Annotated in this window: 44 protein-coding genes and 1 tRNA gene (2 of these 45 running past the window's edge); 23 read left to right on the top strand and 22 right to left on the bottom strand. The window is 66.5% G+C overall.

Annotated elements, in window-relative coordinates; all coding sequences use genetic code 11:
- Positions 1 to 145: the 3' portion of an acyl-CoA thioesterase gene (locus tag IPG50_18660; protein ID MBK6694205.1), read on the top strand. It extends 326 nt beyond the left edge of the window; only the last 145 of its 471 coding nucleotides appear in the window; the start codon falls outside the window, past its left edge; it ends in the stop codon at positions 143 to 145.
- Between the two features lie 14 nt (positions 146 to 159).
- Positions 160 to 678, top strand: a complete 519-nt coding sequence (locus tag IPG50_18655; GenBank protein MBK6694204.1) for a tetratricopeptide repeat protein — start codon at positions 160 to 162, stop codon at positions 676 to 678.
- A gap of 148 nt (positions 679 to 826) precedes the next feature.
- On the opposite strand, the gene IPG50_18650 is transcribed toward IPG50_18655, so the two are convergent.
- The 3 genes from IPG50_18650 to IPG50_18640 all read right to left on the bottom strand — a co-directional run bounded on the left by IPG50_18650 (position 827) and on the right by IPG50_18640 (position 3,522).
- Positions 827 to 1,375: a hypothetical protein gene (locus IPG50_18650; GenBank protein ID MBK6694203.1), complete on the bottom strand. Its 549-nt coding sequence runs from the start codon at positions 1,373 to 1,375 to the stop codon at positions 827 to 829.
- Positions 1,376 to 1,485: 110 nt separating this feature from the next.
- A complete protein-coding gene (locus tag IPG50_18645) occupies positions 1,486 to 2,658 on the bottom strand; it encodes a cystathionine gamma-synthase (protein ID MBK6694202.1) in 1,173 nt (390 codons plus the stop codon).
- Positions 2,659 to 2,727: 69 nt separating this feature from the next.
- Positions 2,728 to 3,522, bottom strand: coding sequence for a hypothetical protein (locus tag IPG50_18640; GenBank protein MBK6694201.1), 795 nt, complete (start codon positions 3,520 to 3,522; stop codon positions 2,728 to 2,730).
- 53 nt (positions 3,523 to 3,575) lie between these two features.
- Between IPG50_18640 and IPG50_18635 the strand changes: the two genes are divergently transcribed.
- Complete coding sequence (locus IPG50_18635; protein MBK6694200.1) at positions 3,576 to 4,130, top strand: YceI family protein; 555 nt, start codon at positions 3,576 to 3,578, stop codon at positions 4,128 to 4,130.
- Here IPG50_18635 and IPG50_18630 read toward each other — a convergent pair.
- Positions 4,119 to 4,577, bottom strand: a complete 459-nt coding sequence (locus IPG50_18630; GenBank protein MBK6694199.1) for a hemerythrin domain-containing protein — start codon at positions 4,575 to 4,577, stop codon at positions 4,119 to 4,121. The two genes, IPG50_18635 and IPG50_18630, sit on opposite strands and share 12 nt — an antisense overlap.
- A 156-nt stretch (positions 4,578 to 4,733) precedes the next feature.
- Positions 4,734 to 6,047 carry a hypothetical protein gene (locus IPG50_18625; protein ID MBK6694198.1) on the bottom strand — a complete coding sequence of 438 codons (1,314 nt, stop codon included), beginning with the start codon at positions 6,045 to 6,047 and terminating at the stop codon, positions 4,734 to 4,736.
- A 211-nt stretch (positions 6,048 to 6,258) separates the two neighbouring features.
- Between IPG50_18625 and IPG50_18620 the strand changes: the two genes are divergently transcribed.
- The gene (locus IPG50_18620; protein MBK6694197.1) at positions 6,259 to 7,281 is read left to right on the top strand and encodes a hypothetical protein; all 1,023 of its coding nucleotides are present in this window, start codon (positions 6,259 to 6,261) and stop codon (positions 7,279 to 7,281) included.
- Here the strand turns inward: IPG50_18620 and IPG50_18615 are convergent.
- The gene (locus IPG50_18615) at positions 7,253 to 7,927 is read right to left on the bottom strand and encodes a DUF1345 domain-containing protein (GenBank protein MBK6694196.1); all 675 of its coding nucleotides are present in this window, start codon (positions 7,925 to 7,927) and stop codon (positions 7,253 to 7,255) included. The genes IPG50_18620 and IPG50_18615 overlap by 29 nt on opposite strands.
- Positions 7,924 to 8,934, bottom strand: a complete 1,011-nt coding sequence (locus IPG50_18610) for an alpha/beta hydrolase family protein (protein ID MBK6694195.1) — start codon at positions 8,932 to 8,934, stop codon at positions 7,924 to 7,926. The genes IPG50_18615 and IPG50_18610 overlap by 4 nt, the downstream gene beginning before the upstream one ends.
- A gap of 62 nt (positions 8,935 to 8,996) precedes the next feature.
- Here IPG50_18610 and IPG50_18605 point away from each other — a divergent pair, with 62 nt between their 5' ends.
- From IPG50_18605 to IPG50_18595, 3 genes are all read left to right on the top strand, one after another.
- Positions 8,997 to 9,206, top strand: coding sequence for a hypothetical protein (locus IPG50_18605; protein MBK6694194.1), 210 nt, complete (start codon positions 8,997 to 8,999; stop codon positions 9,204 to 9,206).
- A gap of 40 nt (positions 9,207 to 9,246) precedes the next feature.
- The gene (locus IPG50_18600) at positions 9,247 to 9,678 is read left to right on the top strand and encodes a heme-binding domain-containing protein (GenBank protein MBK6694193.1); all 432 of its coding nucleotides are present in this window, start codon (positions 9,247 to 9,249) and stop codon (positions 9,676 to 9,678) included.
- A 79-nt stretch (positions 9,679 to 9,757) separates the two neighbouring features.
- Positions 9,758 to 11,023, top strand: coding sequence for a hypothetical protein (locus IPG50_18595; GenBank protein ID MBK6694192.1), 1,266 nt, complete (start codon positions 9,758 to 9,760; stop codon positions 11,021 to 11,023).
- An 18-nt stretch (positions 11,024 to 11,041) separates the two neighbouring features.
- On the opposite strand, the gene IPG50_18590 is transcribed toward IPG50_18595, so the two are convergent.
- The 4 genes from IPG50_18590 to IPG50_18575 all read right to left on the bottom strand — a co-directional run bounded on the left by IPG50_18590 (position 11,042) and on the right by IPG50_18575 (position 13,719).
- Positions 11,042 to 12,007: a serine/threonine protein kinase gene (locus tag IPG50_18590; GenBank protein ID MBK6694191.1), complete on the bottom strand. Its 966-nt coding sequence runs from the start codon at positions 12,005 to 12,007 to the stop codon at positions 11,042 to 11,044.
- Between the two features lie 217 nt (positions 12,008 to 12,224).
- Entirely contained in the window at positions 12,225 to 12,425 is a 201-nt protein-coding gene (locus IPG50_18585) for a CPXCG motif-containing cysteine-rich protein (protein ID MBK6694190.1), read from the bottom strand.
- A gap of 104 nt (positions 12,426 to 12,529) precedes the next feature.
- Positions 12,530 to 12,605, bottom strand: a tRNA-His gene (locus IPG50_18580).
- An 85-nt stretch (positions 12,606 to 12,690) separates the two neighbouring features.
- On the bottom strand, positions 12,691 to 13,719 hold the full coding sequence (locus tag IPG50_18575) for an SMP-30/gluconolactonase/LRE family protein (protein ID MBK6694189.1): 1,029 nt from the start codon (positions 13,717 to 13,719) through the stop codon (positions 12,691 to 12,693).
- A 185-nt stretch (positions 13,720 to 13,904) separates the two neighbouring features.
- On the opposite strand from IPG50_18575, the gene IPG50_18570 reads away from it, so the two are divergent.
- Positions 13,905 to 15,029: a hypothetical protein gene (locus IPG50_18570; GenBank protein ID MBK6694188.1), complete on the top strand. Its 1,125-nt coding sequence runs from the start codon at positions 13,905 to 13,907 to the stop codon at positions 15,027 to 15,029.
- A gap of 42 nt (positions 15,030 to 15,071) precedes the next feature.
- Here the strand turns inward: IPG50_18570 and IPG50_18565 are convergent, their stop codons facing one another.
- Together IPG50_18565 and IPG50_18560 are read right to left on the bottom strand one after the other, a co-directional pair.
- Positions 15,072 to 16,151 carry a hypothetical protein gene (locus IPG50_18565; protein ID MBK6694187.1) on the bottom strand — a complete coding sequence of 360 codons (1,080 nt, stop codon included), beginning with the start codon at positions 16,149 to 16,151 and terminating at the stop codon, positions 15,072 to 15,074.
- The gene (locus IPG50_18560) at positions 16,148 to 17,173 is read right to left on the bottom strand and encodes a histone deacetylase (GenBank protein ID MBK6694186.1); all 1,026 of its coding nucleotides are present in this window, start codon (positions 17,171 to 17,173) and stop codon (positions 16,148 to 16,150) included. Before IPG50_18560 ends, IPG50_18565 begins: the two co-directional genes overlap by 4 nt.
- Before the next feature lie 283 nt (positions 17,174 to 17,456).
- Between IPG50_18560 and IPG50_18555 the strand changes: the two genes are divergently transcribed.
- Positions 17,457 to 18,914, top strand: a complete 1,458-nt coding sequence (locus IPG50_18555; GenBank protein ID MBK6694185.1) for a hypothetical protein — start codon at positions 17,457 to 17,459, stop codon at positions 18,912 to 18,914.
- Positions 18,915 to 18,999: 85 nt separating this feature from the next.
- On the opposite strand, the gene IPG50_18550 is transcribed toward IPG50_18555, so the two are convergent.
- The 5 genes from IPG50_18550 to IPG50_18530 form a co-directional block, all read right to left on the bottom strand.
- Entirely contained in the window at positions 19,000 to 19,737 is a 738-nt protein-coding gene (locus IPG50_18550) for a HEAT repeat domain-containing protein (protein ID MBK6694184.1), read from the bottom strand.
- A 156-nt stretch (positions 19,738 to 19,893) separates the two neighbouring features.
- On the bottom strand, positions 19,894 to 20,766 hold the full coding sequence (locus tag IPG50_18545) for a hypothetical protein (protein MBK6694183.1): 873 nt from the start codon (positions 20,764 to 20,766) through the stop codon (positions 19,894 to 19,896).
- A gap of 56 nt (positions 20,767 to 20,822) precedes the next feature.
- A complete protein-coding gene (locus IPG50_18540; protein ID MBK6694182.1) occupies positions 20,823 to 21,878 on the bottom strand; it encodes an outer membrane beta-barrel domain-containing protein in 1,056 nt (351 codons plus the stop codon).
- A 185-nt stretch (positions 21,879 to 22,063) separates the two neighbouring features.
- Positions 22,064 to 23,263, bottom strand: a complete 1,200-nt coding sequence (ftsY, locus tag IPG50_18535; GenBank protein MBK6694181.1) for a signal recognition particle-docking protein FtsY — start codon at positions 23,261 to 23,263, stop codon at positions 22,064 to 22,066.
- Between the two features lie 157 nt (positions 23,264 to 23,420).
- Positions 23,421 to 25,232: an Ig-like domain repeat protein gene (locus IPG50_18530; GenBank protein MBK6694180.1), complete on the bottom strand. Its 1,812-nt coding sequence runs from the start codon at positions 25,230 to 25,232 to the stop codon at positions 23,421 to 23,423.
- Positions 25,233 to 25,544: 312 nt separating this feature from the next.
- On the opposite strand from IPG50_18530, the gene IPG50_18525 reads away from it, so the two are divergent.
- The 3 genes from IPG50_18525 to IPG50_18515 all read left to right on the top strand — a co-directional run bounded on the left by IPG50_18525 (position 25,545) and on the right by IPG50_18515 (position 27,676).
- Positions 25,545 to 26,435 carry a HEAT repeat domain-containing protein gene (locus tag IPG50_18525; GenBank protein ID MBK6694179.1) on the top strand — a complete coding sequence of 297 codons (891 nt, stop codon included), beginning with the start codon at positions 25,545 to 25,547 and terminating at the stop codon, positions 26,433 to 26,435.
- A gap of 111 nt (positions 26,436 to 26,546) precedes the next feature.
- Complete coding sequence (locus IPG50_18520; protein ID MBK6694178.1) at positions 26,547 to 27,269, top strand: HAMP domain-containing protein; 723 nt, start codon at positions 26,547 to 26,549, stop codon at positions 27,267 to 27,269.
- A gap of 35 nt (positions 27,270 to 27,304) precedes the next feature.
- The gene (locus tag IPG50_18515; protein ID MBK6694177.1) at positions 27,305 to 27,676 is read left to right on the top strand and encodes a YraN family protein; all 372 of its coding nucleotides are present in this window, start codon (positions 27,305 to 27,307) and stop codon (positions 27,674 to 27,676) included.
- 47 nt (positions 27,677 to 27,723) lie between these two features.
- Here the strand turns inward: IPG50_18515 and IPG50_18510 are convergent, their stop codons facing one another.
- The gene (locus IPG50_18510) at positions 27,724 to 28,338 is read right to left on the bottom strand and encodes a hypothetical protein (GenBank protein MBK6694176.1); all 615 of its coding nucleotides are present in this window, start codon (positions 28,336 to 28,338) and stop codon (positions 27,724 to 27,726) included.
- A 493-nt stretch (positions 28,339 to 28,831) separates the two neighbouring features.
- Here IPG50_18510 and IPG50_18505 point away from each other — a divergent pair, with 493 nt between their 5' ends.
- The 10 genes from IPG50_18505 to IPG50_18460 all read left to right on the top strand — a co-directional run bounded on the left by IPG50_18505 (position 28,832) and on the right by IPG50_18460 (position 54,506).
- Positions 28,832 to 30,556, top strand: coding sequence for a hypothetical protein (locus tag IPG50_18505; GenBank protein MBK6694175.1), 1,725 nt, complete (start codon positions 28,832 to 28,834; stop codon positions 30,554 to 30,556).
- A 2-nt stretch (positions 30,557 to 30,558) separates the two neighbouring features.
- Positions 30,559 to 34,377, top strand: a complete 3,819-nt coding sequence (locus tag IPG50_18500; protein ID MBK6694174.1) for a tetratricopeptide repeat protein — start codon at positions 30,559 to 30,561, stop codon at positions 34,375 to 34,377.
- A 17-nt stretch (positions 34,378 to 34,394) separates the two neighbouring features.
- On the top strand, positions 34,395 to 35,771 hold the full coding sequence (locus IPG50_18495) for a hypothetical protein (protein MBK6694173.1): 1,377 nt from the start codon (positions 34,395 to 34,397) through the stop codon (positions 35,769 to 35,771).
- A gap of 223 nt (positions 35,772 to 35,994) precedes the next feature.
- On the top strand, positions 35,995 to 36,264 hold the full coding sequence (locus tag IPG50_18490) for a hypothetical protein (GenBank protein MBK6694172.1): 270 nt from the start codon (positions 35,995 to 35,997) through the stop codon (positions 36,262 to 36,264).
- Between the two features lie 79 nt (positions 36,265 to 36,343).
- Positions 36,344 to 38,524 (top strand): AgmX/PglI C-terminal domain-containing protein, encoded by a 2,181-nt coding sequence (locus IPG50_18485; GenBank protein MBK6694171.1) that lies wholly within the window; start codon positions 36,344 to 36,346, stop codon positions 38,522 to 38,524.
- A 123-nt stretch (positions 38,525 to 38,647) separates the two neighbouring features.
- Positions 38,648 to 39,553: a tetratricopeptide repeat protein gene (locus tag IPG50_18480; GenBank protein MBK6694170.1), complete on the top strand. Its 906-nt coding sequence runs from the start codon at positions 38,648 to 38,650 to the stop codon at positions 39,551 to 39,553.
- A gap of 356 nt (positions 39,554 to 39,909) precedes the next feature.
- A complete protein-coding gene (locus IPG50_18475; GenBank protein MBK6694169.1) occupies positions 39,910 to 49,959 on the top strand; it encodes a tetratricopeptide repeat protein in 10,050 nt (3,349 codons plus the stop codon).
- Positions 49,844 to 51,607, top strand: coding sequence for a hypothetical protein (locus IPG50_18470; protein ID MBK6694168.1), 1,764 nt, complete (start codon positions 49,844 to 49,846; stop codon positions 51,605 to 51,607). The genes IPG50_18475 and IPG50_18470 overlap by 116 nt, the downstream gene beginning before the upstream one ends.
- A 356-nt stretch (positions 51,608 to 51,963) precedes the next feature.
- A complete protein-coding gene (locus IPG50_18465; GenBank protein ID MBK6694167.1) occupies positions 51,964 to 53,223 on the top strand; it encodes a sigma 54-dependent Fis family transcriptional regulator in 1,260 nt (419 codons plus the stop codon).
- A 59-nt stretch (positions 53,224 to 53,282) separates the two neighbouring features.
- Positions 53,283 to 54,506: a hypothetical protein gene (locus tag IPG50_18460; protein ID MBK6694166.1), complete on the top strand. Its 1,224-nt coding sequence runs from the start codon at positions 53,283 to 53,285 to the stop codon at positions 54,504 to 54,506.
- 43 nt (positions 54,507 to 54,549) lie between these two features.
- Here the strand turns inward: IPG50_18460 and IPG50_18455 are convergent, their stop codons facing one another.
- The 3 genes from IPG50_18455 to IPG50_18445 all read right to left on the bottom strand — a co-directional run bounded on the left by IPG50_18455 (position 54,550) and on the right by IPG50_18445 (position 57,152).
- Positions 54,550 to 55,692 (bottom strand): PEGA domain-containing protein, encoded by a 1,143-nt coding sequence (locus tag IPG50_18455; GenBank protein ID MBK6694165.1) that lies wholly within the window; start codon positions 55,690 to 55,692, stop codon positions 54,550 to 54,552.
- 106 nt (positions 55,693 to 55,798) lie between these two features.
- On the bottom strand, positions 55,799 to 56,623 hold the full coding sequence (locus IPG50_18450) for a hypothetical protein (protein ID MBK6694164.1): 825 nt from the start codon (positions 56,621 to 56,623) through the stop codon (positions 55,799 to 55,801).
- Between the two features lie 76 nt (positions 56,624 to 56,699).
- Entirely contained in the window at positions 56,700 to 57,152 is a 453-nt protein-coding gene (locus tag IPG50_18445) for a YbjN domain-containing protein (GenBank protein ID MBK6694163.1), read from the bottom strand.
- Here IPG50_18445 and IPG50_18440 point away from each other — a divergent pair.
- Positions 57,151 to 57,671: the start of an N-acetylmuramoyl-L-alanine amidase gene (locus IPG50_18440; GenBank protein MBK6694162.1), read on the top strand. 1,186 nt of this gene lie beyond the right edge of the window; only the first 521 of its 1,707 coding nucleotides appear in the window; the start codon lies at positions 57,151 to 57,153; its stop codon lies beyond the right edge, outside the window. The two genes, IPG50_18445 and IPG50_18440, sit on opposite strands and share 2 nt — an antisense overlap.

The raw sequence follows: 57,671 nt of genomic DNA, 5'->3' as shown, positions 1-57,671 counted from the left end.
GACTTGGGTCTTCTTCGACTACGGCATCGGCCGTCCGGTCCGCGTGCCGACCTGGGTTCGTGAGGCCTTCGGCGTTGCGCCCGTGGTTCGGTCACGGAGCCTCAGCCCCGTCGGCGCGTCCGGCGTCGCCGCACACGCGTCCTGATTGCGGGGCGGCCGATGCGCAAGTCCGAGGAAGAGCTCCGCGACGCGGCCGCGTGGGAGGCCATCGAAGAGGCGACGGAGCTTCTCCAGGAGGAGCGCACGCGCGAGTCCCTCGTCGCTCTGCGCGACGTCCTCAAGGCCGATCCTCGCAACCACTACGCCTTCTACTACCTCGGCGTGGCGCTCTTCGAGTCGGGCGAGGCCGAAGCGGCCCGCGACGCGTACCTCGCCTGCCTGAAGCTCGCACCACATCACCTCAACGCGCGCGTGGCACTCACCCATGTGCTTCGAGGCCTTGGCGCCCTCAAGGACGCGCTCATGCAGGGCATGTCGGCGCTGCAGGAGGCCCCCAGCGACGCCAAGGTGCTTCACGCCCTGGGCCTCGTGTACCTCGCGCGCGGCGACTCGCTCGCGGCCAAGAAGTACCTCGAGGCGTTTCTCGCCGCGGGGCCCGAGTTTGAAGTGGCCGTCGAGGTGCGCGAGCTGCTCGCCGGTCTCGGGCTCGGTGTGCTCCCGAAGATCGAAGACGACTAGACCGCTAGACCGCTTTCGATTTCAGGCGATCTCAGCGTTGGCGCCTGCGGTCCGGTGCTCAAAGCCAGAAAGGCTGTTCCGCTCCGGTCCTCGGCGCCGCCTTGACCTCGCCTGAACTTGAAACCGGTCTAGCTTCGCTGCGCGCCGCCTACTGGTCGCAGGTCTCGAACTTGAATTCCGCGGTGCCGAGGCACGTGCGGTCTTGGCCGCCCTGGAAGGACGCCTTCGGGCACGAGATCTTGCCCCAGACGCGGCCCGCGGCGACGCCCTGCTGACCTTCGTAGGTCACGGTGCAGTCGTCCTGGCGGAAGGTTCCGGTGTCGCCGCGGGTGAACGAGCCGCGAATCTTCGGCTGTTCGCCAGAAGCCTTGAAGAAGCCCGACACGGTGAAGCTCCCGCGGCGTTCGAGCGACGCGCTGGCGGCCACGCGGAAGCCGTCGGCTTCAGGCACAACGGAGCAGGAGGTCGTGACTTGCGACTCGCTCTGCATGGTGCCGCTCTCGACCCCTGCCTCCGGCTTGCCGAGGCTGAGCCACTCTTCCGTGGTCAGCTTGCAGCGCGTCGAGTCGTTGACGTCCTTGTCGACGCCGGGGCCGATCTGCGCGTAGACGAACGCTTTCGGCGGCGACGGAGTGTCGTCAGAGCAGCCGAGGGCCGAGACGGAAGCGAGCACGAGCGCGAAGAGCGGAAAGCGCATGATGGCGCACTATACAGCCAGTTGTGCCGCCAGGCCCGCCGTTTTTGCCGCTTCGGAGCGCGTCGCTGGGCGGCCGGCGGAGGTGGGAGCCGCCTCGTGCCGCTGCTCGATCAGGTGGCCTTCGCCGCTCGGAAGCCGCCTTCGAGGTCGGCGCGGAGGTCATCGACGTTCTCGATGCCGACGGACAAGCGGATGAAGCCGTCGCCGATGCCGAGCGCCTTGCGCGCCTCCGCCGTGAGGCTCGCGTGCGTCATGATCGACGGTAGCTCGGCGAGCGACTCGACGCCCCCGAGGCTCTCCGCGAGCGTGAAGATCTCGAGGGTCTTCAAGAATGCCCGCGACGCCGGAAGGCCGCCCTTGAGGTCGAAGCTGATCATGCCGCCGGGACCCTTCATCTGGCGCTCGGCGACGGCGCGTCCCGGGTGGCTATCAAGGCCGGGGTAGTGGACGCGTTCAACCTGCGGATGAGCGACGAGCCACGAGGCGAGCGTCTTGGCGCTCTCCACGTGCTGCCGCATGCGAACACCGAGCGTCTTGATGCCGCGCAGGGTCATGTAGCAGTCGAAGGGGCTCGGCACGCCGCCAACGGACTTTTGGATGAAGTGAAGCCGCTCCGCCAACGCGTCGTCGTTCACGACGATGGCGCCGCCGATCACGTCCGAGTGACCGTTTAGGTACTTGGTCGTCGAGTGCACCGCGAAGGTGGCGCCGAGGTCGAGCGGGCGCTGCAGCATCGGCGTCGCAAAGGTGTTGTCGACGGCGAGCCAGAGGTTGGCCTTCTTCGCGACGTCGGCGATGGCGGCGATGTCGAAGATCTTGAGCATCGGGTTGGAGGGCGTTTCCATCCAAACGAGGCGCGTGTTCGGCCGGATGGCTTCGCGGACCTTGGCCGCGTCGGTCATGTCGAGGAAGGTCGACTCGATGCCGAACTGTTTGACGACCTTGTCGAAGATGCGAAACGTGCCGCCGTAGACGTCGTCGCCCACGAGCACGTGGTCTCCGCTCTTCAAGAGCAAGAGGAGGTTCGTGGTGGCGGCGCAGCCGCTGCCGGTCGCGATGCCGTGCTTTCCGCCCTCGAGAGCCGCTAGGCATTCTTCGAGCGACGTGCGCGTGGGGTTGCCTGCGCGCGAGTAGTCGTACGGACCGTAGAGCTCACCGGGGCCCTTCTGCGCGAAGGTGCTCGAAAGCACGATGGGGGGCATGACCGCACCGCTGATGGGGTCGGGCGCCTGCCCCGCGTGAATCGCCAACGTATCGAGCCCGAAGGAACGCGTGCTGCTCATGGTCGACCTCTCCGTCACGTTGCGTGATTCGCCCCGCGCAGCGCTATGTAGCAAAGCGCCGGTGGCCCGTCACGGGACGCCTAAGAGATCGAGCACGTGCCGCGCGCTTTCGGGCCGGTCGCTGGCTTCGTGGTTGAGGCAGCCGCGGAGGGCAGCCTCCGTCGCGGGCGCTACGGGAAGGGGCGGCAGGTGGATGGGCACGTCGCCTGCCAAGACCAAGGCGAGCGCATCGGACGCGACGTCGCGCCGAAGCGGCGTGCCCAGCAGCACGGTGACGAGCGAAGCCGCCATCGCGAAGAGATCCGACCGAACGCTCGCCGCTTCCTCACGGGCGATCTCCGGCGCCGCCGTCGCCAACGTGCCGCGAAAGGCGCCGTCGCGCGGCGGACCGCCATCCCGGTAGGACGCCAAGCCGAAATCGACGAGCCACGCGCCTACGTCGACGTCGTCGACGGAGACGAGGACGTTCGAGGGGGAGAGGTCGTTGTGGAGCACCTCGAGGGGGCCGTGCTCGTCGTCGGCCTCGTGGACCCGCGCGAGCGCCAGAAAGGCGCTCTTCGCGACGAGTGCGAAGCGAACCGCACTCTGGGCTGGGAGAGCCTCGAGCGGCGAGCCGACGAGCGTCTCCATGCGCAGGTAGGCCCCGTGTTCATCGTGGCCCCGTTCCAGGAAGCGCGGGGCGCCGCGTCCCCCAAGGGCCGCGAGGATGATGCCTTCGCGCTCGAAGGCGGCGGCGGCTTCTTCCGACGATTGGGCGCGCGTCAGCAGGCGCTTCTCGACGAAGGTGAGGGCGCCATCGCGCACGAGGAGCGTCTCCGCGGTACCGCTCCGCCCGAGCACGTTTGCCTCTCGGCCCTGGACCATCACAGGGGAGGTTTGCCGACGCGCGCGCCGGGCGCAAGGTCTAGCATCGACTCATGCTCCTCGACGCCACGACTCCCGGCGCGGAACTCGTCGTCTGTACCTTCAAAGAAGGGGTCCTCGCGGCGGCGGGCCACGACCTCCGACTTCGCTTCGAGCGATTCGTTGTCGAATTCGTCGCACCCGCCTCTCTCACCGTCACAGCCTTCGCCGACTCGCTCTCTGTTGTCACGGCGCTGGTGCGCGGCGAGGTCGCTGACGGGGCGCTCTCCAAGAGCGACAAGCTGAAGATTGCGCGCGTGGCCCGGGAGGAGGTGCTCGAGGCGGGACGCTTCCCCACCATCACGTTTCAGGCGACCTCGATCTCGGCGGACGGCGACGCGGTCCACATCGCCGGAGACGTCACCCTCAAGGGGCACCGCCGCGCGCTGCGGCTCGAAGCGCAACAGGTGGGGGACCGCCTCGTCGTGACCTGTCGCGTTCACCAGCCCGACTTCGGCCTCAAGCCCTATTCGGCGATGTTTGGGGCGCTGCGGATCAAGGCTGACGTCGAGGTGACGGCGACGATGCCCGCAGCCCCATTCTTGGCGTCGAGCCCGTCAGCCCCCTGACTGGTCGATGGCCACGATGTCGTCGCGCAAGACGTCTTCACCGAGCAGGTCCCGCTCCTCCGCCGACATGTCCCGGAGGATCGTGTCCACCAGCGCGTTGGCATCAGCGGCCAAGGCTTGCGCGGGCTCCTTCTGCGCGCGGTACGAAAGCTCGCGGAGCGCGGCGCGTTGGGCCGAGTGCTCCTCGGACATGTGCGCCAGTCGCTCGGGGCCCCATGAGTCGGCCCCTTCGACGACGTCGGGCAGGAGGCTCTCCTCGCTCTCAAGGTGGCGGAAGAAGACTTCGATGAACTCCATCAGCGAGTGACGCAGCGTGTCGCTCACGGCGGAGTCCTTCTCAGCCGAATGCGTGAGCATCCGAATGTCCTGGAGGAGGGCCCGGAGGCGCACGTGATCGCGCAGAATGTGCTCGCGAATCTCTCCCGGTGACTTGGGTTCGTGGGGCATGTGGCTCCTCCCCTGACGCGTCAGGCGCAGCTTCTTCGTCTCGTGAAAAGCGTGCATCGTCGCGCCGACCGACGGGGCGAGGGTGTCGCGCTTTTCTCGGTTCGACGAGGCCGCATAGCGGCCCGGCAGCAAGTCTGATGCCGCCTCGCTGCGGCGTCAGCGATTGCCGAGCGGCATTCCCGGGCGGTACACGTTGTCTTCTTCGCCGGTCACCAAGACCACCTCGGCTCGGTCGATGCCCTTGAAGATTTGCTCGTAGGTCATCGGCTGCTCGTAGGACAGAAAGCCCTTCACAATGGCGCGCGAGGCCTCCGGCATCGAGGTGAAGAAGGACGGCATCGCGTTGGTGACGAACTCCATGTACTTCGTTCCCGTCGGATCGTCGGGGTTGAGCGCGGCGCGGGTGCCCGCCAAGGTCCCGTCGACGTACGCGAAGGTGTCGCAGCCGTTCATGAAGAACACCTGGTATTGGCCCGTCTTCCAGCGACCCTTCTGCGCGAGGGCCCGCACGTTCTGCCCTAGGCCAGCGTGGCCGTTGTATGCGATGAGATCGGCTGTCGGAGAGAGAACCTCGTAGCGCCGGTCGAAGCTCTCGGGCGCCGCGCCGATGTTGTCGACGAGGAGCGCGGTCACCTTGATGACCTTGCCGTCGCCGAGCGCCGCTTCGTAGGTGATGTCCGGCGCGCCGATACCAGGTGCGCGCGGGATGCTCGCAGGGGTCGTCGTTACGGTGCCCTTGGCGCGCGCGAACTCCGTCCGCAACATGTCCGCGAACTCGTTGTAGGCGGAGATGCCCGCGTCGTTCGAGGTGGCGCCGTCCTTGTATTTGCCAAAGATCGCGATGACCTCGAGGCGACCGTCTTCCCAGATCTTTTGATACTCGGGATACTTGTCCTTCGTCTGCTCCGACGAGCGGCGCACCGTCGCGACGGACTTGACGACCTCGGCGTCTGCGAGGGCGCACCCGTCGTTCAGCGGCCGGTAGTAGTACCACATGCTGCCTTCGTCGACGTCGTGAGCGCCCCAGTCGACGCACTCGTGCTTGTGCTGTTCCGTAAACGAGCGCTGCGCCGCATAGCCGACGCTTCGCGGGAGGACGAACGTGTAGCTTGCAGGGATCGTCCTCGGGTTGCCCCAGGCGACTTGCAGCACGGCGTGATAGCGGATCCGCGTCTCGCCGTTCTGCGTCGCGCTTTGCTCCACGTTGGTGAGCTTGACGGTGTCGAGGCGCCCGACGCTGCGCTCGCCGTTGAGCTGACCCACCGTGTAGAGGAGCTGGTCGTCGATCGGCTTCCAAGGCGAGTCGCTGACGACCTCGCCGTCGAACTCGAACTCCAGGAGAACGGCCTCGTTGCTGCTGAAGGCGCCCTCGTCGACGTCGGTGTCCGCGGCGCTGGAGGCGCAACCAACCGCACAGGTCGCGGCGAGCAAGAAGTTTCGGCCTTGGATGAGCAGGGCATTGGACCGCATGCGGGTCGCTCCGCAAGGGTCGTTCCATCGCCGAAAGCTCCGGAAAGCCTACGATTGGGCCCCTTTGTAGAGCCTCCGCGCGGCTTCCCCCCGTCGCCCGGCGACAACCCGAGATCGTTGGCGATCCGGGATGCCCCGCCAACGCGGTCCTCCCTTCGCACGCTTAAGAAGCGCCCTCCATCGGTCGTTCTTCGTGGTGGAGGTTCCCCCCTTGCTCCACGCGCGCGGCCTGCTGGTCGCTCTCCTCGCTGCGGTCGCCGTCGCCTGCGGAGACGCGGCGAGCAAACCATCCGAGTCGTTTGGCGAAAGGCGCCAGCTCATCGTCGGTGGCCTTGTCGATCCGACGCACGGCTCGGTCGTCGCGTTGCTCCGGGCGGCCGCCGACCCTCTTCCGATCTGCACCGGCACGTTGGTGGCAACGGAGCCCGCGAAGCGCATCGGCTGGGTGATCACGACGGGACCGTGCGCAACGGCCGCCGTGGCTCGCATGGCCGACGACACTCGCAAGGAGCCGTGCCGCGACTTCGACGTCGCGCAGCGGGAGTTCGTGACCGTCGTCGGCGAGCCGACGGGAGAGGTCGCGGTCCTAACCGTTCGTGGCGTGTTGGCCGACACGCCGTTCACGCCCTTGCTTCCGCGTGCCGATGACCGACTCAAGGCGGGCGCGGCGTTCGTGCAGGTCGGCTACGGGACGACGCGCTCGCCGCTGCTGGGGCCCGACGATGGCAACAGCACCAGGCGCTCGCTCGTTCGGACCATCAAGAGCTTGTCCGAGTCAGCCATCGTCACCAACTACGCTGCCGGCGGCGCCTGCCTGCGCGACGAAGGCGCGCCGGCGCTCTGGTTGCACGAAGGCAGAGAGACCGTTGCTGGTCTCCACTGGTCCCAAAACGGTGATTGCACGAGAACGGCTACGGCGGTGCGGCTGTCGGGGGTCGAAGCGAAACTTCGCTCCATCATCGAAGGTCAGCGCGGCGCGTTGATGGCTACGCCGTCGCCTCCTTCGGAGAGCGCTCCCGACGCTGCCACTCCCGCGGCGGCGCCTTCGCCGCCCGCGTCGGTCGATGACAACAACGATGACACCCAAGAGAAGACAACGAGCGTGTCAGCGCGCCTCGATGCCGGCTGCTCCGTCGCGGCTCCTACGCCGTGGCCCCGGCTCCCGTGGCCCGGGCTCCCGTGGTCGGCCCTGCTCGCGCTTCTGCTCAGGTCAAGAAGCCGAAGACGAGGTTGAGCACCAACGCGAGGATCGTCGTGTTGTAGATGAACGACAGCAGCGCATGCATAAGGGCGGCTCTTCGCAAGAGCGGTTGGGTCACGGCGACGTCAGAGACCTGGAAGCACATCCCGATGGTGAACGCGAAGTAGGCAAAATCCAACTCCGAGGGGCGCTCGGTGCCGGGAAAGGCGAGGCCGCCTTCTCGACCCTTGGCGTAGAACAGGTGCGCGTAGCGGAGCGTGAACGCCGTGTGCGTGAGGGTCCACGACAAGATGACCGCCGCCACCGCGAGGGTGCTCCAAAGGATCGACTCGGCGCCCTCGTAGGCGCGCGCTCGACGAAGCACCACGACGCCTGCAAAGAGGCTGAAGAGGCTCGCCATCACAGCCAACAAGAAGACCATCGTGCGTCCCGGATCTTCGGCGCCCGCGAAGGTGCGCGTCGTGTCGGCGTCGGCGCGAGCGATGCGCGGCCACACGATCGAGAGCAACACGAAGGCTGCCACGTCCCAGCCCACCACGCCGCGAAGGTGCCAGTCGACCTGCCGCGGACACAGAGCCGCCGCCAAGAGGCCACACACGAGGGCGAGCATGAGTCGGCCTGACGCGCGGCGCGTGCTGAAAAACGTGTAGCGCGGGCCGATGCTGTCCGGCGGTGTCATGGGCTCGCCATCCTGACGTGCCGCGCTTGGTCGACGGGTGTGGGCAAACGCTCGATGGCGTCGAGCACGGCTCGGCGCATCGCGCGTCGCCCCGAGAAGAGAGCCGAGACGTGGCCGCCGCGCACCCAGCGCAGCTCCGCTCCCCAGTGCTCCGCGAGGGCGACGGTGCCTTCGCGCGCCACGAAGCCGTCAACGGTGCACCCGACGACGACGGTCGCCGCGCGGCACACGGGCGCCGCTAGCCGCGAGAGGTCAGCGACGTCGAGGACCTCCGCGAGGCGTCCCCGTGCATCCACGACGCGACCGTCGACGTCGAGTGCTTCGAAGGCAACGCTTCTCGAGAGGAGTCCCTCGGTGTAGATGGTCGCGGGGCGAATCGTCGCGGCCATGGGCACGACGGCGAAGGAGCGTCGGAGGAGCGCGCCGGCGAGCGCCGCCATCGCACCGCCCATGCTGAAGCCGGTCACGGCCGTTCGCGAAAAGCGCTCCCTCGCGAAGTGGCGCAGGAGCGCGTCAACCTCCGCGAGCGTGGCGAGGTTCATGCGCAACTGATCGACGACCGTTGGGAGCGACGCTGACCGTTGCCCTCGCGCTCTGCGTGAACCGTAATACGCGTTCTCAAGGAGGAACACGTCGACGCCTTCATCGGTGGCCAGCTTCGACCAAATCGCCTCGCGAAGTCCGTAACCCTCCTCGCGCGACGCGGCGAGGACCACGACGGCCGCTCTCTCTTCGCGCGGACGAAGCGGCTCAAGGTGCCGAACGGTCGCCGTGCTCACCTCTGGCGGAAGCGAGGTGGCTGGTGACGGAAATGCGAGATCAAGGGCCCGGGCGCCCGCGAACCGTGACTGGGCGGGGGTTCTCTTCACCGCGGGCGCGGCCGCGTCGTCCGCGACGAAGAGGCCGCCGGTTACGATGGCCTCGAGGGCCTGGCGATCGCCCCACCCGCACGTGAACATCGGATCGCGCGCACCGAGGCGCGCCACGAGCTCGTCGATGAGACGCACGGCGGCAGCGTAGACCCTGCCTCGCGTGGCCGCGACGTTTTCGACGTGCGAGACTCGGCGCCATGAACAAGCGCTCGGGGCTCCTCGCACTGGCCTTCGTTCTCGTCACCGCTGTGGCGATCCCGGTCGCCTACTTCGCGGCGCTCCTCGTGGTGCCGAACCGAACGGCGGAGGGCCACGGCCTCATGCCCATCGGGCAGGTGGCCTTCGCGATGGCCGTCGGGCCGGTCCTCGGCGCAGCGGCCGCGTACCTACTGGCGCGCCGCCTCTGAATGGCCGCGCCTCTCCCCGTGCGCCGTGCCATAAGGAGACATGCGAAGGGGCAAGCTCGTGAAGGTCTTCGGCGCCCTCTTTGGGGCTCTCCTCGTCCTGCAGCTGGTGCCCGCATCGCGGACCAATCCGCCCGTGACTCAGGACCTCGAAGCTCCGCCGGCGGTGAAGGCGTTGCTAAAGCGCGCCTGCTACGACTGCCACTCCAACGAGAGCGTTTGGCCTTGGTATGCGCGCGTCGCGCCGGCGTCGTTCCTCGTGTCGCACGACGTCAAGGAGGGCCGAGAGCACTTGAACTTCTCGGAATGGGACCGCGTCGCTGCGGAGAAACAGCCGCGCAAGCTCAAGAAGGCGGCGGCCTCCCTCAAAGACGGGAAGATGCCGCTGCCGATCTACTTGCCGCTCCACCCTGAGGCGCGCCTGACGCCAGAGGAGCGCGACACCCTCACCGCCTGGCTCAGCAGGCCCCGCTAGCGCAATTGCGCCGGGCGACCGCTCCCGCCCTTCAATGGCGTCGCGGGGTCACCGTGAATGTGCTCCGCTTCATCGCGGCATGACGCCCAGTGACAAGACGCGGCTCGCTTGGTCCGCGGGGCTCGCGCTCTTGGGCGCGGTCGCCGCCGCCTCGATGTTTGGCTTCACCGTTGACGATGCGTGGATCTCGGTGCGTTACGCGCGCCACCTCGCGTCGGGCGCCGGCTACCGCTTCAACGTGGGGGGCGACATCACCGACGGCGTACTGGCGGCGCTTCTTGTGGTCATCGCCGTGCCGCTGGCCGCGCACGCGGCGAGCGGCATGGAGACGCCGCTGGCCACAGGCCTCGCCACGTGTGCTGCATGCATGATGCATCGACCCCGGCTGGCCGCGGTGCTTGCCGGGATGGCCGCGCTCTTTCGACCGGAGCTCGTCGTGTGGGCGGCTTCGTTCGCGCTCGGCGCGGAGTTCGCTGCGCGGCGACGTATCGCGCCGGTGGCCCGCGCGGTCCCTTCGGCCGTCGTCAACGCGCTCTTGGCGAGCGCGCCATTTCTTCTCGTCGTGGCGGCGCGCATGGTCGTCTTCGGGAGGCCTGGGCCGCTCGCTCTGGTGGCCAAGCCCGCCGATTTGGCGCAGGGGCTCCTTTACCTCGTGGCCTCTGCCGCGGCCCTCACGCCCATCGTCGCTTTTGCGCCGCGCGCCGCGGCTCGCGCGGGAGGGCGAGCCGCCGTCCTCGGCGCGGCGGCCGTTGCCCACTGCGTTGCCGTCGCTTTCGTCGGCGGTGACTGGATGCCGTACGCGCGCCTCTTTGTGCCGATCGCGCCGGGGTTGGCTCTTGTGGCTTGCGACAGTGGCCCCTTCGCTGCGGCGTGGGCCCGGGCGCTGCGCGGCGGTCTCGCGCTCGCGTACGGCGTCTTCTTGCTGCTCGGCGCGGCGCCCGTGGGGCGGCGCGTCGGCGAGCATCGGCACGCGCTCGCCGAAAGGGCTCGTCCCTGGCTCGAAGGGTTGGGCAGCGTCGCCGCGGTCGACATAGGGTGGCCGTCGAGCGTCTTCGAGGGAACGTTCGTCGACCTCGCGGGGCTGACCGATCCGGCCATCGCGGCGCTCCCCGGGAGTCACACGTCGAAGCGCGTCGACGCAGCGTTGTTGCTCGATCGACGACCCGATGCGCTGCTCTTCTACGCAGAGCGCCGCCCCGGCGACCCTTGGAACGAGGTGCGGTACGTGCACCTCGTGGAGCAACGGCTCGCCACCTCGGAGCTTGTGGAGAAGCACTACGTTCCGCGCACGTACCTACCGCTGGTGGGCGACAAGGGCTACGTGCTCTGGATGCGTCGTGAGTAGCGCCGACGTGCGCGCCGGCTACTCGTCTCGGCGCGGATCAAGGATGCTCGGGAGAGCCGGCTGAGCAAACGTCGGGGTCGATGGCGGACTTCGGTCTGTCGCGTCGACGATGGGCGCCACCGGCAGCGCGCGGGCTGACGAACGAAAGGCGACGATGGCTGACTTGGCCATCTCGCTCGCGCTCTGAAAGCGCTCCGACGGCACGCGATGGATCGCTCGGGCAAAGAACTCATCAACGGCAGGCGGCACGTCGCTGACGAGCGTCGAAGGGGCCGGGGCCGGTCCTCGCGAGAACGAGACGACGAGCTGGCCCAAGGCCTCCGCGATGAAGGGCACGCGGCCCGTCAGGCATCGGTAGCCGACCACGCCCACGGCGTAGAGATCGCCGCGAATGTCCGTCGGAGCTCCGTCCAGCACGTGCTCCGGGCTCATGTGCTCAAGCGTGCCCGTGAGCGAACCCGGAGGCAGGCTCTCTCGTTCGTTGCTCTGCGCCTTGGTGCGCACCTTCGCGATCCCGAAGTCGAGCACCTTGACGAGGAGGCGGTTGTCCTCGGTGCACATGAAGATGTTGGCGGGCTTGATGTCGCGGTGGACGACGCCAACGGCGTGAGCCCGCTCGAGCGCACGGCAAACTTGAATCACCACCTCGCCGGCCGTCGCTGGCGCCAAGCGCCCAAGGCGGTTGAGCTGCGTCGCCAGATCTTCACCGTCGAGTAGCTCGTAGACAATAAAGGGAGAGCCTTCTTCGCTGATGCTCCGATCGAGGACTCGCACCGTGTTGCGACTGAAGAGGCGTGCGCCCAGCTCAGCCTCTCGGGCGAAGCGGGCGAGGATCTGGTCGCGTCCCCCAAGGTGGTCGTGCAGGAACTTGAGGGCCACGTCGATGCCGCGTGACTCGTCCCGAGCACGCCAGACGGTCCCCATGCCGCCAGCGCCGAGCTTCTGCGCCAATCGATAGCGCCCGGCTACCAACGTGCTGTTCATTTGCACGACAATCATCGTTCCCCCGCTGGGCAGTATCGCGTCTTCTCCGTCAAAGGATCACGAGAAAGCTCGTGCGACGCAGACCGCTCGGAACGAACCTACCTGCGCAGACATCGGTAACTTGCGCGGGAGACCGTCTACTCACAAGCCCGACCCTTGATGTTTTGGCCGTTCGCCTCGCGTCGACGCTTGTCTCTTAGCGGCGGGGCACGTCGCCCTATTCGCCGCGCTCGAGCCACACGAGGGGCTCACCGGGCGCTTCGCCTGGCTCCACGTGAACGACGCGAGGGCGGCAGCACACGGCGCAGTCCTCCGTGTAGCTCTGGTGCTCGCCGCCGCCAGGGTCGACGAAGAGCTCGTCCTCTTCGCCACAGAAAGGACACGCCACGACCGTCGACCTTCGGGCTTTCCGCTTCATGGGGGTCAGGCAGGCCCGTTCTCGGCGAGCCGGCACGGGCCCGCTCCTCGCGACTGGCCCTGGTCTTGAGCGCGTTCACACTGTGAACCGCGCTCTAGGTTTCTTGGGGTGACCGACGGGGCTTGAACCCGCGACATCCGGATCCACAATCCAGCGCTCTACCGACTGAGCTACGGCCACCGTACTTCCGGGAGAGGCATATTATCCGGCAACCGCATGATTGCAAGCGGTACCGTGGCAGGCGTCAACACCACCTCGGCGCGGCTCAAGGCGGGCCGGCGACCTCGAGGTCAACGGCATAAAGCGTGTCGAGTGCGGTGATGAACAGCGTCTTTCCAGTGCTGCCGCCGAAGGCCACGTTGGCGGGTTGCTGAGGCACGGGCAGCGTTCCCCAAGAGCTGCCATCGGGCGCAAAGATCGCGATGCCCGTCTCGACGGCGACGTAGACGTTGCCAGTGTCGTCGACGGCCATGCCGTCGGGGTGCGACGCCTCGGCGAACTTTCGTGGGTTGGACGTCGCCCCGTCGCTTGCGACGTCGTAGGCGCGGATGAATCCCGATGCCTCGTCGGTCACGTAGAGCGTCGCGCCCGATGGCGAGAGCGCGATGCCGTTGGGCTTCGCGAGGTCGTCGGCCACGAGCGCCATGACCTTGTTGGGGCCAACGCGATAGACGCCGTTGAACTCGAGCTCGCGAGCTCCTTGGACCGAGTAGTCGGGGTCGGTGAAGTACACCGTGCCGTCGCTTCGCACGATGACGTCATTCGGCGCATTGAGCTTCGCGCCCTGCCACTCGGCGGCGATGATCTCGGGAGCTCCGCCGTTCGAGGGCGTGCGCGTCACGCGCCGGTTCTTTCCTTCGCACACGACGAGTTGCCCCTGCGCGTCGACCGCGAGACCGTTCGAGCCGCCGCTCGGAAAGCGATAGGTCGAGAAGGTCGCTGGCGGAGCAAAGCGCTCGATCGAGTTGCCGTCGAGGTCTGAGAAGAAGAGGCTGCTCGACGCGGACCGCCACACGGGGCCCTCGAGCGAGCCGTACCCCACGGCGACCTTGGTCACCGCGCCGGCGCCGGCCATCGGATTCTTCGGCTGCGCTGGCGGCGTCGGCGAGGTCGCGTCCTTCTTGCCTCCGTCGGGCGTCTGCGCGGCGGCATCGTCGTCGGTCATGTCCGGCGACGGCGTGTCGGTCGGGCTCGCGCTCGGGCTCGCGGAAGGCGCCGCGCCGCCGGCGCCTCGCTCGAAGAGCTCCGTGCTGCTGGCGCCGCTGCACGCGCCGAGGAGGAGGGCGAGGAACACCAGACGGGACAGGGAGGGGGGCAGGGAAGAGGGCGTTTGCATCCGAATTTGCGGTGAGCATAGCGGTCCTTTTTCGACGCGCTCGTCCCACCGCCCAAAGAAATGCGATGGAGCGCTTCCGTGTCGCCTTGAGGAGACAGTGCGCCGGACGTGCGACGCTTTTCGCATCGCGCTACACAGCGAACGTGGTCAGCGGAGGAACCAAGCGAAGGGCGAGCGCAGCGAACTCGGCAAGCCCACCGTGGCTCGTCTTGGCCGTTTGCGCGCACGCCCTCGCGTGTGCAGCCGAGTCGGGGCCTGCCGAGGCCACCGCCGATGGCGCGACGTCTCGAACCGGCCTGGCGGTCGATGGCGGCGCGCTGCTCGACGCGGCCGCTGCCAGCGACGCAGGTCCGGGCGACGGAGGCGGAGCCGACGCCGCGCCCGTGCCGCACCCGGTGGGCTGCGCCTCGACGACGACGCCCGCCCACCACGTCTTCACGTGCAGTGGCCTTTCCGTCGAGGTCGAAGTTCCGCCCGCGTGCAGCGTCGGCGGCTGTGGTCTCGTGCTCGACGTCCACGGCCTCACGATGGACGGCAACCAAGAGGATCGAAGCACGGGCCTCCGCGCGCTCGCCGAAGCTCGCAAGGTCATCGTGGTCCAGCCAACGGCGCCGACGGGCCTCCTCGGGCCCTCGTGGAATCCAAGCACCGACGACGACAAGGTCTGGGCTGCCGTTCGCGACATCCGTGAGGCCTTCGTCGTCGATCGGCGCCGTGTTCACGTGACCGGCTTTTCGCAGGGCGGCGCCATGACCTTCCGGCTCTTGTGCGCGCACGCCGACGAGATCGCGTCGGCGGCACCCATCGCCGCAGCCGACGCCAAATCTCTCGACAGCAACATGCCCCCGTTTCGCCTCGACTGCCCTTTCGATGCGTCGCGCAGCCCGGCGCGGCCCCTCTCGATCCTTCACATGCACGGCACCAAAGACGGCCTCGTGCCCATCGCGAAAGGTCGGCAGCAACGCGACGCGGCGCTCGCGTGGCTAGGGCCCCACGTCGAGTCCACAGTCTCCGAGAGCGCGACGCACAAGCATCGTCGCTTCGCGAGCGCCGCGAAGGGGGTGGTCTACGAGACCCTCGAGCACGACGGTGCCATCACGCCGCCCGCTTTGCCGCTGCCGGTCGCCATCGCGGGCCATTGTTTCCCCGGGGGTACCGATCTCGGGCCATCGCCGGGCCACGCGCTCTACTTCAGCTGCGCCGCGCCGATGTCGTTCGTGTGGGGCGAGTTGCTGCTGGACTTCTTCGCAGCCAACCCGATGCCTTGAGGCAGGTTCAGTGGGCGAACGCGCCGCTTCAAAAAGAGCGCGCTAAGGACACCGCGTCAGGTCGGCGCCACTTGCGAAGCGCTTGGTGAAGGCGGCCCACGCCCTTGCGTTCTCCTCGGGGCCGCAGCGAAAGGGGACAGCTCGGCTCACCTCGCCTCGCACGATGGCGCGATGCTCCTTGTACCAACGCAGCGCCAGCTCGGCGCCGTACTCGCGAACGCTCTCGCCGTTGCCTCGCTGGAACGCGTAGTACGTTCCGCCACGGACGACCGTGTCGTTGGGGGCGTAGGGGGCAAGGCAGGCCGTCGTCGTGGCCGCGAGCTTTCCCTTCGGAAAGCAGCGCGTGAGGATCGCCGCGTAGTCGCCTTGCAGCGCGCCCTCGGACCAACCCTCGTCATTGATGTGAAAGAGTTCGTGCACGAGCGTCTCACGCACCGAGCTCTCGTCTTTGAGGAGCGACCCGGCGACGTTGTACGAGATGTTGCCGTCAACGACGAAGGCCGACGGCGTCGTCCGGCCGACGGAGCGGAAGAAGAGCAAGAGCTCGGGTGCCCGCCGGTAGCGGAAGCGAACGCCGGCCCGCTCCTCCACACGCGTCAACGTGTCGTCGATGTCGATGAGTGCCGCCGCAGCCCACTCGAGGTGGCGCCGGTCCTTGTCCAGTGGCGGAGCGGGAACCAGCTGGATCACGCCGCGAAACCCGCCGTCCATCGTCTCCGCAACGCCAAGCCCCGCGACGGTACCGGTCTTCTCGAAAAGAGAGCGCGCGAGCGCCGCGGCCTTCGTGTCGGGAGCGTAGCCCTGCTCGAACACGCAGGTCGCGAGGCGCTCGGGTGCGGCATCCGCGCAGGGCTCGACGGGGAGGCTGGCGCGACGAAAGCGAACGCTCAAGCGCTTTGCATCGTCTTCCGTCGAGCCTCTGCCCGCGCCAGTGCTCGAATCGGGGCCAGCGTCGGCAGTCGAGGTCGGCGCCGCCGACGGCAACGGCCCGCTCGTGGTTGCGAGCGCCTCGGCGCGCGGCGCGCGGGCCGTCTCGCGCGTCTCCGAGCAACTGGCGAGGCACGCGCCAAAGGCGAGCCAAGCGGCGAGGGCTCGCGGTCGCTGCGCCCGGCGCGAGCTCACGTCACCGCTCGCCAGAACTCTTTCGCGACCATCGCCGAACGGCTTACGTCGACGGCATCCGCGTCACGCGCGATGTCGGGCGCGCGCTTGTCGACCATGCCATCGATGGCCGCTCGCAGGCCGGCTTCGAGGGAGGGCAGGTCGTAGCCGCCCTCGAGCACCAGCGCCATGCGGCCTTGCGCCGACGCGTCGGCGGCCTTCGCGAGGCTCGCCGCCATCCAGCCGAAGGCCGCGGCGGAGAGCTCCATGCCGGCGAGCGGATCGCGCAGCGCAGGGTCGAAGCCCGCGCTGACGAGCACGAGCTCCGGCGCATAAGCTTCGATGACCGGGAGGAGGACGCGCTCGAAGGCGGCGCGGTACACGGCATCGCCGCCGCCGGCCAAGAGCGGAACGTTCACGGTGTAGCCGTAGCCATCGCCCGAGCCGCGCTCCAGCGCGGCGCCGGTACCAGGGTAAAACGGAAACTGGTGCGTCGAGGCGTAGAGGACCGACGGATCGCCGAAGAACGCGTCTTGGGTCCCGTTGCCATGGTGCACGTCCCAATCCAGCACGAGGACGCGCTTGACCCCCCGACGACGAGCGTGCGCGGCGGCAATCGCCACGTTGTTGAGCAGGCAGAATCCCATGCCGCCACTTGGCCGAGCGTGATGTCCCGGCGGCCTCACCAACGCGAGCCCTTTGGTCGTCGTGCCCGCCAAGAGTTGATCGACCAGCTCGACGAGACCGCCGGCCGCCAGCTCCGCCGCGTCGACGCTCCCCGGCGCAACGAAGGTGTCGCCGTCGACCTGCGCGCTCTTGCCCCGCAGTCCGTGGAGCACGTCCACGTACTCGGCGTGATGGATCGCCTCGGCCTCGGTGCGCGTCACCGCCCGCGCGAGCACGGGCGCTGTCGTCCGCCCCGAGGAGGCGAGCGCTGCCCGGGCCGCCGTGAGTCGCTCGGGCCGCTCTGGGTGGGCGCCGCTGGCGCGATGGGCGTCGAAACGCGGATCGTCCAAGACCAGCAGGTCCACAGCAGACGCCATCGCTCAACGGTTCTATCAGGGTGCTCGCATCCCGGCCATGGCCCGCAGCGGATGACCTCCCAGACCGGCGTGTCAACGCCACCCCCCGATCGAGCGATGTTGCGGCGAATCCCGGGCGGGTGTTAGCGTGTTCACCGCTCGGGCTTTAGGCATCGGATGTCGCAGAGAGCCCGGCGAATTCGCTGAAACGAGCGCTTTCGAGCGTGATCCCCCGGCCCGCCCGTGAATTTTCACGGTCTCGTTGGGGATCGCCGCCAGTCGGCGTACGGAGAGCCGAACACCCATGCGAAACAAGATCATCGCCGTCAACGCAGTGATCGTCGTCTTGATCGGAATTCTGGCCTTTGCCCTGGTGCGAGGAACCCTCGTATCGGCATCGAGCAATTCCGCAGCAACGGCGGCCGCCGCCAAGCGCGACGCCCAGTCGGCCTCGGCGCGGTTGCAGCTCGATGGCCTTCGGATGGAGCGCTGGCTTGCCGGAAAAGCCGGTGAAGCCGCCACGATGGAGGTCCTCGCCAAGGCGAGCCCCTCGGCTCGGGCCGATGCCGCAACGGCGCTATGCGACGGGGTTTTGGCCGCTGCCAAGCAGGTGGCCGTCTTTCAAGGGGCAGTTCCTTCGCTCGTTGTTCTCATCGACGCGCAGGGCAAGAGCATCGGCCGAAACGGCTCAAACCTCGGCCGAGGCGACGATCTTGCGACGCTCTACCCCGGTCTCAAGCAGGCGCTCTCGGCCGGGACCAGCGGCTCCGACGTGTGGATCAACGCCGCCCGCAACGACCAATACCTCGCCTCCTACGCCCCCGTTCGTGATGAGGGGGGCAAGCTCGTCGGCGCGATTGCCGCTGGCTTCACGCTCAACGACGAACTCTCTCGCGTGAGCGAAGCCGTGACCGGCAAGGGCCTCAAGATGGTCATGCTCGCCGGCGACGCCGTGAACGTCGTGGCCAGCTCGTCGCAGGCGGCCGAGGAGCTCGCGCAAGCGATTCAGGGCCCCGCCAAGGGCAACGTCAAGAACGCCATCTCGAGCGGCTCGGCCGCGTCGGCGGAAGTCGCTGGAAAGATTGTGGTCTCCGCCTCGCCCATCGAGGGATTTGGTGACGGCAAGCGCGTCGCCGTGGTGGCCGCCGTGCCGGCCTCGTTCCTCGAGGACATCAGCGGGATGCTCTTGCCCCTTATTGGGGGCGCCACCGTGCTTGGCCTCGTGATGGTCATCATCGCCGGCTGGTTGCTAGGCAACTTCATCACCGGCCCCATCACGACGCTTGAGGAGGGCCTGCTCGCCATCCTCAATGGGCAGACCGACAAGCGGTTCCAGCTCGACCACCCGGATCTCGGCGGGCTCGCCTATCGGATCGACCAGCTGCTCAACCAGCTCATGGGCATCGAGGAAGACACCACCGACGAAGAAGGGCGCGCTTCCAAGGCACCCACGGCGGCGAATTTTTCAGACGCGATGTCCGTCGACAAGGGCGGCGGTGACGGCACCGAAGGAATGGATGCCGCGGCGCTTCAGGCGCTCGCAAGTGAACCCACCGAGCAATATTACGCGCGCATTTACCGCGAGTACATCAGCGCGAAGCGCGCCCTCGGCGAGGCCGTCGATCACATCACCGACGCCGCGTTCCGTCAGCGCATCCAAGGCATGGAGCAAGACGCCAGCTCGAAGTACGGCAAGCCTGTTCGCTACCGGGTGCAGACGCGAGGCCGCGAGGTCGTCCTGTTGGCTATCCCGCTGGGGTGAGCCGCTAGCGCAACGACGCCACCGAGGGCCGCTTCCAAAGGGACGCGGCCCTCTCCCATTTTGTGGTCTTGCTCGCGCCAGTGACTCAGCGGCGCAGCGCGCCGTCCGATGCCATGGCCGCGCCGGGCGGCAGCGCGGAGGCCACGACGTCGCGCAGGTCTTCGGGGACGAGCCAGCCGCGGCTCGCAAACCCGTCGACGATCTTGTTCTTCACGCGGAAGCTCTCTTCCGCTGCGAGCGCCCTCGCGAGGGACGTCGCCGCGGCCGGGTCTTCTTGGACGAAGAGCGCCGTGACCGCGTGGAAGCGGGCCGGCTCGTTCACGTCCTCGAGGAAGCGCTCCACGGCAGCACGGATTTCACCATGCTTGTGGTCCTCGAGAGCAGCGAGAATCTGCAACTTCGGGTCGATGAACTTGGCGTATTCGGTGTCCCATCGGGCGAGCCACGCGAGGAGCTCACGAACGTAGTCATCCTCCGAGACGAGCTCCTTCACGACGCGCATTGGCCAGCTGAGGCTCTCGGCCTTTTGCGCGAACGTGCGGACGGCAGGAAGCACCTCAGGGCCCACCGCGAGGATGCCGCGAAACGCGGTCTCTTTCTCCTCCTGGTCCGTGATCGACGGATCAATCTGGAACGTGAAGCGCTTCAGCAGAGCAGCGGCCGCTTCAACGGTACCGATGTCGCACAGCTTGCCGATGGCTTCTTGCCGCTCGTACGTTTGCGCGCGCTTTGCCGTAGCGGTGTCGGCGTATTTCTGGACAGCCGACGAGGCTTTGCCGTCGCCACCTTTGGCGCCGCCCTTGAAGAGATCGAAAAGGCCCATTCGGAGAATCCCTCACCGCGGACGACCACGGAAGGCTGGCAGGTTAATGCGCAGGTCGCACCCTCGCCAGATCCGTTTTGAAATTTCCAAGGCCCGAAATGACGAAACGCGGACTCGAAGGTCGAGTCCGCGCCCATCGGTACGCCGGTGGCAGCGTTAGTCGCTGCTCTTCGGCTTCGTCGGGAGGGAGAAGCCAACCGCCAGCGTGACCATCTGGTTGAACTTGAAGGTCCGATCTTCGGAGTTCACCACGGGGCTACCGGCAAGGCCGTTGGGGTACTTGCCGTTGGGGCCCGCACCGCGAGAGTCGAAACCGCCGCGGTTCCAGGAGAACGGGAGCGCGCGGTATTCGATGCCGATCGAGACGAGGTTGCCCGTGTAGAAGTTGAGACCGAGCCCGAACGTCGGCGCCACAGCCGTGCGACTCACGGCGGTGAAGGACTGGGGCGTCGTGCAGAGCGGCTGGCCTTGTCCGCCACAGTCGCCGCGCTCTTTCACGCCAGCGAACGCCACGCCGAGGTGCAGGTACGCGTCGGTGTCGACGAAGATGTTCTGGAACAGCGACAGCTTGCCGCGGAAGGGGACGAACTGCACCTGGGGCGCCGCGACCCAATCGATTTGGCCAACCTGGCTCTTGAACTGATCGGCGCCCGGCTTGCCCGAGACGTTCGACGCGGTTCGCGAGTTACGGAGCGCCTGCTTGTCGATCTGGTCCGTGAGGTCGGTGGTTGTTTGAAGCGCGCCAAACGCACCCCAGACGCCGATGCCAAGCCAGTCCTTCACGTTGTACTGGAGCCGGCCGCCAGCGAACAACGTTCGCCGGTACTCGTCGAGCAAGGTGAACGAGACGGCCGGGGCCACCTCGAAGCGACCCTCACGGTGCAATCGCAGCTTGCGCACGGCGGGGGCGCCTGCCAGCGGCCCGGTGATCTGAATTTCTTGAGCCGCCGCCGGTTGCGACGCGCCGACGAGGGCAAGCCCCCCTACGGCCAGTGCCACCAACGACCGCGTGACCGTTCGCCTGTTCATCGCAGTCCTGCTTTCGCTCTTCGGATCACGAGCGTCGAATCGCGTTGCTTGGGACGTCATTTGGGAAGCCGGTACTCCCAGCTGAACGGCAAGAACACGCTGATGCCGAGCTGAGCCTGAACGTTGTTGGTGAGTTGCTTGTCACCGAACCAAGTGCCGGGATCCTGCTGCTTCTGTTGGGTCGCCGCGAGGGTAAGACTCTCAAGCTCCTCTTGGTAGACGTAGTCGCGCACTTCGAGCATCGCCGCGAACCAACGATTGAAGAAGATGCGGAGTCCGACGCCCGCGTTGAACGCGATCTTCGGCTTCCAATCGAACTTGCGGTTGTCCGGATCGATGACGGCGATGGGGCGCGTCCACAGGCCACCGACGCCGCCGACGACGTAGGCGTCGAAGTGGAAAATGAAGTCGCCGAAGCCCGCGAACTTTCCGTAGACGGGCACGTAGCTGAAGTTGAGGTTCGCGTTCGCGAGGTACTCGTTGAGGGGCACCGCGACGCGCGCCGAGCGGCGGACGTCGGCGTTGAACGACGAATCGAAGTTCGTGTAGTAGGTGCCGTTCAGGCCGATCGCGAGGACGTTCGACAGGTAGTAGTTGAGCGCGAGGCCGGGCCCCGGGTGCGCCACGAACTGGTCGTTGAGGGTCTGCGACCAATACGGGTTGAGCTCGACGCGGCGCGCACGGAGCGCGTAGATCTGCTGGACGGCGTAGAGGTCCTGCTTGACCTCGCGGCCAGCAGCCTTCTTGACGTCTTCCGCCTTGGGACACGCGGAGGGGTCGATCTCACAGATGCCCCCTTCGCCGCCGGCGGCGGCGGCGGGGGCGGCAGGAGTATCGGCGGTGGGCTTCGCGGGCTCCTCGTCGAGGGAGATTTCTCCCCCGGCGGGCGCGGCCGGCGCAGCGGCGGGGGCCGCTGGCGCGGGCTTGGGCTTGCCACCCTTCTTCTGCGCCAATGCGTCGGAGCCCCAGAGGGCGAGCCCCAGGCACAGAATCGCCGAGAGGGCGGACTTGCCCCAACGCTCCACAGGCGTGCGTCGCTGACAACGCTCAAACGCCGCACACTTGCGTGATTGTCCCGAGGACAGCTGCCCGTCGGGCTTGGTTTGCTTCATCGCAATCCCTTCCGCATCCACTCACCTGCCGCGACCTGCGCTAGGTGTCCTAAGTATTGAAAAGAATTGAGGAATCAGGTGAGTCGCAAGAGTGGGCGAGAATCTACCACGCCCGTTCCGACACAATCAATCTCAAATGCGAATCGTTTCGCGGGCCACGCTTTCCCAGCTGGCAGACGGGGGGTTCAGGCGGCCGCGACCTCGTCTTCCTTGCCGAAGAGAGCCTCGACGAAGTCCTCGGGGTAGAACTCGCGCAGATCTTCTGCGCGCTCGCCCAAGCCGATGTAGCGAACGGGCAACTTGAGCTCGTCGCAGATGGCCAAGACGATGCCACCCTTGGCCGTGCCGTCCAGCTTCGTCAGCACGATGCCGGTGATGTCGAGGGCCTCTTTGAACATCGCCGCTTGCGTCAGCGCGTTCTGACCTGTTGTTGCGTCCAGCACGAGCAGGGTCTCGTGGGGCGCACCGTCGAGGGCCTTCGCGATCGACTTTCGCACCTTCTTGATTTCGTCCATGAGCGGCGCTTTGGTGTGCAAACGCCCCGCCGTGTCGTGCAGGAGCAGGTCCGCGCCCTTCTCCGTCGCCTTCGTGGCGGCATCGAAGGCGACGGAGCCCGGATCGGCGCCTTCCTTGCCCCGAACGACGTCCACGCCGACGCGCTTGCCCCACACTTCGAGCTGCTGCACGGCGGCCGCGCGGAACGTGTCGCCCGCGCCGAGCACGATCGATCGCCCCTCACCGTGGAACCTCGTGGCCAGCTTGCCAATGGTGGTGGTCTTCCCGACGCCATTGACGCCCACCATCAGGACGACCGTTGGCTTGGCGGGGAAACGGAGCGGACCACCGTCGAGCGAGAGTATGCGCAGCGCCTCGGCGCGCAGCGCGCTCCACACGGCGTCGGAGTCGGCCAGTTCGTTCTTCTTGAGGCCGTCCTTCAGCCGCTCAAGGATCGTGTGCGTCGTCTTCACGCCTACGTCGCTCGTAAGCAGTACCTCTTCGAGCTGTTCGATAATCGCGGGATCGATCTCTTTCTTCCCCGTGACAAGCGCCGTCAGTCGAGCGATGAAGCCGCCGCGCGAGAGGGCCAGGCCCTTGCGCAGGCCCGCAACGTCGCGCGGTCGCGCCTTGGCCGGCGCAGGGACCTCCGCCTTGGGAAGAGAGTCGGCGGCCGGGAGGACGTCCGCCGAGGGGAGGTCGATGGGCTCGGGCTTCGCCTTGATCGAAGCGGGGGCCTCCGCATCCCTCGTCGGCACGGACTTGTTCGACGCCGGCAGCGGCGCCTTCGACGCCTCGGTGCTCTCCGGCAGCGCCGGCTTCTTGCGCGTGAGGAGGAAACCAATGGCGACGAGAACGAGTACACCGACCAGAACAATCGTCATGTCCATCGAGGGCCGCTCCGTCGTGCTCCGTTTGCGGCGAGGGCCGCGTTCGGGCGCCGACTATAACGCAAACGTGCAGGTGCGTTGCCGAGAATGGAGCCTCCGCTTCGACGCCGCCTCGACGCGTGTCTGGCGGCGCCGGCGCGCCACGTGCGCCGCGGCCTCAGGCCTCCTTCGTTTGCCCCACAGGAAGCTTCGCAACAGCGACTTCCTGAGGCTTGAGCGCTTCGACCTCACCCTCCACGCGGCCGTCCACGGCCTCGGGCCCGAAGGCCGCCTGCTCCACGGCCTCGGCCCAGCGAGCCGGCGCGGAGCCGGGTGACGCGACGCGCTGCACGTGGTGGGGCGTCGGCTCCGGTTTCGCGTCGAAGGGGCGCCCCCGAACGCGCGCCCACTCCACGAGTCGATCGAGGAGCGCGCGACGCCGCGAGACCATGGCGACCTCGATCACGCTCGGCGGTGGCAAAGGCCGACGCAACGAGCTGTGGTGCGGCGCATCGACGACGAGGTCAGCCCGCGAACCGGGACGCGTGGGCGGAAGCTCAAACGCGCCTTCGGCGTCGGCGAATGAGCTTGCGATGACCTGTGTGCCAGTGAAGTCGTGCGTCTCGATCGTCAAGCGGGCGCCGCCGACCGGCGTGCGCTCGTGAGCATCCAGCACGCGTCCCCGAAGGCCCTGCCGCGGGTCCTTGGTGATCTCGACGACCGCGATGCCGGGGGCGGCCACGGAGCGCGTGCCGCGTTGCGACTTCGGGGCCTTGGGCTCGGTGCGCACGCGCCCCAGCCGTCCAACGGCGATGAAGAGCGCGACGGCGAGCGCGGCGGCGACGAGCGGAGCGCGCCGCCAAGGCGAGCTCTCGACGAGGGGGATCGTGACGCCGAGTCCCTCGGGCGCCTCCCACCACGGTGCGTCGGGCGTGAAGCGCAAGGACAGGGAGACCTCTTTTCGGTCCGGCGCCGAGAAGGACGCGGAGAAGGACGCTCGGCCGCTGGCCACCGGGGCCGCACCCACGACAGTATCGCCGAGACGCGCTTCCACCACGCCGCCCGGCACGCTGCCGCCGCGCGACGAAAGCGTCACCGTGATCGGCACCCCTTCCTCGGGGCTCTCGACAGCTTCAATGGGGCTGGCGAGCGCGAGCGACACGCGCGCTGTCTTCTCGATGCTCGTCGTCGCCGAGGCGCTCCCCGTCTCGTCGTCTCCGGGAAACAGCAACTTGAGGCTCCCGAGGCCCGGCTCGCCGAGCGCCCGCGTAGGAACGCGGAACGTGGCGCGCCCGGCTGCCTCGGTGACCTCCGTCGCAATGACGATCTCTCGGTCTGTCACCAACGTGAGGGGCAAGAGCTTGGCTGGGACCGACGGGTCGTCCTCGTCCTCGAAGGTCGCCAGGGCCACGACGGCGTGCTCCTCTCGATCGAGCGAGAGGCGCTTCGGCGGAGCGTCGAAGCGCACCGCGACGGATCGGCGGACAAGATCGGCGGCGAGGTCTGGCGAGGCGGCGTCGAGGAGCGGCGTGCCGGGGGATGTGAGCGTGACGAGGTAGCGCTCGGCGGGCAGCACGAGGCGTGCGCAGAATCCGCCAGCGTCGTCGGTCACGGTCACGACGGCCTCCGGCGAGAGCCTCGACAGGCCGACCCGCGTCGCGTCGCAAATCGTGGCCGACGCCCCCTCACCGAAGCGCACCTTCGACCCATCGGCGGTCCGCGCCGTGATCTCGACCTTTTGGCCCGCGAGGTGACCACCTACGTCGTCATCGAGCGTGCCACGAACGAAAAGCGCGCGCTGCGGGCGGGCCGGAGCGGCGTCGGGCGCAGCCGCGACGACCCGTCCCCTTAGCGCGTTCGCGGAGATCTTCGTCGTTCCACGCACCTTCACCTTCGTCCCTTGGGCCGTCCCTGAGGCGAAGATGAGCGCCGCGGCGGCGAGCCCACGGTGAAGCTTATGGAGTCGGCGTCCGTCCAATTCCCATCTCAACGAGGACTGCCATCCTCCGTCAAGCCCGGCCCGTCGTCCAGCAGCGGCCGACGGTGCCAGTGCAGCGTGCGACATCAGCCCGCGACACCAGCCCGCGACACCAGCCCGCGACACCAGCCCGCGACACCAGCCCCGGAAGTGCGACCACTCGGTGAGATAGGAAAAGGGAAGGGTAGCGTCATCGCTTCGCAACGAATGCTCGAGCCCATCGACTCCGTAGCCCCGCACCGACAGTGCGGGCGAGGTGAGCGTGAGAGCGGTGACGCGCAAGTTCGCGGCGTGGCGATTCGTCGTGGTACCCTTGCCCTTCGCATGACGCTGGCTCGACTGACCGCGCTCGCCGCGCTTTTCGTCGCAACGCTCTCGGCTTCGCCCGCCGCTGCGCAACGAGGCAACCGAACCGGCTTTCTCGTGGAGCGGCTCAAGTACCCGCCGAAGTCCGGCGTGAGCGACGACTTCCGTGTTCGCACGAACGCCGCGCTTGCCCTTGGCCAGACGAACGACGACGACGCCGTCGCGCCGCTCTGCACGGCGCTCGAGTCGGATCCCAGCGAGTCGGTTCGGCAGGCCGTCGCGGCCGCGCTCGGTCGCCTCGGTCGCAGCACGGCTGTGTCCTGTCTACGTGCCCGCACCGACGGAGAGGGCAAGGAGTCGAGCACTCAGGTGCGGTTGCAGATTGCACGCGCCGTCGCCGCCCTCGAGGCTTCGTCGGGCGAAACACGCGCCGAGAGAGCTGTCGTCGACGGCCCCTTCAAGCCGGCGCTGAACGAGAAAGCCAAGTACTACATCTCGATCGCGCCCGTGGCGACGAGCGGCGATCGAAGTCGCGATGAAATTCAGCGCATGGTGCTCGAAATCTTCCGCTCGAAGCTTGAAAGCGCGGGCCAGTTTCAGCTGGCGCCGGACGAGGAGTCGCCGAAGCTCGCGAAGGATGTCCTCGCGAAGCGCAAGCTCAGGGGTTACCAGCTCGCGTTGGGCGTGGACTTCGACTACGGCGGCACCGGTCTCCGCGTGAAGATCAAGTGCGCGGTCTTCAGCTATCCGAACCGGGACCTGAAGGCGCACTTCACGCCCGGCGCCGCTCAAGACGGCGTCAGCAAGGGAGACCGTGGCGCCGAGAACAATTTGCTCAAGATTGTATCGGGAGCCGCCGTCGACCAGTTCGTCCAGTCCATCGAGCAGTTTGCCCAGGCTTCCCGCTAGGTCGTATCCTTCACGGTCAGGCCGGAGCCCCGGCGTCACCGGAATTATTGATGCTTGCTCCGGAGAACAGCTGATGTTCGCATCACGAGCCCGACGGGAGGCCCCCACCCCATGACGACCTCCACCGCCGCACCGCCCGCGCCCGCTCAGCAGGGCGGTCGCCACCAGCGGAGCATCAAGAACTACCTTCTCGATGCTCGGTTTCAGCTCAAGTACTCCGGCTTTTTGGTCGGTGTAGCGCTCGTCGTGAGCGCGCTCCTCGGCGCCTTCCTCTACAGCACGAGCCGCGAGGTCGTGGCTCAGAGCCAGAAGGTCGTCGACGAGTCGCGGAAGGTCTCGGAAATCGTCCGGATGAACATCAAGGACGACCCGATGTACAAGGACAACCCCGAGCTTGCGAAGTCGTTCAACGACGAGTCCGGCGCGTCCGAGATGAAGATCGTCCAGCAACAGCAGTCGCTGATCAGCAAGCAGCGCACGATGCTTCAGTCGCTCGTCGGTGGCTTGCTCCTCATGTGCTTCATCATCGGCATCATGGGCATCTACATCACCCACAAGATCGCCGGTCCCATCTACAAGATGAAGATGCTCCTCCGGCAGGTGGGCGACGGGAAGCTCAACTTTCGCGCCGGTCGCCTTCGAAAGGGTGACGAGCTGCAGGAGTTCTTTGAGACTTTCGAGCAGATGGTGGAGAAGCTGAAGGCGCGACAGGCGAAGGAAGTCGCCACCCTCGAAGCTGCGCTCGAGGAAGCCCGACGCGCGGGCGTGGGCGATACGTCGCTCTCGAAGATTGCCTCTGTCCGCGACGAAATGAAGGCCGCCCTCGACGTCTGACGCAACTCTCTCGGGCGCGCTGCCGATGAGAGGGCATGAGCAACGCGCGCCACGAGCTGGGACGGAACGCCGAAGACCTGGTCGCCGCCTGGCTAGAAGACCGCGGGTTTCTCATCCTCGGGCGCAACGTGCGGCTAGGGCACCTTGAGATCGACATCGTGGCGAGGTGCCAGGACCTCGTCGTGGTCGTAGAAGTCCGCGCCCGTGGCCTCGGGGCCTTCGAGCGACCCTTAGCCAGCCTCGCGTCCCGAAAGCGCATGCGGGTAGTCCAGGCCGCCGAGCGGCTGTGGCGGCTGCGCATTCGCAACATGCGCGACGTTCGTCGCTACCGCATCGACGCGGCGTCGGTGGATCTCCGGACCTCACCGCCCCGTATCGAATACGTCGAGGGCGCCTTCACCGGTTGAAGCCCGGCGCGATCACTCGGTGCCGGAGGTGCCGCGCGCCTAGCGCCTCAGTTGCACTTCTTCGTGGCCGGGTCGCACGTCTGATCGCAGCCGGTCTTGTTGCGGTCGTATTTCGTGTTCGCCTTGATGCAATAGGCGCCCGTGAGGCCCGTGTCGCCGGCGCCGATGGAGGTCACGAGCTGCTCGCACGCGAAGCCGTCGGGGCACTGGCAGTAGTTGGCACCGTCATCGGTGCGGCCGTCGATGTTGGCGCAGCGGCATGAGCAATAGACAGCCTGCTCCGACGTGCGGCCAGCGCATTGCGGCGGGACCGCCTTGCCGTTCTTGGTGTCATCGGGCGGGCCGCTGATGGCCTCCGCGGTGCCGGGAATCACGCACGCCTTGGCGCCACCCGGCGGCTGGCCCTCTTTGTCCTGGCCGTAGGGGCAGGAGACGCGACCCTGGAAGTGATTCACGAGGCAGAGGCGTGTCTCGCACTGGTAGCTCTTGGACTCGACGTTGACTTGGTCGACGACGAAGCCGCTGAAGGTCGGGTCGTACTCCTGCTCGGGAACGCAGGGATCGCCGACGCCGGTTTGCTTGCACCCGGTGCCCGCGCCAACCACGACCGCCGCTGCGGCCGCCACACCCACGAGCCCTCGAGCGAAAAGGGGACCGATCATCGTGAAGAGCTCTCCTTGAACCAGTGCGGCTTCGGGGACCATGCTGGCGAATGGCCGACGAAGGCGCCGACCGTCATCGCTAGCAAGGGCAGGGCGAGAGCCCCACCAGAAATCACAAACTAGACGAGCGCGTTTGCTTCCGTCAAGCGACCTCGATGGCTGGGCGACCTTATGAGCGTCTCCGAAGGTTCACGGGCCAAAGGCGCACCTGGGACGCGGTTCTCCATTGACAAAGTCGAAAGGCGGCACTTAGCATCGCCGCGCTTTTCGTCCATTATTCGCTGAAATCGTTGAGATTTTTCTTCAGGGCCTTCTCGCCTACACGGCGAAGTGGCCATCGACTCGGTCTTTCGGGGGAGTAGCCTCGCCCTTCGCTGCGGTCCGCCCCTCTTGGTTCTTCGCTTGGTTGACGCCGTTCCTGCGGCGCTCGGCCTGTCTCTGAGCAGCAGTTCATCAGCCTTCTGTCATCGGGCTTGGTCCCGAGGAGTTCACGATGCGGAAATCCGTGGCGCGCATGTTCGTATTGGCGTCGGCCTTCACGGTGTTGGTCCCGAACCTCGCCGAGGCACAACGCCGCGGTGGTGGGAAGAAGCCACCGACGACGCAGCCGAAAGCGGCAGACGTCGAGCTCGATGACACGCCCACGTCCGCGGCCGGCGGCAAGGCCGTCGACCACAGCCCGCCGCCACAGGCCGGCCAGATGACCGAACAGGCCGCGCAAGCGAAGCGCCTCTTCGACGGCGAGAAGTGGCAAGAAGCCGCGCTCGCCCTCGACCGCGTTCGCAAGGGCGAGACCGGCGACGACGAGGGCAACAAACAGATTGCCCAGTTCAACCTCGCGAAGTCCCTCTACAACCTGAAGTTCTACCAGGCGGCGTACGGCATCTTCAGCGAAATTGCCGAGAAGCCGAACCACCTGAAGTTCAACGAGACGCTCCTGTGGCTCGCGAAGCTCGCCACCGACCTTCCTGAGCCCGCCGACATCGTCGAGCGCGTCGGTCGATACAACGACGAGCAGATCGCTAAGTTCAACAACTCCAACCAGCGCGATCTCTACTGGCAGCTCAACTACCTGCTCGGTCGATACAAGTACCGCAACCGTCAGTACGAAGACGGCCTCCGGCTCTTCGCCAAGGTCGATCGCCAGTCGAAGTACTACGTGCAGTCGCAGTTCTTCGTCGGCATCTCGAACGTCCAGCTCCGCAAGTCAGTGCCGGCTGTTCAAGCGTTCCAGCGCATCGTCGGCGCCATCGACGAAGGTGTCGAGGGCGTTGAAGACGAAGCCCGCATGCGCGACCTCGCGTTCTTGTCGATGGCGCGCACGTACTACTCGGCGTCCATCAAGCTCGACGAGAACAACCAGCCGAAGCCCGACGAGCAGAAGATCAGCGCCGCGGCGAAGTACTGGAACAAGGTCGACGTCGCGAGCGAGTACTGGCTCCCGGCGCTCTTCGAGGAGTCTTGGGCCTACTTCATGGCCGGCGACTACCCCCGCGCGCTCGGGAACATCCACACCATCGAGGCGCCCTACTTCCCGAACTCGTACTTCCCCGAGGCGCAGATCCTCCGCGCCGTCATTTACTTCTTCAACTGCCAATACGAGGACGCGCGCACCATCGTCGCGACCTTCCAGCAGAAGTATCAGCCCATCTACGACGAGCTGAACAAGGTTCTCAGCCGTTTCAAGGGCGACAACCAAGAAGAAGCCTTCTTCAAGTTTCTGAAGCAGGTGCAAGACGGCAAGGCGGACCTCAAGAGCAACATCGCTCCCATCGTCAAGGCCGCGCTCTCCGACCGCCAACTGCTCCGCAACATCGAGTACGTGAAGGTGCTCGACGATGAGGGGGGGCGCTTCAAGACGAAGTCGCAGTCGTTCCAAGGTTCGGCCCTCGGGGCCGACGTCAAGGACTCGCTTCAGCTCGCCCGCGACCTCGCTGTTCGGAACGCCGGTCAGCTCGCGCGCGACCGCTACCAGCGAAACCTCGACGAGTTGAACGAGCACCTCCGCGACGCGGCGAAGATCCTTATCGACATCACGTCGGCCGAGCGTAACCAGCTCGACGTCGCCATCGCTGGCGGTCAGGTCACGCAGGCCGAGTCCAAGGCCAACATCGTCCGTCCCGACGAAGAGCACGTTGTGTGGCCCTTCGACGGCGAATACTGGCGTGACGAACTCGGCTTCTACCGTCAGACCATCACCTCGAAGTGCGGAAGGTAACGATGAACCGCAATATGACCGACAGACTCTTTGCCTTCGCCCTTTCCGTCTCCCTCGTTGGGGTTGCCTCGTCGGCTCGCGCCGCCGAGGTCTGCATCGCGGCCTCCGCCGAGAAGGAGCTCTCGACGTGCCCCAACAAGACCGCCGGGTCTTTCGACGTCGGCAAGCACGGCAAGAAACCCGACGTGACCTTCCGCACGGCGCCGCCGCCGCAGGACCTCAAGAAGCGCGATCAGGTCAAGAAGCCGCCGAGCCCCTCCGAGCAGATGACGGCGGCTCAGCGCGACGAGCGTGCCAGCAAGCTCAAGCAGCGGCAGCGCGCCCTTCTCGTGACCGAGATCCAAGGTCTCGAGAACCTCTTCAAGACGACGGCGAAGAACGCCGCCGACCGCCCCGACATCGCCCGGCGCCTCGCCGAGACCTACGTCGAGCTCGTAGGCGCCGCCAACCGCGAGAAGATCGAAGCGGAGATCAAGCGCGACAGCCTCAAGAAGTCGAACCCGGCAGAAGCCGGCAAGCAACAAGCGACGGCGAACCAGGCCAACGCGATCCTCAACAGCGCGCGCACCAAGGTCCAGTTCTACTACTCGGTCATCAAGAACGAGTACCCGAACTACCGCGCCCTCGACAAGGTCCTCTACTACCTCGCCTACGAGTACGAGCAGCAGAACGACAACGCCAACGCGCGTAAGGTCTACCTCGAGCTCATCAACAAGCGCCCCGACTCGAAGTACATCCCGAACGCTTACCTCGCCTTCGGTGAGCTCTTCTTCAACGAGGCTCAGGGCGATCCGTCGAAGTGGGACCTCGCTCAGCAGGCCTACACCGAGGTGCTCAAGTTCCCGCCCGAGAAGAACAAGGTCTTCGGCTACGCTTGGTACAAGATCGGTTACGTCTTCTGGAACAAGGGCGAGTTCGACAAGTCGCTCAACGCGTTCAAGAAGGTCATCGAGTGGGGCAACGGCTACAAGGATCAGCCGGGCGCCTCGAAGCTGGCCGATGCGGCGCGCAAAGATACGATCCCGGTCTACGCGCTCAAGGGCGATCCCCGCGCCGCCTACAACTTCTTCAAGGGCATCTCAGGCGACGCCGGCGGCTCGAACGAGAAAACCTTCAACATGATGGACCAGCTCGGGATGAACTATCTCGACACCGGTCACTATCCCGAGGCCATCGAGCTCTACAAAGACCTCATGACGCGCGACCGCGGCAGCGCGCGGATGTGCTCGTACCAGGCTCACATCACCGAAGCGACGATGGCGCTCAAGTCCTCCAACAAGGACGTCATCCGCGGTGAGCTCGACGCGCAGGTCAAGAACTACAACGAGTTCAAGAGCAGCGGTCACCCGGCTGATGCGAAGCAAGAGTGCGCCAACAAGACGGCCGCGCTCCTCGCCGAAACGGGCATGGCCTGGCACCTCGAAGCCGTTGGCTCGCAAGGGCAACGCGGCACCGGCGACCAGAAGACGATGACGCTTGCGGCGTACACGTACAAGAAGATCGTCGACACCTGGGACGCCAAGACCTTCGCGTCGTTCCAGTTCCCGCGCATCGTCAAGGAAGACTGGCCGACGATCTACAAGGTCAAGTACGCCATGGCCGACCTCCTCTACTTCCAGCAGAAGTGGGCGGAGTGTGGTCCTGCGTTCGACTCCGTCGTCGAGGAAGATCCCAACTCGTCGGAAGCCGCCGAGGCGGCCTTCGCGTCGGTGCTCTGCTACCAAAACATCTACGACGCGACCCACAAGGGCGGCGAAGACAAGAAGGGCATGGGGAATCTGCCCGGCCAGGGCAAGAAGACCGAGGACCAGAAGAAGGCGGAAGAGAACGCCAAGCTCCAACCGAAGCAGCTCACCGCGTCCCAAAAGGGCATGGTGACGGCCTTCAACCGGTACATTTGCTACATCAAGCCCCCGGCCAGCGACAACCAAGGCCAGGAACAGCTCGTCGAGGTCAAGTACGCGCGTGCGCGCACCTACTTCGAAGCGCAACGGTGGGATGAGGCGGGCCTCGCGTTCAAAGAGATCGCGATGAACCACGCCGATCGCGACGTTGGTATCTACGCGGCGCAGCTCTACCTCGAGAGCATCAACGTCCTCGGGTCGAACATGAACCCGCCGCGGCCGCAGTGCTACGACGACATGGCCGGCGACGTGCCCAAGTTCATCGAGCTCTATTGCCAGGGCGAGAAGGCGACGAAGAACCAAGAGCAGTGCGTCATCATGAAGCGCATTCAGGCGGACATTCGGCGCCTTCAGGCGCAGAAGCTCGTCGAGAAGGCCGACAAGGGCGGCGCGTCGGCGCTGCAGGACTACGAAAAGGCCGGCGGCCTCTATCTCGAGCTCTATCGCAACAATTGCGAAGCGCCGGTGCGTGAGGGCAAGCCGCCGACCGCCGAGAAGTGCGACGAGCTCGTGTACAACGCGGCCCGCGCGTTCCAAGCCGGCCGCCTCATCGCCAAAGCCATCGCGGCCCGCATGATTCTGCTGAACCCGCAGAACAAGATGGAGAAGAGCGATCTCGCTCGCAAGGCGATGTACGAGATTGGCGGTAACTACCAAGCCATCGCCGTCTATGACCAGGCGGCTGAGTGGTACGAGAAGTACGCCAAGGAGTTCCCGAAGGGGGACAAGGCCGACCAAGCGCTGAGCGACGCGGTCATCCTACGCCTCGGCCTCGGCGACGAGCAGAAGGCCATTGAGGACGAGGGGACGTTCCGTCGCAACTACGGCGGCACAAAGCCCGCGCAGACCGCGGCGATCTCGTTCGCCATCGGCGCCCACTACGCGGAAAAGGAGCAGTGGGAGAAGGCGAAGACCACGCTGCAAGGCGCCATGGGCGTCATCAGCAAGGCGGCGCCGGACATCCAGGTGCAGGCGCACGCCACGCTTGGTCACTCGCTGTCCAACATCAAGGGCCAGCAAGGGGCCGCTGGCGCCGAATACGCGAAGGTCCGCGCCCTTTGGACCGACCCGGCCGGTGCCGTGAAGAAGATCGCCGAGGCGTACCCCGGCGAGGACGAAGGCGCGAAGCAACGCCGCCTCGGCAAGGCCCTCAACGCAGTCGGCGAAGCCATCTTCTTCGCTGCGGAAGAGAAGCGAAAGGCCGACGTCGAGACGATCAAGTTCCCCGCGTACAAGGGGGCGGGTACCAAGGACGACGTCCTCAAGCACGTTCAAACCAAGGTCAAGGCGTGGCTCGAGAAGAAGCGCCCGGCCATCGAGAAGGTCGAAGCCGACTACAAGAAGATCGTCGAGCTTCAGCCCGAGCCGCCGCCGAAGTGGGTCATCGCGGCCGGTTCACGCGTCGGTCTCATGTGGGGCGGATTCGTTGACGAGTTCCGCGCCGCACCGATCCCCGAGGCCTGGAAGAAGGACGACGAGATCCGCAACACGTACTTCTCGAACCTCGACCAAGCGAGCGAGCCCATCAAGGTGCAGCGCGCGAAGCCGGCGCTCGTGACCTGCCTCTCCTACTCGGTCAAGTACCAGTACTTCGACGGCTTTTCGCGCGATTGCGAGGTGTGGCTCGCGAAGAACTACAAGTCCGAATACAAAGTCGTCGACGAGATCCGCAGCGCTCCGACGCTCTCCAACAGCGGTCTCGACGACCGGTCGCCGCCGCTGAACCTCGGCGGTCAGCTCTTCCACGGTCGCGACGAGAACGCGAAGCCCACCGAAAAGGCTGGCTCCGCGAGCTCCGACGAGAAGGACCCGAAGCCCGCCGCTGGGAAACCGGCCGCCGCCAAACCCGCCGCTGCTCCCCCGCCGAAGCCCAAGGGCGGCGGCAAGGGCGGCGGTCTTCCCGGGAAAAAGAAGTGAGCAGAGGAGTAAGGACCATGACGCACAACGCACTCCCGAACCGCCTCCTCACGGCCCTCGCTTCGTTGCTCATCGCCGCCGGCTGCGGCGGCGGTGGCGGCGAAGGCAAAGGCCCCGACAGTCCCGCCGGCAAGGGCGGCCCGAGCACCGCTGGTCAAGCTGTTGCTCCTGCAGCGCAAGACAAGTTCGATGCGGCGCTCGAGGCCTTCGTCGCGCACGACAAGGCGAACGACTGGACCGATCCCGTTTGCGCCGAAGTCGCGAGCAAGTTCCAGGCGGCGGCGTCGGAGCAGAAGGGCGGCAAGTTCCCCGAAGCCGTCTTCAACCAAGGTCTATCGTTCCAGCGCTGCGGCAACGAGAAGGACGCGCGCGCGAAGTTCCAGGAAGCGCTCGGCCAAGATCCGAAGTTCCACCACGCTCGCGCGCAGCTCGCGCTCTACCAGTACAAGGCCGACTCGAACGAAGACTCGGCCATCTCGGCGCTTCAGCAGACGGTCCTCGACGCGCAGTTCCAGAACGTCCCGGCGCTCGTCAACTTGGCCATGTTCCAGATGCAGCGCGACTCGGCGACGCCGGGCGAAGGCTGCAAAGACGACATGGACTGCGCGAAGCGCAACCTGCAACGAGCGCTCGCCATCGACGACGCGTACATGCCGGCGTTCAACCAGCTCGCGCTCTACTACTTTCAGCAAGCGAAGAAGCGCGCCGGCGCCGTCAAGGTCTCCGGCAAGGGCTCGCGCGGTCGCTCCATCGCGACGAACGCGGCGCTCGGAAAGCGCGCCGACGTGCAGCAGCTGGAGCTTGCGGCGCTCGTGTGCTCGCAAGCCATCCGCAAGAACGCCGGATACGCGCCGATCTACAACACCGCGGGCCTCATCCAAAACGAGCTCGGTCAGGTCAACGGAGCTGTGTCGTCGTTCGCCAACGCCGCCAAGTTGAACCCGAAGTTCTTCGAAGCGCAGATGAACCTCGCGGCCGTCAACCTCTCGTTCCGCGGCTTCGAGCAGGCGGAGCGCGCCTACAAGAAGGCGCTCGAGATGCGGCCCAACGACTACGACGCGCACCTCGGCCTGGCGCTCGCGCTTCGTGGCCAAATCACGGACTCGAACTACGACCAGCAGGTGGCCGCGGTTCAGGGCGAGCTCGACCAGGCGAAGAAGCTCGACGCCAATCGCCCCGACGCCGTCTACAACGAAGGCATCCTCACCCAGGAATACAAGGCCAAGTCGGGCGCCGACAAAGCGAAGACCATTCAGGTCCTCGAGCAAGCCTCCGGCATCTTCCAGCAGTTCGTCGAGAAGGCTGCCGGGAAGGCCGAATACGAGGGCGCGGCCAAGCGCGCTAAGGAGCGGATGCAGGACATCAAGGACACCATCGAGTTCTTGAAGCTCTGATGGCGCCTTCGGGGTCGGCCTCCCCCCATCGACGATTTTCAGGACCCGGCGGGAACCTCTTCCGCCGGGCCTTGTCACATCCGATGTTGATGGAAGTTTGACTCTCGGAGACGCAGAATTTCGACGCGGAGCGGTTTGACCTGGTTGACCCGCACCAGATACACTGACACTGTAACCCCGCGACTTGACCCATTATTGGATCTCGAGGCGGGCTGAGGTGACCATGAAGAAGGTCGTTTTTGCGATTCTGCTCTCTCTGACGGTTTCCGGCTCTGCGTTCGCGCAAGAAAAGGCGGGCGCGAAGCCCGCTGCCGGCGGTGGTGACAGCAAGGAAGGCTACGGATACGAGTTCTCTGACGATCCCCTCAGCGCAGGTGGTTTCGGTCCCCAAGACGCCACGATTCGTGTGCGGCCCGGACCGGTTCGGACCACGCTGATCCGTCCGCGAACCTCCTTCGTGCCTGAGATGCTGAAGTCCGTCGAAAACCTCTGAGCTTGTTTTTCTGCTCGGTCGCGTTGTGGCCGAGCTCACGTAAGGGATGGACGCCGCTCCGCGGCGAAGAAGGACGACGATGGAAAGCCAGGGCAAGGCCAAGGTCGCGCTAACGTTCGCTCTTTACCAGGGCGACCAGCTCGTTCGTCGCGAGACGATCGCGCAAGACATCGTGAAGGTCGGCAAGGACCCTCGGAGTCACCTCCGAGTGGACGACGAGCTCGCCTCGCGCATGCACGCGGTCATCGAAGTGGCCTCGCCGTCGGACATCACGCTGATCGACCTTGGCTATGAGCCGGGTACGCTGGTGAACGGTCAGCGGGTCAACAAGTGCAAGATCCGTCCTGGTGACCAGGTTCAGATCGGCGGCACGCTGATCCAACTGGAGAACGCCGAAATCGCCGGGGCTGGAGTCGCCGCGGCACCGCCGGCTCCTCCGCCGGCGCCCGCTCCCGCAGTTCCCAACTATGCGAACGACGAGCCTACCGCCGTCGGTGCTGCGCCGGTTCCGCCGGCAGCAGGGTCGGGTCGCCCCGCTGCGGCGACGGTCCCCGGCGCGAACCCCTTCGCACCGGCCGCGGCCGCCGCGCCCCCGCCGAACCCGTTTGGGGGGGGAGCGTCTGCGCCTCCTGCGAACCCGTTCGCCGCGCCAGCCAATCCGTTTGCAGCGCCGAACCCCTTCGTGGCGCAAGCCGCTCCGCAGCCGGCGTACGGCGCGCAGTTGGTGGACGTCGATCCCAACGCGCCCCCGGGCAGCTACACGTACCAGATCGTGAAGAGCGGTCCGGAGGTGAGCCCCGACGAGGTAGAGGTCTCGCACCTCAGCACCGTCGAAGTCATGATCATGTGGGACACCAACGTCCTGCACGTCGAACACCTGACCCCGCCGCGCTCGTATTACGTCGGTGAGGAAGCCGGCACCAAGGAGGCCTCCTGCGACTTCTTCGTTCCGAGCGAGACGCTCGGCACGACACGAGCGCCTATCGTCGTCGCTCGCGGCGGCAGCGCGGCCCTCATCGTGCTCCCGCGAACCACCGGGACCGTCGACATTCCCGGCCAGGGCAAGATCACGCTCCACGATCTCGTGCAGGCGGGCCGCGCGCGTCCGTCATCGGAGCTGAGCGGCGCCTACGAGTTCGAGCTTCCCGCTGGCGCGAAGGCGCGCATGGAGCTCGAGGGCGGGCTTACGTTCCAGGTCTCGGCGGTGAACGCCGGCAAGAAGGTGCCGACGGGCATGTTCGCCCAGAACGAGACGGCCGCGTACATGTTCACGGGCCTATCGTTCCTCATCCACATGGGCATCGTGGCGACGCTCGCCTTCTTCATGCCCGCGATGGGCGCTGACGACAGCGAAGCCATCGATCGCGATCAGATGCTTCGCATGAAGGCGCTGCTCGATGCGGCCGCTGAGCGGGAGCAAGAGCAGCGCGAGACGGAGCAGCAGCCCGACGCCAACGCCGACAACAAGGAAGGCGGCACCGGCACGCGTGCGAAGGGTGAAGAGGGGTCCATGGGTAACCCCAACACGAAGGACACTGGCAAGCGCTACGGCGTCCAGGGTCCCCAAGACAACCCGGACCCGCACCTCGCGCGTCAGGCAGCCCTCAAAGAGGCTGCCGAGTTCGGCATGATCGGTCTGCTCAACGTTGGCGGCGGCGCCGACCCGAACGCGCCGACGGCGCCGTGGGGACGCGAAGACTCGCTTGGCAACGATCCCATGAGCGCCCGCGGCAACATGTGGGGTGACTCGATCGGCGACGCCTTCGGCGCCGGCGGTCTCGGTCTCTCGGGCGTGGGTGAAGGTGGCGGCGGTCGCGGCGAAGGCATCGGCCTCGGCAACATCGGCACCATCGGTCACGGCGCCGGCACCGGCACCGGTCAGGGCTTCGGCAACGGCCACGGCCGCATCGGCGGCTCGCACAAGACCAAGGCGCCAAGCCTTCGTCAGGGCCAGACGCAGGTCAACGGCCGCCTCCCGCCGGAGGTTATCCAGCGCATCGTTCGCCAGAATTTCGGTCGCTTCCGTCTCTGCTACGAGAACGGTCTGCGAACCAACCCCAGCCTCGCGGGACGCGTGGCGGTGAAGTTCGTCATCGACCGTTCGGGTGCCGTCTCGACGGCCCAAGACGGAGGCTCTGACTTGCCGGACCAAGCGGCGGTGCAGTGTGTCGTCCGGGGCTTCGGGAATCTCTCGTTCCCGCAACCGGAAGGCGGCATCGTCACCGTCGTCTACCCGATCATCTTCAACCCGGGCGACTGACACGCCCGAAGCGGCTTCGCTACGAGTCTCCGTGACGGCTCGCGAGAAATCGCGGGCCGTTCGGCCTTTGTGCGCGCGGATCCAGTGGACTCAGGCGGTGCGGTTCTCCTATTCTCCCGCGCGATGAAGACGCTGGTCGCCGCCTCGCTCGTGCTCCTCGCCACCGGATGCAGCCGCAACCCCATCGAGGCCGTGAACCTCTCGAACGAGGGTGACAAGGCACGCGCCGCCAACATCGACGAGGCCATCTCGAAGTACGAGCAAGCCACGCAGCTTGATCCGTCGAACCACCGCATCATCAACAAGCTCGCGACGGCCTACCAAAAGAAGGAAGCGTGGGACAAAGTCGCGAGCACGCTGGTGCGAGCCGAGAAGATGGCTCCGACCCACGCGAACTTCTTCTTTCTCCACGGTCACGCCATCGTGAAGCAGGCGGACTCCCCGAAGCCGACGGCGAAGTGGGAGGAGGCCAAGGAGCCGCTGCTGCAGGCGATCAAGCTCGACCCGAACATCGCCGACGCGTACTTCGACCTCGCCGAGGTGCTGCTCCACGCCGACGATGAGGCGGGCGCGATGCAGAACTACACAAAGGCGATCGAAGCCAAGCCCGACGAGCTCACGTTCTACGGACCCTTGGCGGAGCTCTACATCGCCAACAAGTTCTACGAGCAGGCCGAACAGGTCTTGAAGGAAGGCCTGGGCTTCAAGAAGGAAGGCGACAAGACGGCCTACATTCTTCACTCGCTCATGGGCCAAGTGAAGATGGAGAAGGGCGACATCTCCGGCTCCGTCGCTGACTTCGAGGCGGCCAAGAAGGCTTGCGACAAGTGCAACGAGAAGGGCCAGCAGATCACCTTCTTCAACCTCGGCGTCGCCTATTCGCGGGCAAATCCCCAACGAAAGAACGAAGCCATCCAGCAGCTCCAGGCCTTCTCGAAGACCGTTTGCCGGGGCTCGGCAGCGAAGCGGTACGAAGACGAGTGCAGCCAGGCGAGCGAGATCGTCAAGCAGCTCGGCGGTACCATCTGACCGGCCGCGCCTGAGCTGACATCCTACATCGAGGCCGCGAACGCCTCGCGCTTCCGTCGTCGTCGCCCCGCTCCTCAGCGTTGCGGGAGCGCCCGTGGCGCCGCGTCCGAGCGCACATCGTGCGACGCAGCGTCAGGCCGACCGCTGAAAGAAAATCCCTCCATCTTGGCGCGCACATCCATCGCCGCCTCTGTTAGCCTGGCTTCGGTTTCGTCCGCCCGCTTCATGGCGGACGGCTGCCCGGTTGCACAGAGGCACCCGGGTCGTCGTATCGAAGCTCTCCTGCGCGACGCACTCCGCTGTCGTCGTTGTCGTGCAAGAGTCTCTCCAGCCGGTTGAATCGACCGAGGACATCCATGGATCTTCAGGAGCGTTTCACGAACCTCGAGACCAATCGCGATTGGCAAACGCTGATCGATGAGCTCGAGAAGGGCATCAGCGCGGCTTCGGAGGCCGCTGCGAAAGCCACCTGCCACTTGCGACTCGGGCGCGTGCTCGAGACCAAGTTCCTGGCGGGAGCCAAGGCGCTGCGGCACTTCCAAGATGCCTACAAGTTGAACCCGGCGCTCATCGAGGCTCTCGAGGCGGCGCGGTCGATTTACTGGGACCTCGGAAAGCTGAACATGGTCCAGCGCCTGCTTGAGCTCGAGCTCAAGGCCGGCGCGTCGGGGCCGTCGGCAGCGCTGTTGCTCCGTGAGCTCGGTGACGTTCAAACGGATGCTGGCGAATACGACAAGGCGATGGCGACCTACGGCAAGGCCGTGGCCGCCGGGGCCGGCGAGGACGCCGCGGCGTGCCTCTCGGACCTTCAGACCACCAGCGATTCCTGGCAGGAGCGTGTTGCCGGGCTGCTGCGTGCCGCCGGCGCGAGCGATGACACCGGCCGCCGCGCGAGGCTCCTCCTCCGCGCTGCGCGCATGTCGAAGCGCTTTGCTCCCGACGAGATGGAGCAGCAGCTCGCGAAGGCCTACGCCACAGATCCGCTCGATCGCGAAATCGCTCTGACGTTCGAAGGTCTCTTCGCGGAGAAGTCGCGGCTTGAAGAGCTCGAGGCCACGCAGGTCGAGATCCTCACGACCATCGAGGACCGCGGGCGCCGCGCCAAGGCTGCGTTCATGTTCGGCAAGCGCTGGGTGCAGCGCCACCAGAACATCGACGTCGGGGCGCGCTTCCTTGAAGACGCGCTCAAGCTTGATCCCGACAACGAGGGCGCCTTCCAGTTCTTGAGGGAGGTCTACGGCAAGAAGGGCGGCGACTGGGAGCGCGTCGTGAAGCTCGCCGAAGAAGCGGTCGAGCAGGTGGGCCAGAACGGCACCGCGACGTTCCTCCACGTTCAGGCCGGCACCATCGCGTGGCGCGAGCTCGGCAACATGATCCGCGCGCGCAGCCATTTCGAAAAATTGGTGCAACTTGCACCCGAGCACCCCCAGCTCAAGGCCTTTGAGCTCCAGATCGGCGAGACCCTCAAGGACAAGCCGAGGACGTCTCGTCCAGCGGAAGAGGAGACCTCCTTCGCGGCGCTCGGCGCCCTGCTCGATGAAGAGCGCGTGCGCGCGTCTCAAGCGCCGCGACGTGGACCGCAGTCGTCGAAGCGACCGTCTCGCGAGATGCCTGCCGCCGCCCCTGAGCCCGAAGCGCACCCAGAGCCTGTGCAAGCGCGCGAGCCGTCAGCGCCGCCGCCGGCGCCTGAGCTCGAAGCGCAACCGGAGCCCGTGCAAGCGCGCGAGCCGTCAGCGCCGCCACCGGCGCCTGAGCCCGAAGCGCAACCGGAGCCTGTGCAAGCGCGCGAGCCGTCAGCGCCGCCGGCGCCTGAGCCCGAAGCGCAACCGGAGCCTGTGCAAGCGCGCGAGCCGTCAGCGCCGCCGCCGGCGCCCGAGCCCGAAGTGCAACCGGAGCCGGTGCAAGCGCGCGAGCCTTCGGCGTCGCCGCCCCCGGCCGCTCAAGCGTCGGCCCCGCCGCCCGCGGCCTCCATCGCGCCGGCGCCCAAGCCGGCCGCGCAACCTGGCGACCCTGGCAAGATCGCAGAGCTGCGCGCGCAAGCCGAGAAGCAGGAAGCCGCCAAGCGCTTCAACGACTACGTCAAGACGATCCTGCAACTCGCGGGGCTCGTCGAGGAGACGTCTGAGAAGGTCGCGCTCTTCATGCGTGCCGCGGATCTCTACGTCACGAAGTTCGCGAACCAAGCGGAGGCCGTGAAGGCCTACGAGCAGGTCATTGGTCTCGAGCCCGACAACGCGACCGCCGTCGACTACCCTCGTCAGGCGTATGAAAAGCGCCGCGACTGGGAGAAGCTCCTCGGCCTCGAACGTCGCGAGGCCGAGCGCCTCGACGCCGGTCCCGCCCGAGCCGCGAAGTTTCACGAGATCGCCAAGCTCGCCACGGAGCGCGTCAAGAAGCCTGAGATTTGCATCGAGTTGTGGCAGGAGGTCCTCGCCAGCGACGACGGCAACCTCGACGCGTTGACGGCCCTTGGGCCGCTCTACGAGCGCACGAAGGAGTTCGACAAGCTTGCGCAGGTCTTGGAGCGTCAAGCGGAGCTGAGCTACGACAACGCGAGCAAGATTCAGATCTTCGGGAAGCTCGGCGCCATCTACGGCGACCGCCTGAACAACGATGAAGGTGCGGTCAACGCGTGGCGTGCCCTCCTCGCGCTCGATCCGAACGAACGCAAGGCCCAAGAGGCGCTGAAGAAGAAGTACCTCGCCCTCGGCCGGTGGGACGACCTTGAGGTCTTCTACGCGGAGAGCGGCAAGTGGGACGAGTTCATCCGCGTCCTCGAGCAGCAGGAGGCGAAGGAAACCGACGCCCAGGCGAAGATCGGCCTTCTCTTCAAGATCGCCGAGCTGTGGGCCGACAAGAAACAGAAGAACGATCGCGCGGCCAAGGCCTACGAAAAGGTTCTTGAGCTCGAGGCCACCAACCTCCGCGCCGCCGAGGCTTTAATCCCGATCTACACGACGGCGAGCAACGCGAAGGCGCTTGCCTCGGTGCTCGAGGTAAAGCTCGGTCATGAGGAGGATGAGTCGGCCAAGATCGCGCTCTTGCGCGAGGTCGCGGCCCTTTGCGAGGGCAAGGTCAAAGACCCGCAGCGGGCCTTTGAGCGCTACCTCTCCGCCTTCGAGCTCGCGCCCGCCGACGAGCAGGCGCGCGTCGACGTCGAACGTGTCGCGAAGGTGACCGGCGCGTGGGACAAGCTTGAGTCGGCTTATGTGCGAGCCGTCGAGGGGGCCGACAACAACGGCGAGCGCGATCTCGCGATTGCCTTGCGCCTTCGCCTTGGCCGCGTGCTCGTTGAAGAGGCGGGGCGAGTCGACGACGCACTCGCGACGTATCGCGCGGTCTACGAGGCCGACGGCGAAAACGCCGAGGCCATGGGCGCCCTCGAGCGCCTCTACCGCCAGACCGGTCGGCACAAGGACCTGCTTGAGATCTACGAAAAGCAGCGCGATCTCACCTACGAGCCTGACCAAAAGCGACGCATTCAGTACGAGATCGCCAAGCTCTACGAAGCGGAGATGCGCGACGTCGACAAGGCCATCGAGACGTACACCGCGGTGCTCGACGACGAGCCCGCAGACGCGCGGGCGCTCGCCGCGCTCGACGTCCTCTACGGTCAGCTTGAGCGCTGGGAGCCCTACGCCGACGTGCTTCGTCGACGCATCGACCTGGAGCAAGGCACCGACGCCCTCGTGGACCTCAAGTTCCGTCTTGGCACGACGCTCGAGAAGCACCTCGGCGACGCGCCCGGCGCGCTAGAAAACTACCGCGAGATCCTCGCGCTCAAGCCGACGCACGACGGCGCACGCTTGGCCCTCGAGGCCCTCCTCACGAACGAGGACCTGAAGGCCGATGCCGCCTCCATTCTCCAAGGAATTTACGAGGAGCGGGGCGACTTCCAGAAGCTCATTGGCACCTTGGAGATTCTCGCGGCGACCGAATCTGTCCCCGCTCAGCGTGTCGCGCTTCATCGGAAGATCGCCCGCATCGCAGGGGCATCGCTCTCCAACTACGATCGCGCCTTCGACGCCCTCGCCACGGCGCTTCGAGAAGAGCCCGCCCTTGCGGAGACGCGTCACGAGATCGAACAGGTCGCCGATGTCGCCGACGCGTGGAGCAAGCTCGTAGCGCTCTACAAGGAGATCGCTGGCGCCGTGGGTGATGCTCAGCTCGCTCGCGAGTATTGGCTCAAGGTCGGCGCTGTCGACCAGAAGCTCAACCTCGTTGACGATGCGGCGCAAGCCTACACCCAGATGCTGGCCCTCGACGCGGCCGACGCGGACGCGCTGCAGGCTCTCGAAGAGCTCTTCAGTCGCACCGAGCGTTGGACGGATCTGATCGGCGTCATTCAGCGCCGCATCGACCAGACGTTCGAGCCCGAGGTCCGCGAGTCGCTCTTGGTTCGCACCGCTGAAATCTACGACCAGAAGCTCGCCAAGCCCGACGAAGCCATCGCGGCCTACAAGAAGGTGCTCGAGCTCGACGCCGCCAGCCTGCGCGCGCTCCAAGCGCTCGATGCGCTCTTCACGCGTCAGGAGCTTTGGACCGACCTCGCCGAAAACCTCGAAGCCCAGCTCGGCGTCGTCACCGTCGATGAGCAACAGATCGATCTCATGCTCCGTCTCGCGGCCCTCCGCGAGTCACGGATGCAAGAGGTCGAGGCTGCCATCGAAGGCTATCGAACGGTGCTGGAGCGCGAGCCGACCAACGCCGACGCGCTCCAGGCGCTCGAGCGACTTGGCAAGGAAGCGCAACACGAGCTGGTCATCGCGGATCTCCTTGAGCCGCTCTATCGGCAGCTCGGCGACTTCCAGAAGTTGATCGGCGCCCACGAGGTGCAGGTCCGCCGCAGCGACGACGTCGCCCGCAAGGTCGAGCTGCTCCACCAGATTGCTCAGCTCCATGAGGACTCGGCCGGCGACCTGGCGTCCGCGTTCTCTACGCTCGCGCGCGCCCTCAAGGAGGACGCCGCCAACGAGACGACGCAGCAGAACCTCGATCGCGTCGCCCGTGCAACGTCTCGCTTCGCGGACCTCGCACAGGTCTACGAGCGGCTCTCGGAAGAGCTGCTCGGCGCTGGCGAAGGTGCGTCTGACGGCGCTGCCCTCGCGAGTTCGCTGCTGATGATGGCCGCGCGTGTCTACGAACAAGACATGGGCGACGTCGAGACCGCGGTCCTACGGTACCGCAAGGTCCTTGAGGTCGACGGTGGCAGTCAGGCTGCGGCGCTCTCGTTGGAGCGCTTGTTCCGCGGCATCGGCCGCTACGCCGATCTCTCGCTCGTGTTGCAGAAGAAGGCTGAGATCGTCGACGAGCCGGCCGAAAAGAAGGACGCGCTGTTCCAAGCGGCGCAAATCGAAGAGGACGTCCTCGAGAAGCCTGAGGCGGCCATCGCCGTCTACAACAAGATCCTCGAGATCGACGCCGATGACTTGCGCGCCACTGACGCGCTCATCAAGCGCTACCTCGGCCTTTCACGCTGGAACGACCTCTTGTCGGTCTACGCCAAGAAGGCCGACCTCGTGGCGGACCCGGAAGAGAAGAAGCGAATCTTCTACCAGGTCGGCGCCGTCTACGAGCGCGAGCTGAACGACGTCGAGAAGTCCATCGACACCTACAACCGCATCCTCGAACTCGACCCCGACGACCTCCAGGCCTTGTCGCGACTCGACGTCCTCTACGAGCGCGCTCAAAACTGGGCCGAACTCCTCAACGTCCTCACCCGTGAAGCGGAGATGACGGGCGATCGTGCTGAGGGGATCAGCTTCCAGTACCGCATCGCGGAGCTCTACGAGAAGCGCCTTGGTGACGTCACGCGGTCGATCGAACTCTATCGCGACATCCTCCAACAGGAGCCCTCTCACGAGCCGACGCTCAAGGCCCTCGAGGCACTCAAGAGCGGCGACGTCGACCCGCTGGGTGCGGCCGCCGTCCTGGAGCCGGTTTACGAGGCGGCGACCGACTGGACGAGGCTCATCAGCGTGCACGAGGTTCAGGTCACGCACGCGAGCGACCCCTTCCAGAAGGTGGAGCTGCTCCACCGCATTGCGCGCCTCCACGAGGACGCGCTCGACAACCATCACGTAGCCTTCGACACCTACGCGCGGGGGCTCGCCTTCGACAACGGCAACGAACTCACCCTGCAGAACCTCGAGCGGCTCGCCATGGTCGTCTCGCGCTGGCAGCAGGTCGGTGCCCTGTACGACGCTGAGCTCTCGAAGCTCCGCGCCGACAACCCCGAGCGATTCGTCGAACTCGGGCTCCGCACGTCGCAGATTTTCGAGATTCAACTTGAGGATCTCGAAGGCGCCATCGAGCGGTATCGACGCGTCATCGAAGCGGACCCGGAGAACCAGGCCGCGGTCCGGTCCTTGGACCGACTCTTCTCGCAAGCGGAACGCTGGAGTGACCTCGCCGCCATCCTCAGTCGAGAGGCGGAGATTGGGCAATCGCCCGACGAAATCCTCGAGTTTAAGTACCGCCTAGGTCAGGTCCAGGAGCATCGCCTCAAGAACCTCGACGCCGCCATTGCCGCCTACCGGGATGTCATCAACGCAGCGCCGGAGCACCAGACGACGCTCGACGCGCTTGAGCAGATCTTTGGTCGCGGCGACAAGCAAATGGACGTGGCGGAGATCCTCGAGCCGCTCTATCGGGCCGCCGGCGAGTGGGAGAAGCTCTCCAAGGTCTACGAGGCGCAGCTCGCTCACATCACCGAAGAGGCGGACCGCCTCGCCCACTATTACAAGCTGGCGGAGCTCTACGAGGAGAAGCTCCTCGACACGCCGAACGCACTTGGCACCTTCGTGCGCGCCCTCAAGGAGTACCCGCTCGACGAGCGCAGCGGCGAAGACGCTCCCCGTCTTGCCGCCGCGGTGGATGGCGGATGGGAAGCGCTGGCGAACGCTTACGCCGACGTCCTGGGCTTGCACCAAGACCCGGCCGTTCAAGGGGCGATTGGAAAGCGACTGGCGAAGACCTTCGAGGACGAGCTCGGCGAGGTGTCCAAGGCGGAGGAGACCTACCGCTACGTGCTCACCGTCGATCCGCTTGAGGTGGACGCGCTCGCCAATCTCGATCGCATCTACGTGATGCTCGACTCGTTCCCCGAGCTCGCGGGCGTCCTCGAGCAGCGCGTGAAGGCGACGCAGGACACGCTCGAACTCGTGGAGCTCTATTCGCGGCTCGGTGACCTCTACGAGCAGCGCCTGAACCAGACGTCCGACGCGATCCGCGCGTGGCGACGCATCTTTGACGAGCTCGACAAGACGAATGACGGCGCGATCCAAGCGCTTGCGCGCATCTACCAAGAGACGGGCAAGTGGACGGAGCTGAACGGCGTCTACGAGCGAGAGCTTGAGAACGCCACTGGCGACGTGGCGGAAGCGGAGATTCGCGCGAAGATCGCGCGGCTCGCCTCCGAGCGCCTCAGCGATCCGCAGCGGGCCATCGACACCTGGAAGCAAGTGCTCGACCTCCGCGGCGAAGATCCGGAAGCCCTCGGCGCCCTCGCCAACCTCTACGAAGGCCTCGAGATGTGGCGTGAGCTCGTTGAGGTGCTCGAGCGCCAGTTCGAAATCGCTTCTGGCGACGACGAGCGGGTGAACATTCTCACGCGCCGCGCCCGCATTTTCAGCGACAAGCTGAGCAAGGACGAGGTCGCCCTCGAGGACTGGAACCGCGTACTCGACGTCGACTACGCGAACCTCGCGGCGCTCCGCGCGATCGCTCAAATCAGGCGCCGTCAACAGGACGCCAACGAGTTGGCGCAGGCGCTCCATCAGACCGTCGACCGGGCGACGAACTTCCTCGACCCCGACGAGCTCCGCGAGATCTTCCGCGAGCTAGGTCGCACGTATCAACAGGTCCTCCAGCAGCCCTATGACGCGGCCGACGCGTGGCGGAAGCTCCTCGAGAGCGGGCCAGACTGGGAAGGCTTCGACGCGCTGGAGCAGATCTACAGCTCCGAGGAGCGCTGGACCGATGTCATCGACATCAAGATGCAGCGGGCCGCGGCGACGGAAGATCCGGCGCAGAAGATCGAAGAGCTCCGCACGGTAGCCGCCATCTGGACCGACACACTAGGCGAGGCCGACTCGGCGACCGTCGCGTACCAGACGATCCTCGAGGCCGATCCCACCAACGACGAGGCCTTCACCGAGCTCGAGCGTCGCCACCGCGACGCAGGCCGGTGGGAGCCGCTCATCGAGCTCTATCTCGCTCGTCTCGAAACCCGCGAGGAGACTGGCGACAAGACGGAGCTGCTCCGCAAGATCGCGCGCGTTTTCGAGGAGCACCTCGACGACAAGGGCCAGGCCTTTGACGCGCTCGTCAACGCGTTCAGCGAAGACTTCCACGATCGCGAGACGGCCAAGTACCTCGAGCGCATGGCGCAGGCCACGGGGCGCTGGGGTGAGCTGATCCAGGCGGCCAACGGTTGGCTCAAGGAGCAGACCGAGCCGAAGCAAAAGATCCGCCTCTGCCTGCACCTCGCCAAGTGGTACGGCGAGGACCTCGGGCACCCCGAGTACGCGCAGCCCTATTACGCGCAGATCGTTCAGCTCGACCCAAACAACGTCGGCGCCCTGCGCCAGATGGGGCAGCTCTATCGGAAGAACGGCAACTGGCAACAGCTCGGTGCGACGCTCACGCGCGCCCTCGATGTCGCCATCACGGACGTCGACCGCAAGGAGACGATGACGGAGCTCGGCGAGCTGTACGACGCCCAGCTCAATCAGCAAGACCAGGCGGTCTCGTACTTCAAGAGCGCCCTCGAGGTTGACGGCGAGTTCCTCCCCGCCATCGAGAACCTTGAGCGCATCTACGCGGCGCGCGGCCAGAACCGCGAGCTAGCAGACATCCTGTCGCGCAAAGTCGTGGCACTCACGGCGCCTGTTGAGATCGCGAACACCAAGCTCCGCATCGCGGGGCTCTACGAGTCGAACCTCAACGACCCGACGAAGTCGGCGCAGGTCTACCGCGAGGTCCTCGAGATCGACGCCACCAACCTGCAGGCGATGCGCGGACTCGTTCGCGTCTACGAGGCGCTCCAGCAATGGGCCGAGCTCGTGCGAATTCTCGAAGCCGAGCTCGACGTGGTCACGACGGAGCGCGAGCGTATCGACGTCCTCATGCACCTCGCGCGTCTCCAGGAGGAGCAATTCCTCAAGGCCGACGTCGCGGCGCAGCGCCTCGAGCAGGTCATCGAGATCGACCCGAACCACGAGGAGGCTTATGTCGCCCTCGCGCGCAGCTATCGAAAGCTGCGCCAGTGGCTCGAACTCATCAACACCTACGAGCGCCACATCTCCGCGACGGCCGATCGGCAAACCAAGATTGAGCTCTACGGAGCCATCGCGCAGGTGTACTCCGACGAGATCGATGACATCGATCGCGCCATCGACGCGTACCGCAACATCGTCGACCTCGACGATACGCACATCGATTCGCTTGAGTCGCTCGCGAAGGCCTACGACAAGCAGGGCGACGCGGCGCAATCGGTCGAGTTCATGACACGCGTCGCGGACCTGACGCAGGACTCGAAGCAGCGCGTCGAGGCCTACTACCGCATCGGCAAGGCCCTCGACGAGAAGCTCGGCGACCGCGTCTCGGCGCAAGACCGCTACGAGATGGCGCTCGACATCGATCCATCGCACGTGGCGTCGCTTGCTTCGCTGCGTGTCATCGCGATGGACAACGCGGACTACGACCGCGCCGCTCGGTTCCTCGACCAAGAGCAGAGCTACACGGCTGCGCCGCGCCAGAGGGCGCGCCTCTTGGTCGAGCTCGGCCGCCTCCGCGAGGAGCGACTCGGCGAGCATGACAGCGCGGTTCTCGCCTTCGAAGCCGCTCGCGAGGCCGACGAGGAGAACGAGGACGCGGCGCTTCCGCTCGCCGATCACTACATCGGCGTCGAAGACTGGGAGAAGGCGGAGCCGCTCCTCGACATGCTCGTTCGCAAGGCGGGCAAGCGAGAGCGTCACGAGCAACACGAGCTGCAGCGCAAGCTCGGCGCCGTGGCCGCAAAGCTCGGCAAAGACGACAAGGCCTTCAAGGCCTACTCGGCGGCCCTGCAGCTTGACCTCACCGACCAGGCAACGATTCGCGGCCTCGCCGACGCGTCGTTCAACCTGAAGGACTGGGGCAACGCCCTCACCAACTTCCAGAAGGTGCTCACCTCGCTAGGCGAGGACGAGACGGAGGCGCGAGCCGACGTCTACTTCAAGCTCGGCTGCATCAAGCGCGAGCAGGGCCAGGCCAAACAGGCCATCAACAACTTCGAGAAGGCGCTCGGTGTCGATAGCTCGCACCGCCCGACGCTCGAAGCGTTGGTTTCGCCTCTACACGGATCTCAAGGACTACCGGCAGGTTGTCGCCTACAAGCGGCAGGTCCTCGACAACGTCTTTGAGGGCGAAGAGCGCTTCCGGATGCTCCACGAGATCGCGGATATCTGGAACGACCTCGACAAGAACCCGACGAAGGCCATCGAAGCCCTCGAAGAGGCTCGCGACATCAACCCCGGCAGCTTGCCGCTGCTGAACAAGATGATGCAGCTCTACCAGGCGACGGAGAACTGGTCGAAGCTCGTCGACACCATCGGCTCCATCGCTGAGATGGAGAAGGACTCGGCTCGCAAGAGCAAGTTCCTCTACACGATGGCCCAGATCTACCGCGACAAGGAGCAGGACCTCGACCGCGCGGTGGAGCTCTTCAACGACGCCCTCGACCTCAATCCGACGTTCCTCGAGGCCTTCGAGCGCATCAACAAGATCCTTACGACCAAGAAGGATTGGAAGGCGCTCGAGCGCGCGTTCCGGAAGATGCTTCGTCGTCTCTCGTCGGCGAACATCAGCCAGCCGGACCTCGAGTACAACCTCTGGCACAACCTCGGTCTCATCTACCGAGACCGCTTGGCCGACACGAACAGCGCCATCGAGGCGTTCAAGATGGCCACGCGGTACAAGCCCGATGAGGCCGTCGAGCGTCAGATCCTCGCGGAACTCTTCGAGGCGTCGGACCAGCTCGAAGCGGCCATCGGCGAGCACTCGATCGTGCTTCAGAAGGACCCGATGCGGATCGATCCGTACCGGAGCCTCTACAAGCTCTACTTGAAGATGCACGAGTACGATCGCGCGTGGTGCATGTGCGCTGCGCTCGCGTTCTTGCGCAAGGCCGACGAGGAGGAGCAGCGCTTCTTCGAGGATTACCGGCCCCGCGGCATGATTCAGGTCAAGAGCCGCCTCGACAACGAGCAGTGGGTGAAGAACCTCTTCCACAAGGACGAGAACCTCTTCATCGGCAAGATCTTCGACATGATCACCCCGGCGGCGATCGTGGCGAAGACGAACCAGCTGCGCGCGGCCCGGCAGCTCCCCGCGCTCGACAAGCGCTTCAAGCAGGACCCGGCCACGAGCACGGTGACCTTCGCCAAGACCTTCGGGTGGGCGGCGCAAGTGCTCGGCGTATCGCTGCCCGAGCTTTACGTTCGCAACGACGTTGCCGGCGCCCTCGTGGCCGTTCCGGCGGCGCCGCCGGCGAGCGTGGCCGGCCAAACGGTGCTCACGGGCTTCACACCCCAGGAGCTCACGTTCATCGTCGGCAAGCACCTCGCCTACTACCGCGGCGAGCACTACATGAGGAACCTGTTCCCGACGCTCAACGAGCTGAAGGTCATGTTCTTCGCGGCCATCAAGATCGTGATGCCCGAGTTTGCGGTGCCGCCGGAGATGGCGGCCGCCGTGAACCAGACGGCCTCGGAGCTGCAGAAGTACATGCAGCCCATCCAACGCGATTCGCTCCGCATCGTCGTCCAGAAGTTCATTGAGGACGGCGCCAAAGCGGATCTCAAGCGATGGCTCCAAGCGGTGGAGCTCTCCTCAGCACGGGCGGGGCTCTTGCTCTGCGCGGATTTGGAGATCGCCAAGAAGATCATCGGCGCCGAGCCACAAATGCCGGGCGACTTGCCTCCGGCCGACAAGCTCAAGGAGCTGATTGTCTTCTCGGTGAGCGAGCAGTACTTCGCCCTGCGCAAGGCGTTGGGCATCGCCGTCGGTTGACCACCGTGCGCGAGCGTGGCGCCCCTCGGAGGTGCCACGCTCTCTCTTGCCGTGCGCTGCTTCTCGTTCGTCGGCTGGTGCTCGGCGTGATGCTGGTCGCGCTCTTCGGCTGTCCCGCTGGGCAACCAGCCGAAGGGAAGGCTAAGGCCAAGGCGTGCACGCGCGTGGGTGAAAACTGCGAGTTTTCGCCAGGCAAACTGGGTACTTGTGTCGCGCGCGACGATTGCGTCGACGAGCGTTGCATCGTCTGTCAGTCGCAACACTGAGCGGCTCGGCCCAACGTTTTTTCGCAACTTCTTTCGCGGTCCTGCCGATGTACCGATGAGCGTCGCCCGAGCGGCGCTTTCGGAGGACGGATGGATACGAGCGAAACGAAGCCGACCGTGACGCTGCGAGCGGAAGGACGGACCGCCGTCAGCTATTGGCTCGAGGTGCATGACGACGGGGAGCCGCGCCTCTTCCCGTTGCCCGTCGCGCCGGTCCTGGTGGGGACGAGCCCGCGCGCCGAGCTGCGACTCGACGACGATACCGTCAGCGGCCTTCACTGCCGGCTCGAAGCCGGCACTCACGGCGTTCGGGTCGTCGACCTCGCGTCGCGCAATGGCATCTACGTCTCGGGGGCACGCGTCGAGGCGGCGGAGTGCGGACCGGGCGCCGTCGTCGGCGTCGGGCGGAGCATGCTCGTGCTGCACGAGGTCCTTGGTGACGTCGACGCGCATGCGCTCGCCTCGGTTCCGCCGCTCACTGGGGTGGCCGGGACGTCGCTAGCGATGCGGCACCTCGCCCGTGAGGTGAGGAGGCTTTCGGAACAATCGGAGCCGGTGCTCATCATGGGCGAGACGGGCACAGGGAAAGAGCTCGTGGCGCGAGCGTTGCACGAAGAGGGGCGGCGCGCGTCGCGGCCCTTCGTCGCTGTCAATGTCGCAGCGTTGCCGCGCGAGCTCGTCGAGAGCGAGCTGTTCGGACACGAGCGCGGCGCCTTCACGGGCGCCGTCGCGCGTCGCGCCGGCGCTTTTGCCGAGGCGGAAGGAGGCACGCTCTTCCTCGACGAGATCGGTGAGCTTCCCCTGGAGGCCCAACCCAAGCTGCTGCGAGCGCTCGATGGCTACGAGGTGCGGGCCGTTGGCGGGAGCGGGAGCGGACGAAGGATCCCGACGCGCGTTGTGGCGGCGACCCACCAGTCGCTCCGCGAACGCGTCGACCGCGGGCTGTTTCGGCGAGATCTGTTCCACCGGCTGGAGGTCTTTGTGATCGAGCTGCCGCCGCTGCGCTCGCGTCGCGGTGACATTCCACTCATCTGCCACAAGCTCCTCGCCCTCGAAGAGTGCGTTCCTCGGCGCATGACGCCGGGCGCCGCGGCGCGGCTCACGGCCCATGACTGGCCGGGCAACGTGCGCGAGCTCAGGAACGTCCTCGTCCGAGCCGCGCACTTCGCCGGGGACGCGCCCATCGCGACGCAGCACGTTGAAATGGCCTTTCGGATGAACCCGTCGGGGCGACTCGCGCTTAGCCCTGGCGTCGCGCTAGCCCTCTTGCGTGAACATCAGGGCAACCTCAGCGCCGCCGCGCGCGCCGCTCACGTGCCACGAACCACATTCAGGCGACTCATTCGATAGATGAGCTCCAGGAGAAACGTCAGCCTGATGCGCGCCGTGGGGCCGGCTACCATTGGCGCGTGGTGCTCTGGCGCGTGACGCAGATGAGGTTTGTTGCCGCGCTCACGCTCGTGTCGTGCCGCGGCTGCGACCGCGGCGATTTGGGCGCCCGCGACGCGGCGCCCGCGATGGCGGTCGCCCCCGGCAGCAGCGGCCCGTCCGGCAGGGCCGCGCACGAAGTCGCTCTTGATGGACCGTTCACGGCCGATGCAACGCCGAAGGGGGGCGTCGTGGTGGCGGCGCTCGGTCAGAGGGGCGCGACGCTCGGGCTTGTTCGACTCGGCGCCGCCGGCGACGAAGGCTCGCGTCAGGTGCTCCTCGCGGACGCCCAAGCCACTGGCGCAAGCCCGTCGCTCTACGCATTTGCAGATGGCAGTGCGGGCGTGGTCTTCCAATCGACCACTGGGACGCGCGCCCTCCGCGTAGGCGTCCAAGGCGAACTCGCCGGGCCACCGCTCTCGGTCATCGACGCATGTGGTACGGAGGAGGCGCTCGTCTACGTGGACGCCAAGAGCAAGCGACTCCATCGGTGGTCAGCGAAGGCGCCACAGCAGACGCTGGGGGCGCTCCTTCCAGAGGGCGGACATCTCCTGTGCGGCTCGCGAGCCGCGTTCGTGGTCGTCGGCAGGGGGCGGGGCTTTTCTGCCACCGCCGAGGATGGGCGCTCGATCGTTCTGGTCGATGGCGTCGACCCCAACGCGGAGGGCGCGTCGGCGTTCTACGCAAGCGACGTGACGCTCGGCGTCGTCGCCGAGGGCGAACGTGGCGCTCTCTTGTGGGCGACGTGGCGTCTCGGTGATGACGCGCCGAAGCGCCGCATCTTGGCGACGAAGATTGGCGAAGGCCAAACACTGAACACAGCCGACGGCTCCGACACCCAGGTCGCCGTGTTGTTCTCCAAGGATGAGCGCGGGCGCTGTGACGGCGACGGCAGCGCGACGTACGATCTCTTGCTGGCGGGCGCGCCGACCGGCGAGCGCGTCGTCGCGGTGCCCAGGGTCCCGTGCGATCGCGACGCGACGCCGCCGGAGCTCGCCTATGGCGCGCGGGGGCCCACGCTTCGCTGGCTCGAGTGGTCCGACGAGCGCGGGGAGCGCCAAATGAAAAGCTTGGTGGTGACCGACGCGGAGCCAGCGCGAGCCGTCGAGACGCGGCTACCGACCGATGCCGTGCCGCTCGACTGCGCAGAACTACCTTGCGCGGCGGTGACGCGCATCGGCGGGCGTTTTCGCGTCGTGCGTTGACGCGCTACGGTGCGAGCTGACGGCATACGCTCAGCTCGGCAATTTAGAACGCCGCTTGCGCGCTGACGCCCCGCGCGTCACCGAGCATCGGCGTCACGAGCGGCAGGCGCCACGTGCCAACCTGCGGCTCGACGTCCTTCTTGGGGCCAAAGAAGAGCCAACCAAGGGCGAGGGCCGCACCGGCGATCCCGACGCCGACGCCCACGTTCGCGATGGTGTTGTCGGTGTTGCTCCGGTCGATGTCGTCTTGAAGCGCCTTGCACGCGGCGGCGAAGCGGCCCGGGTTCGCGGCGTTGCAGGTTTGCGAGTTGCCGGCCGGCGGAGTGGGTGGGTTCTGGATGAGGTTGGCCGTGCGCTTGGCGCTGTCGAGTGCGTCTTGCTTGAAGACGTAGAATGCGACGGCCGTCGCCGCGCCGGCGACGGCGACGCCAGCGCCGATGTAGACCGGCACCATGGTCTTGGGGCGGAAGCTCTTCTTGTTCGGCTGCACCTCGAAGGTGCCACCGGCGGGTCGCTCCTCGGCAACGGGGGCCGGCGCCGGCGTTGGGGCGGGCGCTGGCGCTGGGCTGGGCGCCGTCGCGGGCACCGGAACGGGCGCCACGGCGGGGTCCTTGGTGTGCGTGAGCTGCACGGGCAGCTTCTCGCCGGCGCGGGCAGAGACGCTCTTGGTCTCGCTGCTTCCGTCGGTGAGGCGGGCCTTCACGGTGTGATTGCCGGCTTCGACGTCGACGGGCTCCGAGAGCGGAGCCGCGCCAACAACGTTGCCATCGACGCTAATCTCGGAACCGGGCGGCGCGGAGACCTCGAGGCGTCCGAGCTTGGTGCGAGCCTCGGCGAGGCCGCGCTCTGCGTCGGCCCTTTGCGCAGGCGTCGCCGTCGTGGCCTCACGCAAGTACTGCTGGAAGTACTTGGCCGCCTCGAGCGGTCGATTCGAACGGAGCGAGCTTTGCGCCAGGTTCAAGAGCACGGCCGGATGCTTGCGGAGCGCATACGCCTGGAGGAAGGCCGCGCGGGCGGCCTCGTATTGTCCCTTGTCGAACCGGCCCACGCCTTCCTGGAAGCGAGCTCTCGCTTCCTTGGTGGTCGCGTCGTCGGGCTGTTGTCCGAAGGCGGTCCCCGCGGGGGTCGTGGCAAGCAAGAGAGCTAAGGCGCTCACCGCGGCGCGGCGTCGATGGTTCAAGTTCACGAGGCCCAGGATAAGCCGAGAGGGCACTTGGCCTCAAACGGACCGCGTCACAGCCGCCGAATGCATCGATTTTCCTTGCGCGGGAGGCCACGCGTGACGCGAACCCTCAAAAGGGAACATCGCGCACGATGCCGCCGGCGGGCGCGCCGGTCGGTTTGGCGGGCGTCGGCTTCGGAGGTGTAGGCGCGGGGGGCGGGCGAGGCTCTCGCGCTGCCGCGATGGGCGGGGGACGCCGCTCCGGCGCTCGTTCGGCCGGACGTTCCGCGGGCCTTTCTGCTGCCTTTTCGGCGGTTTTCTCGGCCACCTTTTCGGCACCGCGCGGGGGCTTGCCCTCGCCCTTGGCGGGTTTCTTGGGCGCTTCGGCGACCTCTTCCGGCGTTGGTGGCGGCGGGATCGAGTTCTCCCGCGGCGTCTCCGCGACCTTCGGCGGCGCCACAACGGGCTTCGGTTCGTCGCCCTTGAGCGCGAAGACGGCTCCGCCAATGATCACCAGCGCCACTGCGCCGAGCGCGACGAAGAGGCCAGTGCGCTTCTTGGGCACGGCGAAGGAGCCCGTCATCAGGTCTGACGACGACGGCACCGCGGGAGCTACGCGGGCCCGCTCCTGCATCGGAGCGATGGGAAATGAGGGGGCGAACGCTGCAGCCGGCGCCGCCGGCCCTGCGTGTGGTGGCGCCGCCGCGGGCGCGGGACCCGGCGCCACCGGTGGGGTCGCCGCTGCAGCCGCGAACGTGGGCGCCGCCAGGCGATCGCTAGGGCCGTTCGCCGATGGGGCCACGAGCGCGAGATCAGCAGCCGTGGGCGCCGGTCCGGCTGCAAAGGGCGCGTCGTCGAGCTCCCAGGAAGCCTTGATCTGCGATGCGAAACGGTCGAGCTCTTCGGGGCCGAGCGCGGGCGTGTCAGACTTGGCAAGGGAAGGGGCGCCGGCCATGAACCCAGAGGCTATCACCCGGATTTCGTGGCGCAAAGGCGCCTCGGATTGGGCCCTCTCCGCGCCCTTTCGAGGGCTAAAATTCCTTGCGAAGCGCGTCGTCCCATTCGTCGGCGACCTTGCCCACGGTATCGAGCAGATCTTCAAACTCCTCGTAATCGAGCCCCGAGAGCCGGCGGAGGGCGCGGACGTAGACCTCGTCCTTCTGCCCGTCGATGGCGAAGGAGGCGTCGCTCGTAGCGATGAACGAGAGCTCGAGGAGGCGCCGGTAGAACTTCTCGCGTCCCCCCTGCGGTACCTCCATGATGGGGGCCAACATCAAGAGCACCCCGTGATCGTCGAGCACATTGACGCCAACCGCGGCGGAGCCGCGTCTTACCTGCGTGTAGCCCGACTCGTCGAGCGGCTCAGCGGTGCGCCCCGAGCGCTCCGTGTAACGTTCCAGGTAAGCGTTGACCATCGCCCGCGCATCGGGGAAGACTTTGCCCGAAGCGCGATCGGCGTAGAGAGCTGTGGACGAGACCGACATGGGCAAGCAGCGTAACGCCAAGCGCGCTCATCCACCAAGGCTCGTGAGGTGGCTCGCGCAGCTTGGCGCCCTCGCAGCGGGCCTCGTGCTCGCTTGCGGGCAGCCCAGCGTGGGGGTGGCCGACGGCGGCGGCTCCGCCGAGGTTTCGGCAGCGCTGGCCAAAGCCCGCGCGCATGGGCTTCCCGGGGCTCCAGTCCTGTCACGCGCGGAGGCCCTCGCCCTGGGGCACGGGCTCGAAGCCGCGGCTCGCGATGAGGGCACGTCGGCGCGGGCCTTCGAGCTTCACCTGGCGGCTGCGCGCCTGATGGAGCGGACGTTCCGCCACCATGGTCGCGAACAAGACGCGAAGGAAGCGGCCGAGATTTTTCTCCTCGCGGCCCGTGATCGGCAGAGCCCCGACGCGTGTGGGGCGGCGCTGCGCGGGGCGCACCTCTTCGGTGAAGCGGTGCGCGACCCGGCCGCCGCCTACAAGGAACTCTACCGCTCGGAGCTCCGCCTCACGGGGAAGGGGGCGGCCGT

The sequence above is a fragment of the Myxococcales bacterium genome, assembly GCA_016703425.1.
Classification (GTDB): Bacteria; Myxococcota_A; Polyangia; order Polyangiales; family Polyangiaceae; genus JADJCA01.
The sequence above is the reverse complement of the archived record's forward strand: the minus strand, read 5'-3'. Positions and strand labels throughout refer to the sequence as shown.

Bases quoted from the DNA above. Each gene is read 5' to 3' on its own strand.
- IPG50_18585 (MBK6694190.1), bottom strand. From the start codon at position 12,425: ATGAAGCGGAAAGCCCGAAGGTCGACGGTCGTGGCGTGTCCTTTCTGT.
- IPG50_18475 (MBK6694169.1), top strand. From the start codon at position 39,910: ATGGATCTTCAGGAGCGTTTCACGAACCTCGAGACCAATCGCGATTGG.
- IPG50_18600 (MBK6694193.1), top strand. From the start codon at position 9,247: ATGCGAAGGGGCAAGCTCGTGAAGGTCTTCGGCGCCCTCTTTGGGGCT.
- IPG50_18615 (MBK6694196.1), bottom strand. From the start codon at position 7,927: ATGACACCGCCGGACAGCATCGGCCCGCGCTACACGTTTTTCAGCACG.
- IPG50_18450 (MBK6694164.1), bottom strand. From the start codon at position 56,623: ATGGCCGGCGCCCCTTCCCTTGCCAAGTCTGACACGCCCGCGCTCGGC.
- IPG50_18445 (MBK6694163.1), bottom strand. From the start codon at position 57,152: ATGTCGGTCTCGTCCACAGCTCTCTACGCCGATCGCGCTTCGGGCAAA.
- IPG50_18625 (MBK6694198.1), bottom strand. From the start codon at position 6,047: ATGCGGTCCAATGCCCTGCTCATCCAAGGCCGAAACTTCTTGCTCGCC.
- IPG50_18525 (MBK6694179.1), top strand. From the start codon at position 25,545: ATGACGCTGGCTCGACTGACCGCGCTCGCCGCGCTTTTCGTCGCAACG.
- IPG50_18595 (MBK6694192.1), top strand. From the start codon at position 9,758: ATGACGCCCAGTGACAAGACGCGGCTCGCTTGGTCCGCGGGGCTCGCG.
- IPG50_18495 (MBK6694173.1), top strand. From the start codon at position 34,395: ATGACGCACAACGCACTCCCGAACCGCCTCCTCACGGCCCTCGCTTCG.
- IPG50_18650 (MBK6694203.1), bottom strand. From the start codon at position 1,375: ATGCGCTTTCCGCTCTTCGCGCTCGTGCTCGCTTCCGTCTCGGCCCTC.
- IPG50_18630 (MBK6694199.1), bottom strand. From the start codon at position 4,577: ATGCCCCACGAACCCAAGTCACCGGGAGAGATTCGCGAGCACATTCTG.
- IPG50_18540 (MBK6694182.1), bottom strand. From the start codon at position 21,878: ATGAAGCAAACCAAGCCCGACGGGCAGCTGTCCTCGGGACAATCACGC.
- IPG50_18555 (MBK6694185.1), top strand. From the start codon at position 17,457: ATGCGAAACAAGATCATCGCCGTCAACGCAGTGATCGTCGTCTTGATC.
- ftsY (MBK6694181.1), bottom strand. From the start codon at position 23,263: ATGGACATGACGATTGTTCTGGTCGGTGTACTCGTTCTCGTCGCCATT.
- IPG50_18605 (MBK6694194.1), top strand. From the start codon at position 8,997: ATGAACAAGCGCTCGGGGCTCCTCGCACTGGCCTTCGTTCTCGTCACC.
- IPG50_18655 (MBK6694204.1), top strand. From the start codon at position 160: ATGCGCAAGTCCGAGGAAGAGCTCCGCGACGCGGCCGCGTGGGAGGCC.
- IPG50_18510 (MBK6694176.1), bottom strand. From the start codon at position 28,338: ATGATCGGTCCCCTTTTCGCTCGAGGGCTCGTGGGTGTGGCGGCCGCA.
- IPG50_18490 (MBK6694172.1), top strand. From the start codon at position 35,995: ATGAAGAAGGTCGTTTTTGCGATTCTGCTCTCTCTGACGGTTTCCGGC.
- IPG50_18480 (MBK6694170.1), top strand. From the start codon at position 38,648: ATGAAGACGCTGGTCGCCGCCTCGCTCGTGCTCCTCGCCACCGGATGC.
- IPG50_18545 (MBK6694183.1), bottom strand. From the start codon at position 20,766: ATGAACAGGCGAACGGTCACGCGGTCGTTGGTGGCACTGGCCGTAGGG.
- IPG50_18590 (MBK6694191.1), bottom strand. From the start codon at position 12,007: ATGAACAGCACGTTGGTAGCCGGGCGCTATCGATTGGCGCAGAAGCTC.
- IPG50_18465 (MBK6694167.1), top strand. From the start codon at position 51,964: ATGGATACGAGCGAAACGAAGCCGACCGTGACGCTGCGAGCGGAAGGA.
- IPG50_18515 (MBK6694177.1), top strand. From the start codon at position 27,305: ATGAGCAACGCGCGCCACGAGCTGGGACGGAACGCCGAAGACCTGGTC.
- IPG50_18560 (MBK6694186.1), bottom strand. From the start codon at position 17,173: ATGGCGTCTGCTGTGGACCTGCTGGTCTTGGACGATCCGCGTTTCGAC.
- IPG50_18520 (MBK6694178.1), top strand. From the start codon at position 26,547: ATGACGACCTCCACCGCCGCACCGCCCGCGCCCGCTCAGCAGGGCGGT.
- IPG50_18645 (MBK6694202.1), bottom strand. From the start codon at position 2,658: ATGAGCAGCACGCGTTCCTTCGGGCTCGATACGTTGGCGATTCACGCG.
- IPG50_18550 (MBK6694184.1), bottom strand. From the start codon at position 19,737: ATGGGCCTTTTCGATCTCTTCAAGGGCGGCGCCAAAGGTGGCGACGGC.
- IPG50_18635 (MBK6694200.1), top strand. From the start codon at position 3,576: ATGCTCCTCGACGCCACGACTCCCGGCGCGGAACTCGTCGTCTGTACC.
- IPG50_18505 (MBK6694175.1), top strand. From the start codon at position 28,832: ATGCGGAAATCCGTGGCGCGCATGTTCGTATTGGCGTCGGCCTTCACG.
- IPG50_18640 (MBK6694201.1), bottom strand. From the start codon at position 3,522: ATGGTCCAGGGCCGAGAGGCAAACGTGCTCGGGCGGAGCGGTACCGCG.
- IPG50_18500 (MBK6694174.1), top strand. From the start codon at position 30,559: ATGAACCGCAATATGACCGACAGACTCTTTGCCTTCGCCCTTTCCGTC.
- IPG50_18485 (MBK6694171.1), top strand. From the start codon at position 36,344: ATGGAAAGCCAGGGCAAGGCCAAGGTCGCGCTAACGTTCGCTCTTTAC.